Source organism: Chitinophaga sp. CC14, assembly GCF_048957795.1.
GTDB lineage: Bacteria > Bacteroidota > Bacteroidia > Chitinophagales > Chitinophagaceae > Chitinophaga > Chitinophaga ginsengisegetis.
Genome location: NZ_JARBFY010000008.1, coordinates 1 through 55930, shown reverse-complemented (window position 1 = coordinate 55930; position 55930 = coordinate 1). Strand labels below are relative to the sequence as shown.

Here is a 55930-nt window from a genome sequence, read left to right as displayed (position 1 = left end):
TCCAGTGTTGCCTTTCAGTTTGGGTGGTATAAGATCGTAGGAGTGTTAAGGGAGGCAGATGGAACGGATTATACTATTACCATAAGTAAGAACATTTGTGCCCCCCGCGATTATAGTAACGGGTTGTCCAAAGCCAATATAGAACAGACCGTTGATTGCGGCCTGCCTCAAATACTGATCAGTGAACGAACAAACCTGCTCTATCAGGGCCGTAACCCGGACCTGATAGAAAAGCAGGGGATGATCTATTTTCCGCAGGATGTAAATATTCAAACACCTTATAATTATACACCTTTCTCTATCGCAGGCTCCGGCAATGTATACACCGGTAGCTATGTTGTACGTCACCGTACGGATGCTACCTACGATATGGATGATCTTGTGAAGGTGAGGATCAGGTATGCAGCCACCCTGAAATTTTCTGTTACCTGTAATTCTAATCTTTGCGAAATACTTTGCTGCGTTCAGAATCTTCAATCTGTTGCAGCAGGAGAATGCTCTACCGAAAAGGGCAGACATGCAAAGGATCTGCTGGACAAGGTTACCATGCCACTGCTGGTGGCGCTCACGCTGGAGAAATGCGGACAATCCAGTGGTGACCTGGTATCAGATATAGCAAAAACATTGGGCTGTGATTGCAATTGTGATAGTAGTGAAATGATTGAGGCAAAGCCCATACTTTCCGGCAATACGCCTATTACCCTACGTGGAGAATGCGCGACTGATGTAACTCCAGACGGGTCAACATATGTTATCAAAACAAAAAACGTTAAGGTCCAGAATGGGGACACCGGCGACCTGGCCCTTAAAATTGAAAAGAAGGATACCAACTGTGATACCACCTACCTGGTAACGCTGGATAAGAACCGGCTGACAGGGGATATTCTCAATATCATTTCCACCAATCCTGAATATAAGGCTGTCTTTAATACGCTGGTTAATAATGTCGGCATAGATCTTTCCGGTGTTGATGGCCGCTGTATCATTGATACTGATAAATGTGATTACGATCTGATTGCTGATGCACAGAACAACAGCAAAACAGTCCAGTCCATATTGATTGATGGTAATACATACGGCGCACCTGCTGGCCTGGTGATCACCAATTCCCTGGGCATACAGACCTGGTTAAACTCTTTATCAAAAGGCATCTTCACCAGTTATTTTGATAGCACTACCAAAACTACTGTTATTAAAAGCCAGCAGAATACAAGTGCCATCAGCTCTATGACCTTTATCCAGAACGGGATAAACTATGTACAGCAGTTTTCAAAGAGCTGTGGCCGGATAGTGGCATTCTTGCAGGGCATTATTGATTACCTGTGTGATCTCACAGATAAGCAGGTTCATTTAAGCCAGTCTTATACGATCTGTACACTCAACGCGAAGGGGGAAATAAAGGAGGAAACGGTTGCCCCCTCCAATACTGCCAGTGTGGCGACCGTCTTAACAAAGATGGCGGCTTCGCTGTGTGCATCGCTTCGCAATGTACTACAGCAGGCGGGTTTAAGCTGCCAATCTGTTCAGAAGGTTTTTGCTGATACACAAAGCCAGATTAAAACTACGGATGTGCTGTATGGCACCCGCAGTGATAATTGTGGTAAGTATACCTCTACAGATGTGCTGCGGATGATACTGACAGAGATTACAACTACCAATAACCAGGAGCTTATCGACCTATGGTGCCAGGCGAACAAACGTTGCGTGCTGCCGACCTGTGAGCCGATAGGTTACATGGAGCTTGTTTATATAGAACCATGCCCGGCAGTAACCGGTATTATAGGAACCTTTTCATAAACGAATACGATGGCGGGTATCTTACAAGGGAAAATACAGAACAAGGGAGCAAAGACCTATAAGGTCTACTATCGCAAAAAGGGGACAGGTGACCCCTGGGCTGGCGGTGTAGAATTTCCTGCCTCCAGTGGGGAATTTACCACCATCCTTTTCAATGACGTACCTGCCGGGCAGTATGAAAGTTATGTGATAAGTATCTGCGCAGATGGTTCTACCAGCGTGGATAGCCCTCTTTTCTATTCTCAACTTTGCGAAAGGCCCACATCTTTTACTGTTACTGAAAGAGCTACTGACTTCCTGGTGGAATATGGTTTACCGGGCCTGGTAACAGTTTTTAATATCCGCATGGAGCTGCCCAACGGCGGCATCCAGGATAGAATTTATACCGCTGATGGTACAGGACAAGTGATAATTGCCAAACCTGCCAATACATACGGGGATTTTATTTTCTCCATGCGCAGTGTATGCAACCAAAGCGGCCAATGGTACAGTGATTATTCTAATTCCGTGCTGATAAACCTTCCCCAACCGAGCGGATGCCCACCCCCCGTGGTTTCAACGTCCGCACGTATTGCTACTTCTTCCGGGGGTGATACCTGGCGTATCACCCTCGCCAGCAATACGACCAGCGTGCGCGTGGTTACGACCAACACGACTACCGGCGCTCAACCTCAAACGACCAACCAGCCTGTCACCGGTAATTATATAGAAATATTCTTGCCCCGTGGGTCCATCAATTATAACTATACGGTGGATGTATATAATGTTTGTGCAGTGGGTACGGACACCATCGGGGATGGGACGGAAATAATGGTTCCGGCCTCTATTGTGCCGGTATCAACGAGTGGATGGACAGTGGTGACTGCCCCGGAAACAACGCCCGTAAATGGTGTATTTGGCTCCCGCGTAACCGTTAATACGGGCGGCAGCCCACCATCAGCTACACAGGACTGTCTGGTAACAGTCCGGTATAGCTGCACTGGTGGCGCTTATGCGTACGTGGATGTGATCGTGTCGGCAGGACAGGCCAGTGGCGTAGTACGGAACTTTTCGCCGTCCTGCACCATTGATACAAACAGTGCATTTATTAATTCAGCGGTATTGGTTTAAAATAAAATGGCATGGCATACAATACTGTACAGCAGATACATAATGACATTAATGCGAAGTTCGCCAATAATACCACCAGGAACATTACGGAGCCGGTTGCCCGCCAGGTCCTCAATGACCTGGTAGACTTTTATGCGCAGCGGGTCGTGCTGTATGATCAGCTTGTGCATACTACGGATGCAGACTTTACATGGCTGGAGCCGAACTATGTGGTTGTCTGTGACGTGATAACCGCTGACCGGATACTCACGCTGCCGGTTATCCCGCCGCCCCGGCCTCTCATATTGTTTGTGGATGAAACGCCTGGTTTTCGCTGGAGGACTAATATAGATTTTGTTGACGGTGGGGCACCACGCAGAAACCTGTCCAGTGGCTTTCAGGCATTATTATGGGACACAGAAAAATCCAGATGGATACTTATAGGAGGACTGTAACATGATCATATTCGGTAAAAAGAATTTCAGGGATGATGTACAGGCAGATGGCGACCTGACATTTTCTAAGCATTCAAACACGGATGTAAAGAAGTTCCTGACTACAGATGCAGATGGTAAGGTAATCCTGGGTACGCCCACAGGGGGGGCTGGATTCATAGAAGTAACCTATGATCAGTTTTCCCTTGCTTTAGATGATGCAACATTGATACCAGGAGCCTGGTATAAGATGGTGGACTACCAGACTTGCCACATGATCAGGGAGATTACAATTACCGGCATAGTGGATACGGAGGAAGAAAACCTGGGACCTATTGAACCATTGATATTGTTTGCGATAACGCCTTCTGACTACCTGCGAAATTATGTATTCTCGTCTGTTACTGGTGATAGGCTTGTTTACAGCGTGTTTGGTGGTTCTCCTTCGCTACCTGGTGGATCTGTTTTTAAGGGGAACATTCTGCGCAGGATAAATGATGCCCGCAGCATTAGCCTGCCGATGGACTGGCAAGTGATAAAATGGAAAATGGGAGGGCAGTATTACCAGGCGTTTAATGCGGAATATTGGGATGAAGAAAACCCTGATATTCTGCAACCGCGTTATGGCAATGCAACCAATATATACATTGGGGAAGCAGAATATAACCTGGCTGTACCTTTCCTTTTTCTGTACCCATATTTCAACAATCAGCAAATTCATGTGGAACGGCCTGATTCCACAATATTGAAGTATGCACGAAATATTGATTTCTATGGTTTCAGGTGCATGGATTGTAACGTTGTCCTGCAAAGCGTTAAGGGGTATAATTTCGGCACTGGATACACGAATCTTATCAGTGGTGATTCCGTGGAACTGAAAGATATAGTGACGAGCGGGGAAGGTGCTGGTGTTTATTTATCTGCCAGTACAGATGCCAGTAAATATAATTACGGGTTTATATGGTATGAGCAAGCAGACCCTTATATCAAGTATAGAATATCGGTAGATCAAGCAACAGGAACCGTTAAAGCGACAGAAATATGAAGTTTGATGTGAACATAATGACTACACCAAACAGGATAGATCGGCAACAGCGCATGGCTGATCAATTTAGAACCCGTAGTGAATTGCAGCCACATTACTATGAATCCGTTATTACCCGTACTGGATGGGATGGGTTATTTAAGAATATGCAGAAGGCGGTGAAAGATTATTTATTCAAACCTTACTGCATCATAATGGAGGATGACTGTGAGCTGACACCTGCTTATTCTGCAAGGTTCCTGGAGAAGCTGATTGACCAGGCGGTAGCTGCTGGCGCTGACGTTCTCCTGGGTGGTATTGACCAGTTTAGTGCCGTGGATAAAATACCTGGTGCTAATAACATCGTTCGTGTACACAATTTCAGGGGAACAGAATTTATGGTGTTGTTCAATAAATTTTTTAAAACATTCATTGAAGCGCCAACCAGCCAGCCCCCGGAAATATTTTTGGGATATAAGCCATTCATAAAGAAAGTAGTGGCGTGCCCCTTTATCAGTTACCAATATGATTCCCGGTCTAACTTCGGGCGCGATGAAAATGTAAGGAAAGGCTTTGTGGAAACGGAAAGCAGGATATGTAACCAGAAATAAAAGATTCAATCATGGCAGCGATTACACTGGAGAAGATAGAATGGTCTATGACACCGGAACAGCCCATACCGGTGAGTGTGCTGTATAAAGAGAAGCTGCAATCAGATGATGAATATATTATTGTGGCTACGGGGGTGATCGTTCAAACAGACGGTTCATTTACACCGGTATTTGTAATAGATGATCTGGATATAAATGGCGTGTATACTGTAAAGGTGATCAGTGCGTGCGGTGGGTATTTTGCTGTACGGGATTTTCAAAGAGCCGATGATGCTGCCGCATTCAGTTATGGTTTTTCGTTAGGTTATTATTCATAATTATAGGAGCCGATGCTTTGAATGGTAGGGTAGCACCAATACCGTAAAGCATGGCAAAGATCAATCTGACAAAATTAGTATGGGATAACCCGCCTTCGGCGGCGCAGTTATGTACTGTAGCCTACCGCAAGACGGCTGACCCGGATATACCTGGTAGTTATACTACAGTTAGCAGCGCCGTGACCGTCAACACGGATGGAACCATACCGGGTGGCCTGGCTATTACCGGCCTGGCTACGGAAACCTCTTATACGGTAAAGGCTTCTGATAACTGTGGCAGTGCTGCCTTCTTAAAAGTATTCATTACGCCCCTGCCGCAGTGCCCCGCAGGATACCAGCTTTCCGATGATCACACCTATTGCTGGCAGGAGGACGTGGAACCGGCAGAGCAGTCGGGTGGTGGCTCTACGTATATCATCTGCCAGAACACGAATAGCGTTTACAGCACCTTTGCAACACGGGTATACAAGGAGAACGGTTATTCCCAAAATGGCGTACCTCTTGCCGGTAGCCAGTATACCCCTACAAATATTCAATCCGGTACTTTTTGGTACAATCCCAATGCCAATACGACCGATGGCCCTCTTAACCGTATGGGCATATGGCCCTGTGACGGCAGTGGGAACCCTTGCGGAAATAACTGTGCGCCATCAGGTGTACAGGTAGGATTTTCCCGTCAATTTAATGTACCGGCTACTGCTCTGTATTACATCGGGGTTGGTTCGGATAACTATTCAACCATTACTATTCAGGATGGGATAGCAGGGCGCAGAGTAATTGTGCAGCAAGATCCAGAGGCGCTTCGTCTTTATTACAACTCCAGCTCCAGCGGCGACATAACATTTAAAAGTTTTCACATATATCCTGTACGGCTAAATTCCGGGCCGAACATCCTGGAGCTTACTGCTACCAATGATAGTGCCACCGCTGCTGTGATGGGGGCAGAAGTATATCTGAATACCGAAGCTCAACTTATTGCTGCCGACAGCATTGCTGATCTCAACATCATTTTTTCTACAGACGTTAACCAGGGCTTTATCAGCGTCCATGACCCTATTGAATTGGGGAACTGGAACTGCGATAATCTGCCAGGGTATTCTTTGCAGTACCGGGACCCGGATTATGTGTGTGTGAAGATCGAAACCACGCCTGTCATTTCATAACTAAAACGAATGCACGATGCCAGTAAAGTACACGATAACAAAAATAACATGGGACAGCCCACCGGCTGTGAACCAGGTGATCACCATACAGCATAAGAAGGCGACTGACAGCACATGGACAATAGATAGCAGCACCGTGCAGGTAAGACCGGATGGAACGCTTGTACAGGCGTACGACATAAATAACCTGGACTTTCTAACAGCATACAATGTACAGGGCTTTAATAACTGCGGAGGGGCGGGGTTTACAGAGGATTTCACCACTCCAGCAAACCCATGTCCAAATATTATTGACATAGAAGGAACTACTTCAATCGGATAGCACATGGCAATTTCAGCAATGGATATGGTACTTCGGGCTGTGTTGGCACAGGGGAACAAAGAGCAGAACCAGGCTTACCCCCCACAGATCTTTGAAGCGCATTTTAACATGGTTACCGCATTCCTGCTGGATGAAATCGCCAAGCTGGACCCGGTTTCACGCTCCATTGTAGAAATAGGGAAGCCCTTTTTCATTCGCAAGCAGCTTGCCGTAAAAGGGGGCATGGTCAATTTCCCGGATAACTACCGCAGTCTGCGTGGCCTGGCCGTATTCGTGACTGATGATTTTGAAAGCCCATGTGATAAAGTGATTGAACAGAATGATAATCAGGATACTGATTGCTGCGGGCACCCTGTAGAACCGGTAACAGATGATGATTGTGCTTATCAGAATGACCCGCTTGCGCGAACAGTAGAGCTGATCGAGCAGCAGATCGAACAGGGAAAATGCCGGTCCCGCGCGGTAACGATGGTAGACCATGACGAGTGGGATGATCTGACTGTCCACCCCTACAAAGGGCCGACACTACGGGAACCCATCGCCTGCATCTTCCAGGGGGAGGGAATTAAGATCTGCCCTTATGATGTGCCTTCCGTAGAAATGCGCTACATCCGGCAACCACAGTGGTATAAATACAATTACGCCATGAACCCGGATGATACTTACTATTTCTCCAGGAATGGCAGCGTGGAAAGCGAATGGACAGACAATGCTACGCAGTATTTAATAAAAGGAGTGAGTACGCTTTACTCCCTGTATACCAGGGACGGAGAGCTGCGGGATGGGATACTGGAGCTAAAAAAAGCTGGAATATTTTAAAACCTGCACATATGGAAACATCAATCATGTTAATCTTCGGCGGGCTGCTGGTCATTGCAGCCATCTTCATCAACGGGATATTTATCACCACACGCGGGGAAACGGTGATCGCCCCTGATGGTTCAAAACGTGATCAAAACGCAATGATCTTTTACCCGGTCTATAAGTTCCTGATGAAAGAAACCACGCCGGAATCCGTGGAATATAGAGGGGATCAGCTACAGCAGCTATATCGAAGGTTGACCAGGGCGCAGCCCTCCCTGATGGCGGTGGGTAGACCTAAGCCTTCCGTGGAAGAAAGTAGTCTGCTCTTTGAAACGGAAGATGACAGGAAGCTATGGGAGCCTTACGTCCGGGATTATCTGGAGGGTAAAGATATTAAAGCCAAATTCTTTCCAACGCAGATATTTTTCTATCATGAATATACCCGGTATGTATTCCCTGCTATTGTGCGCAAACCAACGTTGGGCTGTATCCGCTGTATGCCTAGCTTTTGGGGCACCTTGTTCTTCTGGCCGGTGATGATCAAACTCCTGGGTTTTACCTGGTGGCTGGTTCCGGGATGGATATTGTTCTGTTTTAGCCTGTCTTATCTGTGTACACTTTTATATAAGAAAGCGTCATGAAAGCAAGTTGGGTAGCCAAAGTGGTAGAGGAAGTGTATTACAGCGGTCGTATAAAGAATACGGCCAGAAGGCTTACGTATAAAGACTTTCAGATATTGGTTAGCATCGCCAAAGCGAGTTTGCTGGCGGATCTGTATCGTACTGAAAAACAGTTAGGGCAGTTTACTTCTTTGAATAACTTCCTTTCCACTTATGATGTAACGATAAAAACGGACAAGTATAATCGCCGCTACTTCTCGCTGCCAGTGGAGGTTGTGAGCCTACCTGATAACGCCGGTGTATACTCCTTCATTCCTTTAATTGACGGAAGCCTTCAATTCTGTGAAGCATTTATCCGCACAGAAGCCGGGAGTGAATGGATGATTTGCGGGGATGATAGCGGTATTGGGTATTTCATTCCCATGAAAGACAAGGTGCTGCTGTATGGTGGGGCAGATTGTTTGGCAGAGGGTCAGGTGACGTTGATCCCGGCTACAGATGATGCCAATATCCCGGATGACATTGCCTTTACCATAGCAAAATCGATATGGCAGCAGGTAATGGGTACACGCGCATTCCCGGTTGACAAGACAGCAGATGATAATCCGAATGTAGACGAAGTTCTGAAAACAAAACTTTCATCACCACAAATTTCATAATCATGTTACCGATGCTGATAGGCCCCGGCGCAAATGGGGCGGCAATAGTGGCTGATAAAATGCAGGAGGCAATTAAGATGGACCCGGATATGGCCCTGCTTCACGCGATCTGCCCGGACAAGCTGCGAGATATGGCAGCTATGGGTGACTACGTGGGTATTGGGAAATATATCGCAGGCATTATTGATGGTTTAAAAGTTGGGTATGGCGGGGCAAGTTCCATGTTCTAGTGCTGAACCCTGCATTACGCAAAGCATTCCTTTACGGGATGTGGTTCGCTCCTTACTGGTGCGGGAGGATGATATTTTGGGCGCGCGGTTCAGGAGGTACTATGATATTGCCAAAGACGTATACAGGGAGCTGAATCTTTATTGTATCCGCTGGTCAAAGCGTTACCTGGTGGAAGTAGATCCCCGTGATCATTCTATCCGGCTACCGGAAGATTGCTTACTGGTTTCCTCTATCAGTATTGTGGATGATTGTGGCCGCATAGAGCCGCTTATTTTGAATAAGAATATCACCGGCGACATTGCAGACATTCATCTGCATAAGAGCTGCGGGTGTAAATGCAATTGTAATAGTGAGCTGTGCGGCCAGCTAAAGAACTATGAGGTCATTTACACAGACGTTGTAGCGCCCATGCCGGACGGCACTACACAGTCTTTTCATGTATGGGCACGCAAAGCTATATACCCGGATGGCTCCTTTTACCGGGAATGGCAGCAGCCGGTGCAGATCACTGGCGAAGGCGGTGTACATACCGCTACCGAAGTGCAGATCTTTCAGGAATTTATATGCAAGCTGCAAACAGAATCATGTGGCTGTATAAAAGATTGTCCCGACAACCGCAAAATTATATCCGGTTGCTGCGGAGATCAGTTTTTATATACGGAATGCTGTAATGACCGTTGCCCGCCTCAATATCCTAATTCGTATGGATATACGCAGTTGGGGTGTAAGATATTTTTCCCAAGCGATTTTCCTTACGATACCGTGCTGCTACGCTATCTGCCGGAACCTACACAGGGGAATTTTGAAGTTCCGTTATTGGCAAAGAAAGCTATGATAGCAGGGATAAAGGTGTATTCCCTGCCGTACGACTTTGATACTGGTTCCGGCTACCGGGCACTTGCAAAGCAGCGGCAACATGCTTTGTTCTTCCAGCAATGGCGGGATGAAAAAAAAGCCCTGTTCCGGTTACTCAACAGATTTTCATTAAAACAATTTTACATGACAATCCTGCCTCCAGGCAGGATAAGCGGGTGTTAAGTATGTCGCAACAACTTTCTAAAATACGACCACTTTACGTAAACACAGATACGGACGAGCTGCTGCTAAAGCCGGAAGAAGCCCGTTATCTGAAAAACTACCGTATTGCCGTTAATGAGAATGATAATATTTCTACAGGCACCGGGGATGGTAGTGCTGGTGAAGGAATGAACTTTGGTGCAGGAACCCCGTTAAGCTCCAGTGTTCCGGCAGCGCCGGACCTGGAGCTTCCAGCGGGGATAAACAGGTGCATCAATTGTTTTGAATGCCAGGAAACAGGTGAAATTTATTGGTTCAACTGGAATAGCAATGGTGATCATGGGATCTACCGGCTGAATGGGTTGACAGGTAGGGCTGAACAGGTATACAGAAAAGCACTATTAAATTTTTCCATCGATCCGAAATACACACTGAACAACCGTGTATTCCTGAAAGTGGTTTATGATAGCGATGATGCCGCAAACAGGAATGTGCGTGCAAAGTATTTGCTATTCACTGATGGCCTTAATTGGCACCGTTATCTGGACGTGGGAACAGCTATTGCCACGGACAGCTTTAATAGCGATCTGTATCCTTATTTTAAAATGCGCGGGCCTCATGCGGATGAAACAGAGCTGATCAATCTATGCGTATCACCACCATTCTTTTGTCCTCAATTAGACCTGGTGCCTTTCAATGCTACAACAGACAGGGGAAAGAATAATAACCTGGCTAATAAGAGCTTGCAATTTGCTTACCAGTATATATACCAGGATGGGCGCAGTTCTGTTTTCTCACCTTATTCTGCCAACTTGTATGTAGGAGCGGGTGGCTGTCAGGAACTTAATGCTGGCAGCCCCCGTTGTGTAAGATTGACATTGGATGCCGGTGGCCCAATGGTAGAGCAGATCCGCATCTTTTTCCGCAACTGCGGAAACGATTGGTACATATACGAAACCATTGATAAGTATGAAAAGTGTACAGAAAATATACCGTTTTATGAACGGGCTGTATCACTGGATGGCTACAATGAAGATAGCAATACGTTCACTTATCTATTCTGTGGTGACAAGGAATGCGCGATCTTTTCTTCCGAAGATGCAATCCGCGTTCAGAATGATCTACCACTGAAATCCTTCGCACTCACGCCGGTTGGAGATTCGCTACTGGCTGCTAATAACTTGTATGGATATGATAATCTGGATTGTAATTCTCTGAAAAATGTTACGCTCCAGGTAGTAAAGCCAGGTGATGATGTAGAAGGACCACCACCTTGCATTCCTAAGAAGGTGAAGATCTCTGCTTATATCACGGTGCGTGGTGGGCCAATAGTAAATATTGAAAACAATGTTGCATTTGTGGAACCAGGTCTGAACGGCATACAGTATGACGGCGCAATGGAGCAGAACTTTAAGAACCGAACCGGCTTTATTGGTTATATGGCGGGAACCCCCTTCGCCACGATTGGCGAGAATTATAAGATGAACGCTGATGGGACAATGGAAAAGATGGGCATCTTAAATTGGGAGGACGGCAATGTGCGCAATGCTGTGAAAGAAATATTTAAGGCTGGAGGGTTTTTTGTGCAACGTTTTGATTTCACCCTGGATGCGGGGATATACATATTCCGCGTAGCCAGCCAGAACAGCCTGATTTCAGATGTGGATTATCAGCGGACCAGCACCTATATCTATGGGCAGGCTACAGTAGTACAAATGTCCTACATAGATTTATCCTTTTTTGGCTTTGCTGATTTGGTTGTAAAAGATATTGATTATCAGGTTAAGGAGCTGGTGATTGATGCGCGCGCGGGGGATGTAGATACCTATAAGGATATGAACAAAAGGGTGCTGGATTTCAGGATACCCTTTTGCTTTGGGGAAACCAGATCAAAGGCATTAGTAGGGTATATTTTGGATACCGCTGATGCTGGTAACCGACCTATTGAAATGATGCAGTATATCGTGGATGAAGGATTCCCTGAAACCATCCGTAGTGGATGGTTTACGGACCATAACGGTTTTTACTTTACTTCCGTGCAGAGGGGCGGCGCACAAAATGCCAACGTAGTATTTTGGGGAAGCATAGAATGCGGCTATCGGGATAGGAATCATTACTTTCTTAGAACGAGTTGGGGTAAACGGCCACGGGGCCAGTGGTTATTTCGCCAGGATATTGCGTGGAAAACCGCGTTAGGACAGGGGTACAAGGAGTGTAACCAGGTAGCGGTGAAAGGGAAGGTCGTGGACGAAAATGGCAGTGGTGTTGCCGGAGTATCGGTAACTATTACACGCGGAGGATCTACTATTACCAATGCTGCGGGAGAGTTCAATTTAAAAGTGCATCAACCAAACCACCGGCAGGATGGCGGGCATACCGATCAGATCATCTTCGCCAGCCTGGGCGGTTGTCCTGTTGCCACTGCCGGTGACTGTACCCCGCTGGCACCGGTGCCATATATTCCACCATCAGTATGTATTTGCCCCAATGAAACAGTTTACCCGGTAGACATTGAGATCAAGATTAAATATTTGAATGGAAGTGCTGCTGGTCTGAAAGGTGGCGGCAGGTATGGTATTGCAATTGTAGGGCGGGATGAATCAGGCAGGCAGGGCTTTGCTAATAATGTGGGTTACGTGGACATTCCCACCTTCCTGGAAACAGGTGCTTTTACGCCGGTCACGGTGAGCTGGAAAGCGACTGATGATTTCCTGCTTCCTTCCTGGGTGAAGTGGCTATCCTTCTACCGCACAAAGAACCTGAATCATGCCACCTTCCTGCAATGGGTAGGCGATAAAATAGAATACATCAATGCAAGGGGTGAAAAGCTGGAGAATGCAGATGAAGCGGTACGGGCACGCATATACATCACCAGTCTTTTTGATTGGAACAAACAAAATAATTTCTCTACTACCGTAGGCTATCAATTTGTGAGGGGGGACGTGTTACGCATATACGATAACGGCGATGGTGATCTGTTTAAGGTAGATGGGGAAAATGCGTTTATGGACTTCCCGATTTTAGGGACAAATTTTAATGAAACGTTTACTGGTACGGATGTTCCTGATCAAACAACGGACCCCCGTTCTTTTATCGTTGGGTATGACAAGCGCCTGAATACGCTGAAAGATCATTGTTCTTTCTGGATTGAAATTTTGCGTCCACATGCGTGTGAGGAAAGGGAATTATATTTTGAAATATGCGGCAGCATCCCGGTAATAAATGGTAAGCTCCAGGTCACCGGGGGAGTGTTGTCTACCTGGGATACGTATTATCAATACCGGCAGATACATCCAGAAGGGTGTGCGTTCAAGACATTCAACCATCCTTTTGAAAGCCCGTCTATCTCCGATTTTTGGGGAGCTAACTGCGAGAACCTGGGCCGTGTCACCGTGACCGATGCCCAGGCGCAGCAGCTCTGGTATGGTGATGATGTGATAAAGTCGGATGACTTCGTGAATGAGGGGCGCGTTAATGGCCTGGGCACCTGGAGGGAAAAGAACCGGAAGAATTTCAAGGGACAGGATTGGGGAGCCATTGTAGCCATACATGCGGAAAGAAGCATTGTATGCTTTGTATGCCAAAATGATTGGTTCTTAACCGACTACAACATGAACTACATCCGGGCTACACCGCAAGGGCTGGTCCTGGCTAACCTGGAGAACAATTTGAGCGATCCGCATCAGAAGGCCGGTAGTACGTATGGCTGCGAGTTTGAGGACAATGCAAGTATAATATTCGATGATGGCATTGGTATATGGGCAGACAGAAAGAATAACAACATCGTTATGATGGATTACCGCAATGCCACTGATCTTGCCGCCATTGATAATAAAAGTTACTTCACTGAAAAGTTCCGCCATGTAACCCAATATAACAGCCTGTTACCACCAGAACGGTATCTGTCTGATCTTATAGAGATCACTGCCTGCAAGGACCCGAAGAACAGCGAGTATGTAATCAGCTTCCGGCCACGGCGCGGACATTCAGATGCAGTAATGGACTTCATCAACAATGAACGGGAAACAAAAGTCCCCCATCAGGAAACCTTTGCCTACAACCTGGAGCAAGGGAAGTGGACCGGCTGGCGTGCATATACGCCGGAGCATTATGGGGTCTTGCGGTATAGTTCTACTGCAAAAGAAATGATCGCCTTTGTTTCAGGCAGGCCCTACTTCATGAACAGTGGACGCAGTGGCCTCTATAATAATTTTTTCGGTGTTCAGACAGATCAGGTCATCACCGGCATTTTCAATTTTGACCCATCCAAGATAAAAATATTTCAATCGCTTGCCGTGGAAAGCAATGCTGTTGACTATTTCGTGGACAAGATTATCACGAATGAGCGCAACAGTTTCAGTTATATCCCGCAGGCGTATTGGAAAAGGAAGGAAGGCGTTTGGTATTCAGAACTACAGCGGGATATGAACAGTTACCCTGACCCGAACAAACCGGTAGTAAGCATGTTGGCTGACGGGAAAAGGATCTTTGGTACTTACGCCCTGGTGCGCCTGGTACGGAATACAAATAGCAGGGAGGTATATAACGAGTTGTCAAATATCTGGATGCGTTTTTCTTTTTCTGAACGAAGTGAAAAATGACACTGACAAAAATTTGGGAAACGGATTACGCACGGTTAATAAGAGCTGTGTACGCGGAAGGCACTGGTCAACAGACTGTTTCGGTGGATGAACTTGTAGGCCGTGCTGCGCGCCTGGTTAGCCCAGGCGCGCGTGCGTACCGGTTGGAAACAGAAACGGGTGCGCTGGCCGGGGTACTGATACTATTTGAATCGGATGGTTCGGTATTGTTCAGTTATCTCCGTCCGCATTTTATTGCGTATAAACCTTTATTGGATGCGATGATAGCATAAATATAAACAGTTGTGAATGATAGGGTAGCACCATCAAAACTGTTTTTATGCCGTTACCATTACTTGCCATAGGGTTCGGAATTATGGCTGCTGCTGGAGCAGCAAAGTCCATTGTGGGTGCCAGCCAGGCGGCGAAGGCCAAACGCCTTGCTGCCCAAAACCAAAGACCTGATTTTGAGATCTCTCCTGAATACTACCAGAACCAGGCGCTTGCGCAGTCAATGGCGCAAACAGGTTTGCCGGAATCATCCCTGCAATATTATACTTCAAACCTGGAGCGCGGTCTTTCAGGGACCAACAGCGCCGCTTTACAGGCGGGAGGCGGCCCCAATGCTATTGCTTCCGGGTTTGACAGTTACCGGATGGGATTAGGGGAAGTTGCCGCGCGGGATGCGGAAATGAAAAATGCCAACATCCGGTATTTAATTGATCGTAACAGAGATATAGCGGAACAGCGAACAATGCAATGGTCCCTGAACAAATACGAGCCGTACAAAGATACAGCCAGGCTTGCCAGCCAGCTCCAGGCACAGGGTACAGAGAACATATTTAGTGGCATTTCCCAGGTCGGTGGCGCTATTGCGGGCGGCAGTCAAGCCGGTTTGTATGGTGCCGGGTCATTGGCAGGCGGCGGCAGCGGATCTGCTGCAACCCAATATTCTCCTGATCAGCAGGTTTCTCAAATGAATGCAGGATTAGACAGCCAGTTAGGTGCCAGTATGGGCGTACCTAACCTGCGTAGCACTGATGCTTCCGGGTTTGACAGGCAGCAGTTGATCAATGATAGTTTACGTGGTATGGAAAACAGCCCTTACCGCGACTTAATTGAAAGGCGCTTACAACAGGACTATGGCATCATCAATCCTGGAACGGTTGGTTAAAGGAGAACCTTATCCTGGAAAGGATATGGTTGATTTATGCCTATGAAAAACCGCATAAATGCGATGATGAAGGTAAAGCTACAGGGATGGTTTATGAAATGTGTAAATCAAATACAAATGGAAGATAAATATATGCGTGTACGTGATAAAAAGAACAGCAGCGCCATGAGGTTTGCGCTGCTGGATTGCTTCAAAACATTTAGAAATGTTGTTATCACGGGCAATATAACAAAAAAGCTGGTCCCGCAGGACCAGCACCGAACATTCAGCATCATGTATTAATAAAGACAGGTAGTGCGTAGCAATAAGAAATGACAGGACCTAAAGAGAACCTGGCCTTTACGATAAATAATAAAAATCTTTAACACCAAAATGAAAAACCCATCTATCCAGTATAAGACACATTTTATGATCACAAAGGGGGAAGCCCTTTAAAAATATTTTTTGAATGGCAGGACCATCACTATCTGAAATTACCAGCATCCGTGGTGACGCGGCGATAGCGGCAGGGACAGCGCCTACGGCGGCGAACCTGGCAAACTTGCCTGCGGACAACATTGGTCTGCAAATACTGGACAAGGCTGCATCCGCACAGATGCAGGCCAACCGGTACGCGATGGATCAATACTACCAAAACATGAGGGATTATTTTAAAAACTTCAATGACCTGGATGTTAGTGGTATCATGGAGCAGGACTATCCCGAAGTAGTGGGAGAGTGGGCACGGTTAGCAAAGGATGTAGCCGGTAACTATGATGTAGTGATGAACCCCATGAAAGACCTGGATCGCTATAGCCAATTGAAACAGAGAGAAGCATCATTACGCGGCAAGATCGCTCAAAGTAAACAGGACGTTGCATTGAGGCAGATGTACGGCAATTTCATTTCTACACATCAGGATTTCCGTACACCGGATAACCTGGAGCGGTTAACCCGTTTTTCAGATAGTGGTGTTGGGTTGCGTAACCGGGATGATCTGATGAACGTATTGCCGAAATGGGATTTGATGCAGGAGCAGATCAGTAAAGCTGCAAACATTGCAGCGCAGGCAAAGACGAAGGAACAGGATACCGCCCGTCCGTTCCAGACCACCACAGAAATCAACCAGTTCTATAAAGATGCCTATGACGGTGCAGTGAAATCTATGCTGCGTGGGGATGACGCTTACGGGCGTACTATGTCGGCAGCAGTACAGGACGCATTTAACCAGGCCCCTCAATCTGTGAAAACCCTTTATCAGAATGATGATGGTTCTTTCAGGCTGGAGGACTTTGCAGCAGAGCAGTTGTATGGTCCGCTGCGGCAGCAGACCGATATTTCTGTTACCCGTAGTCCTAATCCGTTCAGTGAGATCGCTGCGAGGGGAGAGGAAGAAAGGAAGTCTATTGCGGCGCGCGGTGCCCAGGAACGCGCCAACATGAAATACGGGAAGGATCTTGGCGATGAAGATATTAATAGCCTTGCTTCTGAAATTCCTGTACGCCAGCTTTCCATCTTCGGGTTGCCGAATCAGCCCACTGCTAAGGCCGAAGCGGTTAATGTCAATCAGAAAACTACTGGTGATAAGCAGGCAGACCAGGCGATCAATGAGTTTTCAAAATTATTTAATGTTTCCGGGCTTCCAGCGGAATCTGTACAAGGCGTGCCGCTTACCCTGGATAGCTGGCTGACCAATGCGTACAGTATTCCTGCCGGGAAGCGTACCGTGATCGACCCCAATACCCGGAAGCCGGTAGAGGAAGATAACTACCTACGCCCGCAGAATGCCTGGATAACCACGGAAGCAGACCCCAATGCCCGGAAGGTGGTAGTGCGTTACAAAGATGAAGCCAGTGGCGGCACCCGTGATGTTGTATTGCCGTATGCAGAAAACTTCCAGGTACTTAATAACGTGGTAGGGCAGAGCAATGCGGTGAAGTTAGGCGGCGCGAAAGTGAAGCTGCTAAAGCGTTTGACAGGCGAAGTTAATCCGAATTTCCAAAAGCTATCCGCTATCAGGGAATTTGCCAATCCCAACACTGGAGGTACTACGGTTACCGGCCAGGCTTACGACCAGGCTGCACAGCCTGCACCTGGTCCTGCACCTGCTGCCGGGGGAGTACCGACAAACCCTACTGGTGGCCGCTCCCTGAAATATGAAGATTTCCTAAAGCAGCAAAAACAAGGAGGTAGGTAATGGACGAGAAGTATATACAATGGCTATACGAAAATATGGGTGGTGAGCAGACCTTTGGACAGTATGACACCTTCCGTACCGGGTTACAGACTAACCCTGAATACCGCCGTTATGTGCATGACAGCTTTGCGGACGAGCTGGACCCCTGGGATGACTTTGAAAATAAAGTAAAAAAAAAAGAAGATGGTGGTCCGGTGCCCGTTGGCGCTTCTACTGCGGGTTCAAAGCAGGCTCCTACTTCTATGTGGGTATCAGGAGGACAAGGCCGTGATCTCCTGGGGGAATTGCTAGGACCTACAGTTCTGTTAAACAGGCGGCAGATCGGGGAGTACGCAGCAAAAGGGGGCTTTGTTGCTTCCCAGGAAAAAGGCCGGGAGATTGCAAATGAAATACTGGCAAAGCCGGTTAGTGAAGAACAACGGGATATTGACCGGCTTACAGATTATGTGGCGGTTGGTATGGATCAGATACGTACCAACGAATTTGAGCGCCAGCAAAAACTTTTTTATGAGCAGGGTAAGGATAAAAATTATAGCGATGAAGATCAGCGGTATCAGGCCATCAGCGACCAGACGGCTACGGCCATAAAGGAATTGGGGTACGGCGATGCTGTAAGTTTTGTAAACAATGCTTTAAAGAATAAAGATTACGGTTCCATCCGTAGTGTTATTAACCGGGCCTATGGAAAACAGGCCGATGAAATAAAAAGAAAATATGATTACGACCCGGACGATGATCTTGCTGCGATACAGGTCCTCAAAACCTTTGGTTGGGACGGCATCGCGGATAAAGCTGACAGTGAAATTGCACCGCTCACGAAAGAGAAGGACCGCATTAACTTTCTGGTAGATCGTGTTGCCAGCCAGGATTACGTTGTTAACAATCCTACGATCAGGGAAGATTATGAATATGATGTGGTTGGCGGTAAGCCGATCAATGCGGAGCTGTCCCGCAATCAGTATACCGGCCTGCGGTATCTGAAAGATAATTTCCCTGAAATGTATGATCAGTACAGTATGGAGCTGGCAAAGGCCGCGAACCCGGAGCTGTTTGGAAAAGGAGCGTATGATAAGAACAACCGGGATTATCAGTTTATGATGTATACGCTCGATAAGCGTGGGCAGCAAATCAATGGCCTGGCCTTGACCGATCAGCTCAAAGTCCTGGACAATGAAAAGAGGAAGGTGGATAATATCTATGCTGCCCGCATCAATGATCTTTCACAGCGCATGATGACCACCACGGACTATCAGCAGCGTAAGGATCTCCAGGAACAGATCAGGTCAACGCAAGTGGAATACCAGGGCAACCCTGCTATCCAGGAATATAATAGCGCCCTGGACGGTGTAAAGGAGGCCCAGGTAAACTTTGATGAAAAATATGCCGACTACGCCAACCGTGACCGGGAGCAGATGGTGAAGGATATTTTACAGGATGATGGCAAGTCTATCCTGGGTGAAGTAGGCAACAGGGTCAAATGGCTTTTCCGTAACACCGTTACCGGCGTTGCCAATGTAGCAGGGTTGAATGACTTTGAATTTGGACAATCCCGTAACTATCTGCGTAATATCCGTCTTGCAGAAGAAAGACAGGCAGAGCAATACCAGCCTACATATCAAGCTGCCATGCAGCCATTGTACAAGCTAAATTTTTCTGACCGTGATTACTATAATATTTCCGCGATTAAAAATTCTGAAACGCTTAACAAGCAAGAAAAAGCGGACAAGATCGCTGACTACCTGGAAGCTAACGCCGACCGCATTCGATACGTTGAAAACCCCGAAGCTGGCCGGTCAAACTGGACGTGGGGAGCCATCGGAAACCAGGTGGCAGATGTTTCTACGCAGGTTCTTTACCAGGCGGCACTGACATATCTTACCAGCCGGGCGCTTTCCCCGGTTGTTACTCCTGCTGCCGCTCCTGCCGGTACTGCCGTAGCTGGAGTGGCAGAAGGCGCACTGGCCGGTGAGGCTGGAGCAGCAGCACAGACCTTATCTGCACGTACAGCGACTACTGCACTGCCGCAAAAACTTGCGGATCTCGGCAGCATCATGGGGTCCACATTTGCCACCACTTACCAGCCAGCCTACCAGGATGCGTTACAGTCCGGCAAAAGTGTGGAAGAAGCCAACACCTACGCCAATGAAATTGCCCTGGTAAATGCTATTACAGAAACCCTGAACCCGGATATAGCTGTATTGAAACGCGCTGTGGGTGGCGTGAGGGGAATGAACGCACTGCTGAACGCGGAGAATATCAGCCGGGCTACCAGGTTGCGTACTGTGCTGTCCAACTTTGGCCGGGGATATATAAACAATGTAGGCAAGGAAACATTAGAGGAAATCGCAGCCGCGTACGGCGAGTTTGGAGTTGATCAGCTCCATGATATGAACCAGGACCAGCTTAATACGTTAAGCCAGCGGGTCAAGAATGCGATCATTACCACCGGTATTGGCATGGCTCCCCTGGGTTTTGCATCCGGTGTTACCAGTGCCGTTAATACTTCCCGCTTCCAGAGAGAACAGTTTTATCAGGCCGGACTTTTCCCTTCCATCATTACTGCGGAGATTAACACCTTGCGGGACAATAATACACTGACGGGCCAGGAGGCAGACCGCCGCATCCAGCTTGTCAATACTATGTCCCGTATCATTAATAACCTGCCGGTGCGGGAAGATGGTCGGCCCCTACCTGATAATGCCAAAGTAGATTATGCCAACAACCGTATGTGGATTGCTGACCTGGAACAGCAGTTAGACCGCTCAACTGATAATAACCAGAAGGCTTACCTGACCAACCAGATCACCCGCCTCCAGGAACAGAATGTAAAAATCCTGCGTGGACAACAAGCGGTTGAAGCGCCCGTCCAGACTGAAACAATCCCGCAGGAACCCGCCGCCGGCACAACGCCGGCAGCAGCTTCCACTACCGTTGAAGCGCCCGTCCAGACTGAACAGCAACCGGTAGGAGCCAAATACCAGGAAGGCGATATATTAGAAAGTCCCGAAGGTAACCTGGAGGTAGTTGATCAAACCGGGGATGTGTACACGTTACGGTTGCCTGATGGGAATACAGAACAGTTTACCCCGCAGGAAATAGACGAGCTGGTGCGGCCCCGGAATGTGATCAGGCCCGGCGCTGCTGCTGGCACACAGGAAACCGTACCTGGTACAGAAACCGTTGAACCCCCCGGCCAGCCAGCACCATCCACACAGGAGCAAACCGCAGTCCCGCAGAACCAGCCGCCAGTGCAGCCTACGGAACAACAGCAACCCGAACCAGGTGCCCCACCCAACATATATATTCAACCTCCTGGAGAGCAGACCGGTGCTTCGCAGACTGTTACCATTGGTGAACAGCAACCTGTGGAAGCCAGCCCTGCTACAGAGGATATTGTTTCACCCGTAAATCCAGTTCAAGATGCCACTCAAACACAGCAGCTCCAGGAAAGCATGGGGCCAGAACTTCGGCAAGGAGAGAGCAGCCGGGAAATCACCGGCGCAAGCAGCGAAGATAGCGTACAACGTGCAGCGGGAAGCGAAAGCATCCAACCGGGGGGCGCGCAGGAATCCGCGCTGATACCGGCAACCGGGGAGCAGGCGGCCATAGCGCCGCCTGCTGGTCCGGTGGCAGATGAAACAGGGCAGCAGCCATCTCCAGAAATGGAGCCTGATGCTGGCCCGGTTCAATTGGAATTAGCCTTTCCTGCTGAAACAGTGAAGAACATTAAGCGGATGCGCACCCAACGGCTGATTGATAATATCCTGGCGATTAACCCCGATCATCCTGTAAGGGATAATCCGGGCGAGTATACCCGTCCACAGCTCCAGTCTATTCTTATGGGTGAAATTGCCCGCTCCAATGCAGAGCAGGCCAGCCAGCAGGACCCCGCCGCTGCTCTTGCTGTTCCTGATACGGCTCCTGCCGCCCCGGCGCCGCGCCCGGAAAGTGAAATCTCCATTGCAACGAAGGCATATAATGCTGCCCGTGCCCTGGTTACGAAGAAGCAGGCAGACCTGGATGCGGTCAAAGACACCAGATCACTCGATTATGCCCGCAAAAAGGCCATGCGTGATGCTGCTACGCAAAAGCTACGTGATGCTGAAAATGCCTACGCAAAAGCCCTTAGAAATGACAACACGAAATTACGGCGACAGAAGCGTTCCCTGGGCATATCCCCGGATGCCAATGCGCAGCGGGACGTTGCTATCATTCAGAACTACGTGGAGCTGGCAAAGATATACCTGCGCCGGGGTATCCGTACCCTGGAGGGGTTTGCTGAAAAATTGAACGAACGGGTGAATGAGCATATGCGCCGGGCCTGGGCCGTTGTCAATGAGCAGGAAGCGCCCTTACAGAATGAGGGAGAAACCTACAAAGCATATCTGCAAAGGCTGCGCGCCTGGGAACAGCAGGCGGTCAATGAGGCGGCTACCCGTGGTGATGAACGGACAGCCACCCAGGCCAGGGAACAGGCAGAGGAATACCGGTTAGGGGTACGTAAGATGCAGGCCGGTATAGAGCTGCTTCGCTCTAATATCAATATGCCCCTGCGGGAGTTCAATGATAAGTTGGGCCTGGAGCCGGATGACTACCTGACCTATGTGGCGGCGCTCCAGTATAACATCGACAAAAAAACCATTAAGCAACGTACGGCTGCACAGGTGCTTAAAACCCTACGGGAGAGCGACCCGAAGAAGGTTGTGGCTACTGAAATGCAGTTGCTCAAAATGCAGATGGCAGCTACCGAACGGGGTAGCCGGTTGGGTCATGCAGGTGCCCTGCAGGAAATAAAAACCCTGCGTAGCCAGGTCAATAATATGCTCCGTGATCTGTATGACAGCGGCCTTCTACGCACCGGGACCTTCACGCAAAAAGATCTTGTCCGCATGGGGGCTGTGGTAAATAGCATTCACAATGAGAAGGGACTTGACCGCATGGCAGATTTCATGCAGCAACTCATTGATAACTCCAGCGTCCTCCAGACATTGAGGGAGGTGCGGAGCCTGCAAAACCAGGTTGCCCGGCTGCTGAAATCAAAAGATGTTATCACGGCTAATATGATCAGGAAGGGCCAGGTAGCCGGTGGCCGCTCCGTACTGGAGGCCCTGAAAAATGTAAATCCCCTGGGGATGACTAACCTGCTGCGGTTTAATTCCATCCTGGACAATGTGGTTAATTCTATGAAAGGGAAGGCATCGCTGGAGATCAGCAACCAGGAGATCATTGATTTCCTGGAGCAGCAGGAGCGCATGGATCTGCAACGTTCGGCTGATAATCTTAAATCCCGCTACGAACAAACGGAGCGTATTGCAGACAGCAATAGGGGTGGGCCTTATCGGGTACAGAATGCGTGGCTTGGCAGAGAATTTAATGACAGGGTAGATCAAATCATGAATGACCCGGATACTGATGTTGCTGCAAAGCAATCCAATCTTAACGCCCTGTATAGCACGATAGTGGCTTATGAACGGGAAGTTACTACCGGACAGAACAACCTGGTTGATATGAATGAGATCTACGACCAGATTAAAGCGGGGGCCTATACCGTTGGCACCAAACGGGTAAAGGAAAGCCTTATACCGCAGGTAGCTGCGCAGCAGGATTTTCTGTCTGTAGCCCTGGAAGCGCCAGACTTCAATGCAACAGAGCAGCAGCGTGAATGGGTGAAGTCAATTATATCCCTGGATCTTTCCCGGCTTACCCCAAAGCAGCTACTCCTGCTTAAAAATGTCACGGACAATATCATGGTGAACCAGGATTTTGCTGGTGCCCAGGCGTTTGATGTGATCGCCAAAGCCCAACAGCGTAGCGATACCTTCCACGCCTGGTTTGCAAAGCAGAAGGATGCTTTTAAGATGAAGAACTTTAAAGGCGTGATCGGTAAGTATGCGGAAAGTATCAGTAGCAGCGATCAGATCATCATGGCTATTGCCAATAATGCCAGGGATTTTGCTACCCGGCTGATGGATGTGTCCGGGTTGGGCGATATAAAGGCACTGCACGCCCAGGCCAAACAGGTATTCGACAAAGAGCTGACCCGGCCCCTGAAAGAAATCTATAAAAAGTATCGCAATGATGGGTTAAATACCCCGGAAAGCATCATTAAGCGGTCTATGTTCGCTTATCTCAATGAGAGCAACTACGGCACTCAAAATGATCTACAGGCCGAATTTGACCGCCGTAAATCATTACTGGAGCAGGACTATCTTTTAAAGCAGACAGGGGAGGAAGATGCCCGGCAAGAAGCGGTGGAACTGCGTAAGGTGTACGATCAATATTTTAAGAACGTCAACAGCCTCCAGGCTTTGCGTAGCGGTAAGATCCTGAATACCGGGGAGCAGGCGGTATATGATCTGTTCCGCGATTTTTACGACCGCCACCAGGATCAGTTCAGGCAGACAGTTGAAAGCCTACTGAACAAGCCGTTTCACCAGGTAGAGAATTACGTGAAAGATGGCTACAAGTCACTGGATACTGGCCTGGTGGATGCAGACTTTCAGGGTATGGGAGCCAGCGCCTTCTTTAATGAGCGCAACCCTAACGCTCCATCTACTTCCACCCTCCAGCGCCAGCGATTCTACCGGCTGGAGGATATTGCTGAACCTAGTGAAAGCGGCGGTATTAAATCCTATCGGGTAATAAACCATGCTTTTGATACCGTCCAGTTAAACAATGCTACTGCCATGCTGGAGGATATTTATACCCTATCTGCCCGCCTCCAGGCTGAATATATGATGTCGGACCCCCGCCTGATTGATGCTATCGGTGCCGATAATACCGGACTGCTACGCCGCAATACGGAAAAGCAGATCAAAAGCCAGATGAACCTGTTCCGGCGTGCTGATATGAGCTTTGCCGGTGAGTTTGCGGAAAAGTTTGCCAATACTATTAATCAGATCGGCGTGCGCCAGGTATTGTTCGCCCTGGGCCAGCTCCCTAAACAGTTCATAGATATTTTCCTGAACACCACTGCCAACATGGGTAAGGATGCCCCTATGTTTTTTCAGGCGCTTGGTAAGATGACGACCGACAAAGCCAGTATGGAAAAGCTGCTGGAGCAAAGCGAGATTGCTTTAAGGGGTAAGACGTTCGGCGGTACAAACTGGCTATCACAATCAGCTATGAACGAAATTAAGCAGACCATGAAGCGTTTGGGGGAAAATGCTGAACTGAAAGATGCAGACAAGTTATCATTCCTGGTGGAAGGTCCTGATACCTGGACGGCAAAAGCAGCCTGGCTGGCATATTATGCGCAGTCCCTAAAACGCCAGGGCCATGTTAAAGGATTTGGGGAAGTAGACTGGAGCCAGGAAGCGAAGGATATTAACCGGGAAGCGCGGGACTATGCCCAACTAATGACCAGCACCAGGCTCAATGTGAATAGCAAAGAAAGCCAGTCAGAATTTTATTCAAAGACCTCCGGCATGGGCAGGCTGGCCCAGGTACTTCTGTTTCCCCTCTCCAGCTTTAACATGAATAACTACAGTTTGATGTACCGGGATATTCAAACCCTGTTTTCGGAAGGCACGCAGGAGCAGAAGCTAACGGCGTGGCGCAGCCTGGGTTCCCGTACACTGGCTGAAATGGGATTTCAGATAGTGAGAGCGGGCCTGACATTGGGAGTGAAGGCGGCAGCGGGTGGCCTGCTTTCCAGCCTGGGCATCGCCCCTCCAGATGAAGATGATGACGAAGAAACAAAGAGTAAGAAGCGCCGGGAATGGTGGTGGAAGGTTGCCAGCGAAAGCATTAAGAACCTGGCTTTTTCCATGCTCGGCAATATCAGTGCTGATGTGCTGACCAATGGGGTCAACTGGTTATCTGACAAGGCAGTTGATCAGCCCCTACTGTATCAGCCAAAGAGTAATCCCAATCAGCCGAACCGGAGTTTCGGCATGGCTTCTATCCTGTTTGGTAATTATGAAGATAGCAAGGCTTATATCCGCGACCTGTTTGGCAATGTGGATGCAGATGGCAATCCTGTAGAAGTTACCCCTGCGGAGAAGTTCGTAATAGCTACCGCATTCCTGTCAAATGCTGCCTCCTGGTTTGGCTATGTTCCTGCCGATGTGAAGCAGGTACTTGACCAGGCTGCGAAACAGATTGAGCGCGGTAAGGACTATAAAGATCCATACTACTTCCTGATGAATAACCCGGATGCAAAGCCCCGCATAAAGATAAACGGAAAGGATATAAACATGACAGATGAACAAGCGGAATACTTCAAAGCACAGCAACGCTATCACCTGGAAACACTAAAGAACCTCACCTGGACAGATCAGTATAAAAAAACCGAAGCTACCAGCAGGGCCAAAGCGGATCTGCAACAGCGATATGGGAAGTCCTTAAAAACGAAGTAGGCTATGGAACTTGAAATCAATGACCGGTTCGTAACCGGTATACGGAACATCAATATTGTATGGCCCAATACTACCCTGCTGGTGTGGGTATACGTTGCAATGGTATTCGACCTGGTAACGGGCGTTGCAAAATCCATTGTATTGAAAATGATACGTACTTCCACTGGCATGATGGATACATTGAAGCGGTTTATCCAGTACACGGGGGCCATCGTGGCCGCTATCATCCTGGCGAATGTGGCACCGAAGGACAACCTGGTTACTGGTTACATCAGCGATGCCCTGCTGGTACTGATTATATACATAGAGGTCTTTACCATATTCGATAACCTCAAAGCGATTGACAACAATAGCCTATTCTCCAAATACTTCATTACGCCCATTTTAAAACTGCTCACTTTTTCCTTAAAGAAAAACACAGCGCAAAATTCAGAAGATGAAAAATAGTATCCTGTTCGGCCTGGCCGTGGCATTGATTGTATTATCGGTGCTACAATACCGTAGCTGTTCCCGCGAAAAGAGCCTGACCAGTGTAATCAACATGAAGAACGATAGCATCCGTATCTGGCAGGATGATGCAAGCCGCTGGCATGGAGAGGCGCTGACTGCGCAGGTAACGAAGGCAGACCTGCAACAGTTCTTTGCAATGGAAGTGGAACAGATCAGGAAGGACTTTGATGTGAAATTGAAAAATGTGACTGCCTATATGCAGGCCACCACGGACACCCGCGATACTGTCCTGATGAAAACGGACAGCACCACGAAGATCATTATCCAATCGCCATCAGGCGATACCGCGAAATTCCAGTATACAGATCAGTGGTCCCGGTTCGATGCTGTTCTTACTCCCAAACAGATGCAGCTTTCTTACCTGGTCCGGGATTCTGTTTCTTTTGTTACTGCATATAAACGGGCGCGCCTGTTTGCCCCACAGCAGCTTACGCTGCAAGGTATCAGCTATAATCCCAATACCCGCATCAGCGGCATCAGGAACATTACCATTACTCCACCTGTCAAACGATTTTCTGCCGGGCCTTACATTGGCTACGGCTGGACCGGTTCAGCCTGGGCACCATCCATAGGCGTGAGCATACAATATTCACTACTTAAATTTTGATCAATGGACAAGATTACTTTAACACGTATCCAGCTACTTCACCCGGCAGTAAGGGATAGCGCCCTCCGGGTATACGAGCTGGCCGAAGAAGCCCTGGCTGGCACCGCCTCCCTACGGTTCGCCCAAACACTAAGGACCTTTGAAGATCAGGCGGTTCTATATTCACAGGGCAGGACTATAGAGGGGCCGGTAGTAACGGACGCGGTAGCGGGTAAGAGCTGGCATAACTATGGGCTTGCATTTGATATAGTGCTGCTGATAAAGGATGCCTCCGGTAAGGTCACTGCGACCTGGGATATGCGTACGGATTTTGATGGAGATAAGGTGCCTGACTGGAGGGAGGTAGTAAACATTGCTAAGGCCGAAGGTTGGGCCTGGGGCGGGGAGTGGAAGAAGCCGGATAATCCGCACTTTGATAAGACCTTTGGCCTTAAAATTTCAACGGCACTGGCCCGGTACAATAAAAGGGATTTTATACCAGGAACAAAGTATATTCGTATTTAAAAAATGCGACCTATGTTAAGACCTATTTGTTTCTTTATCCTGCTGCTGGCTATCAGTTGCGCCGCAGTAAAGCACCGGTATTATATGGGCATGAGTGAAACCGAATGGAAGAAGAAGAACATGAGCTACCGCGTGGTAGAAATGAATGAGAACGGGACCGTATACCGGATACCCAATACCACCGGTGCCCCATCTTTTGTGTATTTCGATAAGAACGGTAAGCTCGTGAGAGTTACCGAAGGACAGCGCGGGCCTGATGTAATAATAGAAAATCGGCATTAGTAATTGACTTTCAATGTTATATAAATTGCCGAAAAGAAAATTCCTAAAATGTCAGTACGTTAGGCAGAGTTGTTCGTTTATATAATAGATAGGGAGCTATACCATAGCAGCAGATAAAAAATATTTTCAAAACGTCGGTACTTTTTACGGAGTTGATCGTATTATATATAAGGGGGTCAGGGAAATACCTGACCTTTTCCCTCGTCTTAATAAGGGCAGTCATATATGGCTGTCTTTTTTTTTCAAACAGAGTAGTACGTTTGGCCGGTTTAACCGTTTTATACGCAAGGGGTCGGTTGGAAAATGGGTGACCCCTTTCCTATCTTATTTTCTTCTCATTAGAAGAAAGACGGTTAGATTCAGAGGCAGTCAGTCCTGGCTGTCTTTTTTTTAATAGAGTAGTACGTTTTGCGGAGTTGACCGTATTATATACAACGAAATAGACGTGAGAGGTGTGTCGAGAGTTTAACGATATTCCGGCAATCGGGGGGACCTTCACGGGTTCCCCTCTTTTTAATAGGGTTATATTTTTTTCACATGCTTTAGATACTGTTCAGCAAACTGGCTGGCCGCAACGAAGATCGCCGTCATGTAATCCCTGTCGCCTGCTATAATGATGTAGTGTTTTCTTATTTGCTTTATCCTGGAAGTGATATTAACTTTTGTATATGGATAGCCCTCATGGTTGGGATGGGAATCGCACATTTCTATTTTAAAATAACCAACCAGGTTGCAGGTATAAAGAAATTGCATTAGGATGGCCTGCCATTTAGGATTGCTCTCAAAGCACAGGCTGTCCGCAGTACATACCGGGCCGGTTAACTCGTAAGGGTTTAGTATTTGTGCGTGGTGATCAGCCGGGATGGAATACAAAGGAGATCCGTTAACAATTTCCATTTCTTTCCATCCAAGCATCCGGGCGATCAGCACATTTTTCTTTTGGATAACAGCCTTGTTCATTTTTAGCTACGCCGCAAAATTAAATTCAGGTACATGGTCATGAACCTCATTACAAATATCCTGCATTCGGTTAGTAGTAGGCCACTTACGCGCCGCGATGGCTGCTTCGATTTCTTCTTTTGATATTACCTTTAGAATTAAGGCTACTACAATGCAAACAAAATTCGCCATCTTCCTTTCCGTCAGGTAGGCGTATATTATCCAGATACTACTGCCAGTTAATTCAAAAAGTGCAAGCGCGTCCAGTACAAGGGTGGCCCCCGCTTCCGTTGGATAGATGTTGTTGATATGGCTGTTCATCTGAACCAGCACCGTACGGGTGCCGGGAATGTTTTGGGATAATATTTCAATCCCTGTCTTTACGTTGTCCGTCTGCACGTTTAAGCATTTCATACTCAAATCATTTATAAATATATTCTGTATCTACTTCTGTCCCTCTTAGGTTTGCGCCTTTATTTAGCCGCGTGTTTACAAATTCAAAAATGCACTTCGCTATAAGCAGGTTGCCACCTTTTTTTTCAAAAATACTCTGCTTGCCACGCCTCGGCTCTTTCAGCGTGTAGCCGAAGTTGTTCACGATTTTTTCTTTAGTGTTTTCAGAAAGAGCGTTCAGGTCAATGAGCAACGGATCATGGTCAACTCGACTACCCCAACAAATGAAAAACGCCGTTTCGCAGATCTCAACATACGACATTCTTTTATCATTTGGCATTTGCAGATATGTCCTGCCGGTACTGGCAAGTTTTACCAGGAATGGCACAGAAGCAGGGCTTATTCGTTCGCAAATAGTGCTATTGTAAGCAGCCGTAAAAAGGTGTGCATAGGTGGCAATAAGTGAAGGTTCCATATCATAGGAAGCCTTCGTAAGATTAAACAGGGTAATTGCATCATTACCACCGGTGGTAATATAAAATTCTTCACTGCTTTGGTCCTGAATGACCTGGAGCTGATCAGGTCTTTTAAGCTCATGATCAGTAATGGGACCTGTTTTCAAGCCCTCCAGCATTTCCTCAAAGGGTTCATGTAGCAGCCGGTTAAGGAATTGGCTAAATACACTGCGATCTTCTGGTGACAGTTGCATGTAAAAGGCTATATAGTCATGGTCGAATTGCTTCTCCAGCGCCATTCTTTGAGGTATAGTATACGTAGGGAAAGCCAGATCCACAACATCAGCAATGTGGGCTGTTTTGATTTTTTTAAGAACGTCAAACACTTGTCCGAAATCAATATCCATATTTTGTGGGGATTAATTAGGTTGGTTGAAAAGGTTAGGAATTTAATGGTTTAAAAGGGGTACAGTAGATAACGCTATCGCGCCGGGAACCCGAAGCCAGGTAACCTTCCTGTCATCCGGCATTCTGTTTCTTTGGTATATGTGTAAGGAAGAACAAAATAATGCAGTATCATGTCCTGGAGTTTCTACTACAGCTACAATATCCTCATACCACACCTGGCCCTGATCAATCAACTCCAGTTCGGTGTCCAGTATTGTAGATGCGCCAGGAATACTTAACAGATAAAAGACTTTATCGAAAGCGCCCAACTTACTACCATCCGGCATATGATTTATATATCCACTCATATATAAAAAATTATTCACCTAAATTCGGATAGGCAAGATACTGAATTATTCGATCAGGAAATCACTGTACTGCTCATTATTAAGCTGTTTCATAAAGGTTACCATCACACTGCGGAGCTTAAATTGATCTTTCAGGTTTGCCACTAAGATAGCAAGGGGTGGGATAGAAAGGTTAGTAGTAACCGTTACTACCCCCATCGTGCCGGTTAGGGACGGGAAAAGGAATGTGGCTTTTTCTCCATAAAAGCCTATAGCCCAATGAGTTTCATCCCGTGAAAAGGTGTTAGGAACATGAATGTAGAGGTCGGCAAACGGTTGTTGCATTTGAAAAAAGGATTATATTTGAAATGATCCAACTGCCGGGCATGGCTGTTGGGTGAAAGGCCGAAATGATAAGGGACCTTCCTACCAGGAAGGCCCCTTTTTTATGGCAATTGTAGGTCAAAAAAGACTTAGTTATTGGCCGGATGCCCATTGCCAAGTCCAGTAGCTTTCTCAATAGCTGTCTGCATCTGATCGTAAAAAACCACACCCTTTATAATACTGTGAAGCTGGAGGGTACAGTCCGCATATTCTTTTTCTTCATCCAATGCTTTACAAAAGATTAGTGCAGCCCCATAGTATACGTAACCATTTAGGGAAAAGGAACAGTTTTCATTGTACATACCTTCTTCATCCACATACATATAATGCGGCGCTTCTACTGCATATACGTCAAGCTGCACGCTCTCGCAGTGCAACAGTTTATATACTACTTCCAGGCTGTCATTGTTGGGTATCAGTACATCAGTTATCGTCTGCGCCTGCGGGTTTATACAGATAGCTCTTACGGTATCCGGTGGGTTTGTATTTTCCATATAAAGTGAGTTTACTTTGTTGTATAAGTCTTTGCTATTTCAGCGGCACAGCCCATGCAAGGCTTTCTCTTTCATCTGGCGGCATCAAATTGTTTAAGAATACATTCAGCTCCCGAACATGGGGCATATCCAGTTTGGGGATCAGCTCCAGGATGTTACCGCTTTCAGGGAACTTTGACAGCAGGTGTGCCCGGTGATGATCAGGATGTTCCTGAAAGCATTCGTTAATAATGCTTTCAGGTGAGTATTTCCTAAGCCTTTCCATGATGACTGATACTACCGCGAAGTTGATTACATCGTTCATGATAAAAGTTTTTTTAAAAGTAAATAGTATCGGTTGATAATTTGTCACGTAATGCCTTGATATTGTGTAAGTTGATGATAGCATTTATCAGTCCGGTCTGCGCTTGTTGCCAAAGCACCTGTGCTTCCAGTACATCTTTCCCTGTAGTAGTGCCAGCTTTGAAACGGTCGTCACTTAGTTTGAGATTTTCTGATGCCTGGAGTAAAGAAGCGCGCGCCAGCTCTACCCGTTGGACCGCTTCATCCAACTGCATATTAACCTGGCGCTCATGGATGGTAAGCTGTTCTTTTGCTTCGTCCAGTTGTAGCTGCTGCATAGCTATCCTATGCTGCTGGCTGGAGATCTGCTGCCGCTTCATGCCCCAATCCAGAATAGGAATGCGCAGGCTAATCATGCCATATCCGGTGGCAAAGTTATTGTCCGGTAGTATACCACCCCCATTATTTTTTCCGGCAAAATAAAGCCCATTAAGGGATAGGTTTATCTGTGGCAGTAACTCTGCTTTTAGCTGGTGTTCCTTGATACGTTCTATTTCCAGCATGTGCTGAAACACGGTCAATTCTCCAGGGTAAACAAATTTCTCTATCACCTTTTCAACTGTAGGGGTAGGAGCATGTATACTTATTGTATCTGCCGGGGTCAGATCTGTGTCCGTTCCCAACCCGATCAACTGCGCCAGGATCATTTTTGATAATTGAAGATCATTGGTTGCCTGGTTGATTGCCAGCTCACATTCATTTAGCTGAACCCCGGCACGTAAAAGATCATTCTTATAGCTCACCCCAGCCTCATAAGAATTATTAAGATCATTATACAGAGCCTTTACTTGCGTTTGGAGTTGATAGGCCAGCTTTACTTTGGATGTAGCAGCCACGATATTCCAGTACGCCTTCACTATCTCATACCGCATTCCGTGTATTTGTAGCTGCCATTTATCACTAGCCATTGCATTCAGTTCCCTGGCTTCTTTTTTACTAAGATTAATCTTGCCACCTGTATAAACAGGCTGCTGAATACTTACCATCGTATAGCCGCCGTATCCGGGAAGTACCTGGCTTAATGGTTTCGCCAGATAGAAAGCAGAAGCATCGCCGGTAACCGTTGGAAGGGCTGCTTTTGTAGCCTGCTTAATCATCGGTTGAGTTATAGCTATTTCTTCGTCTGCAATTTTTAAGGTTTTGTTCTGGTTCCGCGCAATTTTAAAACACTGCTCCAGTGTTAACACCTGTTTCCCCTGATCTCCAGGCACAGCAACCTGCCCCTTAACAGGTGATGATGCCAGCATAAAGAAGGGTGCCAGTATCATCAGGATAATAGGCGTTGACAAATGGGGCATCGTGATATGTTTTGTTGTGTTGGGCAGTTCGTGATCTTGATTATTTGCTGGCTTCACAAACCGCCAGTATAAAACAGGGATTACGAATAACGTCTGGAACATACTAACCATAGATCCAAAGGCCACAACAGAGGCCAGGGGTGCCCACAAGGGGGAGCGTGTCATGATCATTGGGATAACGGCAATCGCAGTTACAATGGAGGTAAGGAAGATGGGGCGCATTCTCCGCTTTGCTGATGCCATAGCCGCATCGTGGATGGAAAGCCCGCCCTTTACCAGATCATCCGCATAGGATACTTTAATCAGCCCGTTCCTGATCACCACCCCTGTCAGGCTGTCAATACCCATATAGCTGGTGAACCCAATCGGATTACCGGTTACCCATAAACCTAACATCGCGCCGAACAGGCTTAATGGGAATGTAGCAAGGACGATCAGGGCTTTGGTAATGGACTTATAGTAAAAAAGTAGTAGCAGGAAAATGGCTAAGATGCTTGCCAGCAAAGCGATTGTCATGGGTGGCATGTTTTCGTCCACAGATTCCGCTTCCCCGCCGAAGGTTATTGTATAGCCGGGCGGCAGTTTGATCTGGTTGATGTATGGGCGTATGGCATTGATGATCTGCGATGCCTTTATTTCCTGTTGGGCTTCGGCCATAACAGTAAGGCAGCGCAGGCCGTTCCGGTGTACGATGTTTTCTGTATGCCAGGACTGCTTCAATGTGGTGATTTCCCGGAGAGGAACCTTACCATACGGGCCTGTAACATAAATATCCTGGAGGGATTTAAACCCATTACGGTTGCTTTCATCCAGTCTTAATAGCAGATCTACTGGTTTATTGCCTTCCCAAAGGGTAGATGCTGGTATCCCACGTAAGCCTGCTCCCAGGGTATTAATGATATTGGCATTGGTAATGCCTGCCTGGGCGGCTTTTTCTGTTTTCGGCTCCAGGGTAGCACCATAGTAGTCCTCGCCATAATCTGTCCGTATCCAGCTCGTACCTGGTGCGCGCCTCATTATGGTGGCAACCTGCCTGCCAATTTGGGTCTGCACTTCTATGTCAGGCCCGGTAATACGGACCTCAACAGGTGCCACGGTTTGTGTGAAATTCAACTGCCGGACATGCACGTAGCCACCAGGAATGAAATCGGCAAAGAGCTGGAAATATTCTGCGGCTATTTCCTTTGTGGCTGCATCGCTGATCGTATTGATGAACACCTGTGCATGGTTCTCTCGCGGAGCCTGTGGCGCATAGGTAACATGGATGCGGGGGGAGCTGGTGCCGATGAAGCTGGCCGTATTGGTGATACGTTTATCCTTTCTTAGTATCTGTTCTATTCTCCTGACAACAGAATCGGTTGCTGCCAGTGAGGCATTCGGGGGTAGGGTGACCTCCAGGTTGAGCTGCGTCCGGTCAAAGATGGGAAATAGTTCTTGCTGAATAAGAGCAGCCGGTATTTTTATCTTTTCTGCCGGTTTGGTAGGAGGCACCTGGCCGACCATTGCCAGGATAATTGCCAGCAATACGGATGCGCCACCGGCCAGCAGGGTTGCCCTGGGATTGCGAAAGCATTTTTCAACCAGGGCATCAAAGATCTGCTGTGTTCTATCCAACAGGCTTCTCTTTACTGGCGCGCCATTCCCCTCTTTCTTTAGGCCCTTCCGCACAAAGGTGTAGCACATCAAAGGAGTAATGAAGATGGCAACGGCCTGTGAAACAATTAGCGAAACCGCAATACAGATCGGCAACGGCTGCATGAACTCACGGGCAAGACCGGTAAGAAAAAACTTTAGCGGCAGGAAAGTTAATATGATGGCGGCAGTAGCTACGCTAATAGGCAGAAACAGGCCATAAGCAGATGACCATGCTGCATTCCATCTGCTTTCTCCGGCATCCAGCTTCTCCAGGTAGGAATCAACCACCACTATTGCATCATCCACGACCATGCCCAGGCAGATAATGAGGCCAGCCAGGCTTACCTGGTGCAGCTCTATGCCTAAAAGATTGAGGATGCCTATTGCGATAAAGATGGAGATAGGTGCAACGGCGGCAGGTATAACAGCAATCCTGAATGGGAGCATGATCATTACCACCAATATTACGGCGGCAATGGCAATGCCAAATTCTACCAGGAAGTGATTGATGGTGGAAGCTACAAATTTAGACTGGTTGACAATTGTGTTTACCTCCACGTCAGGCGGCAGTGACTTTCTGATTTCAGCAATCCGCTGTTCCAGTGTGTGCCCGAACTGCACCACATTATTGCCTGGCTGCATGGTAATTGCCAGCATCACAGCCCGGTCATTACCGAACCGGATATATGATACCGGTTGCTCATAGCCACGTTCAATTCTGGCAATGTCTTTCAGCCGGATTGCATTACCCTGCGGCGTATTGTAGATGATCTGGTTACTGATTTCAGATATATCCTTATACCGGTTGTCCGAAAACAAAGGAACGTTGTCAGATGATAGGGTAATCTCTCCTGAATATGCGGTGCTGTTCTGCGCCTGTAAAACCTGTACTATTCTGTTAAAATCAAACCCATACAGACGTAGCTTGTTATCCAGGATGGTGATATGTATCTGTTCTCGCTGCTCTCCATACCGTTTGATCTGCGCGATTGCCGGAAGCGGTTTGATACCGTCCTCAAATTTATCCAGGTAACTTGCCAGCTCCCCATAGCTGCGGGATGGGGAAGATAGTGTAATAAGATGCGCCACCACATCCGCATAGCCGGAGTTCACGACAGGACCAACCACACCGGCAGGTAATCGTGGGCGCAGGGTAGTGTTTATGCCATTCTGCAAGGTGTTCCAGAATAGCTTTGTGTCTTTTACCCATCCCTCCAGCTCCACCGTAATAATGGCCTGTCCTGCTTTGGAATAGGATACTGTTTTCCCCTTCCGCACTTCCTCAAAGCTGAATATATATTTCTCGATCAGGTCAGTGACCTGCTGCTCTACCTGCTTTTCATCTGCCCCAGGATAGAAAGCGATCACTTGCGCCTGTAACACCGTAATTCGTGGGTCCTCTGCCCTGGGCATGGTGAGCAGTGAGTAGACACCCAACGCTACCAGTATAACAGTTAATAAAATTGGCACCGGTCTATTTGCAATAGCCCCCTTTATTATTTTAATCAAAAACATTATGCACTCTTTTGGTAAGGGAATCAAAGGCTTACTGGATCGCCTTCGTTTAGAGATTGTTGTCCTGCGGTAATTACCCTGGAGCCTGGCCGCAGGCCGCTTGTTATAACAACAGTGCTATCGGTATGCTCACCCACCTGCACATCAGCTCTTTGGGCTTTATTGTCAGGGGTCAGGGTGTAAACAAAATTATTGCCATTTATCCCTTTGATAAGTGCGCCCGAAGGAATGGCAATTACGTTGCGGGGGCCTGATGTGCTGATGCTCACGTTAGCCAACATACCTGGTAATAACTTTCGGGCAGGATTGTTAAGCATAATCTTTACAGTATAGGTACTGCTGGCGGCATCTGCTTCGGGATTGACGATGGTTATAGTCGCAGGTAGCTCTTTGTCCACGGTAGGGATGATTACCTTACACGCCTGGCCTACAGAAATTCTGCCGATCTCACCTTCTGGTACGCTGATATTGGCATATACCTGGTCTGTATTGATAACGGTAAATGCAGGTGCGCCAGGGGAAACATAGGTTCCTTTCTCGATACAGGCTGTTATAATTCCGGTTGATGGGGCAGCGACTTTGGTGTTTGCCATGTTTAACTGCGCTGTTTTCGCAGTTGCTTCTGCCTGCTGTAGCTGTAGCTTGGCATTGACATAATCTTTTTCCGGCAGGCTTCCTTTAGCGTATAGTTTTGCATACCGATCCAGTAAGTCCTGAGCTTTTTCCTGTTCAGCATAAGCCGCGTCCAGTTCGTACTTGTATTTAAAGGGATCTATGGAGGCCAGCAAGTCCCCGGCCTTTATATAGTTCCCTTCTTTTACAAAGACATTATTTACGCGCCCGGATGACATGAAGGAGATTTCCACTCTTGATTTTTCAGTAATCTTTGCTGAATACGAAAGCCCACCATACAAAGTTGTGAGCTTTACTTCTGCTACACTGACCTTCGGCGGGTGAGCTGGTTCTTGTTCAACATAATTGCCACATGCCATAAAAACTATGGGATGCAATAGGCAAAAGGGCAGTAACCGTGTGATATGTTTACACATCTGGAGTTCGTTTTGGTGAGGAAAATGGGATTGTCAGGGGTGATGCTACATTAGCATCGGGGTTGTATTAGCAATGTCCCGCTTATTCATGGGTATTAGATAACATATGTGCCAAAGCACACATTCGATAAAATAATTATGTTATCTCTACTAAATACCAATACTTTAATCTATCTTTCGGTTTCATTATTGGGTTTTTTATCCATTGAAGATAATTAAATTTGACAAAAACACATAACTATAGTTATGTGTTTTCCTTTTGCCATTGGTCTTGATTCGCTCCAAAAATGTAATGGCGAACCAGGCTGCAATAGATAGGTATATAATCGATAGGGTGAGAGCAAGACGGATAGAACTTGATATTTCACAGGAACATCTTTCCTTTTTGGTGGGTAAGTCGGAGGGATATATCGCTCAATTTGAGAGCTATAAAAGGGGGAAGCACTTTAGTACCAGGATGTTAAATGAACTGGCTAAAGCGTTGCAATGTTCCCCCAAAGATTTTATGCCCGAAATGCCCTTTTGAAAAAGTGTCCTAAATAAAATAGATCTGTTCAACCCCGTGACGGATTAATCCATGTTCTGCGCTGCCTTTATCTTATCGCTATGCTCCCGTAAAAATTCAGTTAGATCTATTGTTTCCTCAAAAGATTGTTCTTGCGGCCAGTTTGCAACGAACTTAAATTTGAAATCCTGGAATACTGCAAGGGCTATTTCCTTTGACTTAAATAAATGCAGGCAGATGGCCAGCGCACTCTGCGCTGGCCCGCTACCTCCATACCCCCAATTAAAGCCGGTCGGGCTTTTATTCCAAACCTTTAAGCTCGGCTCTAACGGGATAGGATTATCGTCTACAAATAGTCTGTTACTATCTTCATCGGAGTACAGACCCTTGATCACATACTTGTTTTTGGAAAGTTTCATTTCATCTGATATTAACGGTTGATGTTTGCTGTTGATATTAATGGGATCGTGGTTTGAATTTGCTATGCTATCCCGTTCATTCCAAATAACGGGTCGGCTAATATTGTGCATGTGTATTTCAAACCACAACCAACCGCCTCCTAAAATGGTAACCACAAAGGCAACACATAAAGTTAAGACCCACCAGGGCGGTTCATATACTTTAGAAGTTTCATTATCAGTTACCATATTGGAGGTTTTGATTTATGCAGGTTTCGCAGATCTAATCAATCTGTCTTTTATCCTGGAATAAAAGGTCTGTTGTTCCTGAACAGGTGAATCAACCTTGCGGTTGTATACCTGGTGAGCCAGGTGATCAGCCGCCGTTTCAGACATAAAATTATTACCTAAACAAAAGGTCTTTTCAAACATCCCAACGCTAGGCTGGACTGCAATAGGATGGGCGAAATGAGCATTGCCATTTAGAGAGAACAAAAACATCTTGAATATTTTTTTTGCTTCGCTTTTACTGTTCGCCTGAAAGCTGTATACAGTATCCGTTACGGATATACGTTCATGGTACAGCCTAAAATAATAATCCTTTGTTGTCCCCTTCGTTCTGCGAAATAGCAGTTTGAAAAAATTAAGTAGTTTCATCTTGTAGTATTTGAAGTGTATAAAAAACGGTAGTTATCTGCGCTTAATGCCCGGCAGGCCCGGAAGTACGGGCAGGTCGATAAGGATTAGCAGCAGCTCCTTCTTTAACGATTCGTTCATGTTTTAATCGTTTAATGTGAGTGGTAATAATTGTATAGACGATGTTAATGGCGATCAGGGTTATGATGCCACCAACGATCCACTGTTGTAACCTTGCTTGTTTCATCTTATACTTTAAAATAGTCATCGACAAATGCACATTGCTCCAGGCAGCTCCAGTATATTCATCAGATCATTTGGGGATGCTCGTTTAATATTTTGGGATCGGGCAAAACATACACACCATTCTGACAGGGGTGTAGATTAAAATAAAGTGTATAAGGTTGCCCTTTAATCTTCTCCTGGTATTCAACCGGAGAATTGACCAGTAGGCATTCGCTTTCCGAAAGCCCGTATTTCTGCATAACCTGGTCAGCCGGTATAAATTCCTGCTGACCATCAGGTGATTTTATATAGCCGCCATGAACCACAAACTGTATCATACCTTAGTCAGTTGTGTAGATTAACAAATAGCCCCTGCTTACTGTTCGTTCTTCAAAACAGGTAAATTCTTTTCAACATAAGCCGTAGCTTTATTATAACATTCGTTGTATTCCTCTAAGTGCGGTCCGTCCCCTAGAACACCCATCACTTCACCAACCCCTCCAGTAAACCCTAGCCTACCATACTTGTGAGCATGATCGAAAATGATCATGATCGCATCCTCTGTAGGAAGATCCGCAATATCGGCAATACTTTTTTTATACATATGGTATGCAAGCTCTCTAATGAAATAACTCTTTGTCACATCTACGGTTACAGGTATCTGAATAATACCTTTCCTCTTATTTAATTTCATTTTGAGCCACATTTAAAATCTTGCAGGCTTACGGGCCAGCAAGTAAAGTCAGCATAATTTTACTTATGGTTTTCCAAACCTGATAGGTCTGCAATCAGATCGTACTGCTTTACGTATACGTGCGTTTCGCCCTGGATGCTGACCTCTATTACAGCGAATGGTGAATAAAGTACAAGCGTGCCCTCTTGTATAGGCGCGCCATCATATTTTTTAATTATAGTACCGGTGTTAGCTTTTCCTGCTGCACTTGGCGGAATAATAATGCCATGTGCCGATTGGGTGGCGACTGGCCTGGGTTTGACCAAATACCATTCATTGAGTGGTTTAAGTGTTATCTCTGCCATGTTCATTGTTTTTTTCGTGAAGCCTTGCTGTTCTTTGATCGTAGCAGGTGTTTGTATTTATGCAATGGGATATACTGTACTGCACCAAAGTGCAATATGTCATCCTTGTTAATAGTATTATCACTGATCAACCAATGCACAGCCTGGGCGGTTGATCCACGCTTCTTTGCAAAATCAGGAATGGTTAAGTGACTAAGCAGAAAGCGCATTAGTTCATTTTCATTAAGATCATAGTCCCGTGTGTCAATTTCAACAGATGACGGCAGCAGATGATGATACTTATGCAGAGGGATATACCTGCGGGTGCGATACCAAAATAGATCTTCTTCTTTAATGCCGTCCGGCTTCCCGATAAGTTTGTTTATACTTTGCGCGCTTTTTCCACGCAGCTTTGCAAACTCTGGTACGGTAACATGATTGTCCAGAAATCTTTTAGTTTCCTGTGGGTCGAGATCAAAGCCAGTCGTATCAATTGAGGGATAATGTTTTATACTATGAGCCATTCTTTCTGTTTATCAACCACAATTTAACAAAGTCTATGCAATAAAAAAATCTTTCAGATGAAATTGAAAGCAAGCTGACGTATATATTATTTTAAATATATAATATACTCGTTCAGTTGGTGCATTCCCTCTGCGACAGTGGTTACATCAGCGATCATATCCTGCTTGGTAGTATATTCCAGCTCCGTTTTATCTATGCCCTCTGTAAAAAAGGTAAGGGGGATCAAAGCGCCTTGCTGTGGATTGCTATACCCATGATACCAGGCTTTGCCAGTGGTATGGATTAGCTCTGTCCGTGCATTCAATAGACCATCTGTAGCTGTTACCAGGGCTGGTGACTGCACCTGCTCTACATAGGGACCGCTGTAGTCCAACATATTTGTGGTAGGGAATAACCAGTTTAATGGATATGAACGCTCGTTGCCTGCATTTACCCTTTTATAGATCACATCACGGGTCAAAAGGGTTACCCTCCAGCCTGATTTTAAGATGTAAGGGCAATCCAGATACCGGGCAGATACATATACCGTCTGATCATGTTGCGCAGCATACAGCGGGTGATCAGCCGGAAGTTCTACATACCCCTGCCAGATACCATTCCAGGATCTACAAACGTAACAATGGTAGCCAGCGGTTTTAAACGTATAAAAGTTTCCTTCATCCTGCATCCTGGACAAAAGCTCTTGTCTGGTGATTGAGGGCATGACAAATTATTTGGGTAAGATAAAAACGCCCCGCCGTGGGGTGGCCGGGGGGGGGATTAAAGTTAAAGAGGGATACGTTGATTGGGCGCAGAAAGGAATGCAGTAATGAAGCCCTCCAGTTCTGGTGGAATAGTAAGGGTAATGTCCTTCCCTTCTTTGGCACTCATAGTGAAGATCGTACCGGTACTGTCCTTTCTTATTTTTAGAGTGCTTTCCTGTACGTCACCAGTATCCTGTTGTAAAGAACAGGATACTGACAGTTCACCTTCCAGGTTGTTGTCCATCACCAGTGTTGTTGTGTGCCCAACCTTTTCTGTGATCAAAGTTTTCTTAGTCATAGATTCTGTTGTAAAGAATGAAATTAATATCAGCGTGTATGCTTAATAGTTATACAATAGTTAAGTCATTTTCTAATATAGAGATAAAGCGTATCTTTTAAATTGAGCCAGTCTTTATTGATATGACAGCTCAATAAAGTCCAGTCGTTTTTCAGTATCTCATGAAATTCATCGTCCCCTGTAAGGTGGGTATCATACCCAATGAAAGCCAGTTTATTTCCAGTGTAGTAATGCAGGCAGTCCGTAGCCATAGGATCTAAAGCTGGAGGCCAGCATAGGAACAAAGAATGGTCGTGGTATTTCGTAAGTATGTCAGGTGTGCCATAGTGAACGGGGTGGTATCGTATGTCCCACGGGCGTTTATCAAAGGCTATAACCTCTCTGCCCATTTGACTGAATAGCCAGGCCCAATACCCTGAACCGGCTCCCATTTCAACAATCCTGGTGCCCAGGTGATCAGCCGCCAGTTGAACAATGTCCAGGTTGGGTATAGACCAGCTAAATTTATTCACTGTTTGATTGCGTGCGGTTGTGATGGATAGATAGGTTTCAAATGTGAACGCCTCGATTTCGATTACACCAATTTGAAGAAGCAAGTCCCTTAGCTCATACCAGTAAGGGTTATTTATACCGCCATATGCCATATCGATCAGCTCCGCAGTCAATGATGGTGGGTTATGAAGTGTACCTAAATTCATACGGCTGTTTTACATTACATGACTATAAAAATATTGGCGTGATCTAAAGGTGGTACAGGTTACAGGGATTCAAGTTAAAACATATTTCAGAGAAATAAAAACAGGGGGTAGATAGATGGCGTTAATCCTCATTATCCAGTAACAGTTCCTTAATAGCAGCTAATTGATCACTGAACTCCTCCAGATCATTCGCCATGACGGCCATTAGAGATTCTGCCTTTGTATATTTTATCGGGCCGCCCTGCATATAGGCGAAAAAAATATTCTTTTCTTCCACTGTTAGTTTGTCCAGGTCTACTTCCTCCAGTTTCTTATTAACCTCATTGGTAATCTGTTCGGGTTTAACATACTGTTCTCTCTGCCAATACTGAACTACATCAGAAATCCATAGAAGCCCCTCATTTTTTTCTACCAATCCCACAAGATCATTCGCGGCAAGAAAGTTATCAGATACAAGTTTCATTTCTCTGGTCAACATCACGACATTGGCTGTGTCATCACCATCTTCATCATCTAAATAATAGACAAAATCAGCAGTGATAGCGGCCAACTTAAACCTAGCTTCAATATCAAACACATCATCATCCTTTTGCCGTAAGCTAGGATCATACCCAATAAAATCAGGTAGTTTGAACGGGAGTTGAGCATCATCACTATCATCCGATACCCTTTGTATTAAGCTAGGAAATTCACCTATATCTGGTATTGGGGTCACTTCCCCGGCAGGATAATATAAAGTTGGCTTGTTGTTATCTCTATCTTTAATTGCTTCTTTCCTTATCATACTATTAATTTGAATATAAATGCTGAACTAAATTAGCTTGCGGCTGCACGTATGCGGTAGGCTAAGGCATTATAAAACAGGTCCGGCTGGACGGTTTCAGGGATGCCAGCTACCTGTCCATCCCCTAGTTCAATGATAGTCCATTCACCGGTTTTTGTTTTGGCAATATCCATACTGAAAAAATTACTTGGTATTTCTTTGGCACAGGCGATAAAGTCATCAAAGGGAGGCATATCAGCAGCAGGATATTCCACTGCATCCCAATAGTTATAGAAGGCAAACAGCCGGTTATTCAAAAAGAACAACCGGTATTCTTCCTTTAACGGCATACCACTTACTGAATGCAGCGCCAGATCATTCAGCTCTACGTATTCTCTGATCACCAGACCCTCGTTTAAGTCGTTGCCTTGCAATGAAAGAAAGGTTTCAATTACCGATTTTGCCTGTGCTTTATCGGCAGCCGATGGGATAAAGCAAGCGGTATCCCAATAGTGTTTTTGCGATTTCACATAATCCTTTATCACAAGTGGGGATGTACCAAATGACGTGAGGATAGAAAACACCTGGTTAAAGTCAATGCCTCCATCGGATATGGGAAGCCATGATGATCGTGGGGTACGCCCTTCAATAGAAACATAGCTATCTGGAAGATAGTGGCAGTGTTGATACTGCGCCGGTGTGTTTATCAGCGTGAAGTTTTTTGCCAGCAGTGCATTGTATAACATAGAATACTGTGATGGCTTTAACATCCATCCACGGTAGATCATTGGCTGCATAATATCCGCAGGCTTTACTTTCCTGATGGCGGCGGCGGCATCCCTGTCACCGGTTAATGTTTCAAAACTGAATAGGTGGGTGTTAAATTCTGCTGTTTGGGCAGCAGTATACTCACCCTGAAAGTCAGGGTCAACGGTCTTGCCGTCAAAAGGGTTATCGCAAAAAAGGATGTTCATTTGATAAAAGCTATTTGAATGGAATATACTAATTATTTTACCAACTCACTGCCATCCGCGTTAGTGATGGTGACGTGGGGTTGCTGCTCTTTCGTCCAGCCGCAGCATATCTGTGTTAGTTCTGTCTGTGGCTCATTTGGTAGGTCCGTATCTATGGAGGATACTTTTATCTTGACTACATTAAAAGAGGAAATGTGAACCATGAAATCCCCTATGCGCACCGTCATCTGTGATTCTTCTGGCATATCAATATGTGTCATACAAAAAAATTTAGCTGTAAGATAATAAGTAGTTATAATTTTTCCTGTGCAGTAATCTGGTCTGGTGGGGCCATCAGGTTCAGCATCCGGGAAAGAAGGCCCTCCAGCTCCAGTGCCGTTTCTTTGTCAGTGCAGTCAGCGCAGCAGTGTACAGGATTGTCATTTGTTTTGGAGCTATCTACCCGGTAGTAAACACTCCAGAAAGAAGCATCCTTTTCATCATCAACGACTTCACAAAACCACCGGCCTTGCTCCTGATATTCAGTTACCGGCTGTGATTCAAATGATATGATATTGTGCATGTTGTTTGGCAGGGATAAAAAAGTAATAGCCATAAAATTACTGGAGTTTATGCGGTTAATAGATTACGTAATGACCAGTTATGTTTGAAGCTGGCCTGTCCTTCATCTTCCATAGCGATCATGGTCTGTAATAACGAGGGATTGTGTTGAGCGCCGTTTTGAAGATCGCCCATACATCCAAGTATACAGATCATGCAGCTCACCCTATCGTTTCCCATTGCATATGCCGGATGGAACGGCCACCATTCCGGTATAATACCGGTGGTTTTGTAGCTGGCACGGGCCTGCACCAGAAGCGCACCGGTCATACCATAGGTATTCCATACTTCTTCTGTCGTATAGTTAAAAATGGGAAACCATGTAAGGGTAAGGCGTTTATCGGGACGGTAGTGTTCAATAGCCTGGAGAACATTCATGTTCCGGTAATAGGAACTGGTCTTTTCCCGCCGGATCTCCAGCGGGATTTTGCTGGCACGCTTTGTACTTTCGGCGGCGCGTATACCTTCGGCAGAAATGATAAAGTTGGAGCGGCTGGTAAAGAACTTATTGATGGTAGCGCGCTTCATATCAGAAGTACAATACCGGTTTGTTGCGCTGCTCCAGAAAGGCTTGCCGGTGCCTTTGAGCTGGAGCATTCTTTTTTGCCAAAGTCCTAAGAGGTCAAGCCCATCGGACCGGGTTACGGTATGCAGTGGTATATCATGCCATTCACTTAGGTTCCGGCACATATCCATACTCTGCGGCCATTCTACCCGGCCTAAGTCCGCATGGATTAGGCCGGTGATGGGGAGCTGCCAGTCAACGAGGGACTTGACCATAGCCTGACCATCCTTACCACCGCTTACACTGGCATAGATCTCTGCCCCTTTTGAGAGGGCGAGGGGGATAGCTTCGGTAAACATGGGAATAGGATTGGGTGGCGTTATTCTTTGGCGCTGTCAATGGATTCTATTGCGCTATCCAGATCAGACATGGCATCATCAAAATACGGTTCAATACTTTCCATATTACCGATGGCATCATCCAGACTTGATATTGCAGATTCCATTTTCTGACCATTCTCCCCTTGCTGTACTCCTTCCGGCATGTTGTCAAAGGCTTCCTGTTCTTCATCCCTTACTTCTTCCAGCAGTCCCTTAATCTCTTCCGCTTCTGCGGCGATCTCCCCTTTCTTTTCTTCCAGCTTTGTTTTAAAACTTTCAATGCGGCTTTGAATATCCTTTAAGGATTTACGGCGTTTGTCGTTCATTGTAAATTGATTTTTGTTACAGAAAATATTAAATAAAAATTATCACTATGGTATGATCCGCTCTATCAGTGAGGCGAAGCCTGCCTGTGCAGCACTCTCTATACCGTGGCCGGTATAGTCACAGGTAGACATGCGGTGAATGGGACGTATGATTATTTCGCAGTCCATAAATTCATGCGTGTCACTGGTAGTTTTGATATTGGGGCATGTGCCCAGGAAGATGTTGTGTTCTCCGTTATCCTGAAAGCAGATAAGGGCGCGGGTTCTAATGGCATTCTCCCCATACAGCATTTTTGTATAGGCAGCACTTGTATCTTTGTCAAGCATGGGTTATGATAATTGATTACCGGGTTCTCCAGTATATAATTCATTGAGGTATTTAACGACCTCTGTGTGTAGTACCAGCGTCCCCTGATCAGGGCGTACTATCTTGCCAGTGTTTATTACCTGCTCCAGATGTTTAGCTATCACGTAAGCATCCGCAGTATTATCAAAAAGGTACTTGATCACCTGCTCGTATTGGTATTTATAATCGTAGTGTTCAGCGGAAAGATTGCCAGCCTTCCCCTTTGCAAGTTCTGAAAAGGACATAGTAAACGTGTTCGGGCTTTCGCTTTTCCGCTGGATGTTTGGATTGTCAGGTAGTGCCCTGATCTTTGCCTCAATATCTTTTACAAAGGTATCCATGCGTTGCTGTGCTGCTTCCAATTCTGTTTTAAGTGACATACAAATGTTATTTTAGATGTTAAAGATAAGCATAAGATAAAAACCCCCTGCCCGAAAGAGCAGGGGGTTTTCATATTTATCCCTATACCTATGAAAGCAGGCAATATAACACTTTAATGTTACTCTGACAACATGCCTGCACCATAGTATCCGGCCATCAGGTTAGCATGAATTGCTTCACAGACGGTCCGGTGGTCGGCATCGCTATTGTCCTTTGTCCGTACCTCCCGTATGAAGTTCATGCCGGTAAGCCTGCTGAAATAGCTGATGAAATGCTGGCATTGACCGACTGCGATCTGGTGAGCAAGGAAAAAATTAAAGTCGGTAGAATATTCCGCACCCCGCAGGACATACCAGCGTTGGATGTTCTTATCCATAAGGCAAATAGGTTATGCGTTTACAATGGCCGTCATCTGTAGAAAATCAGCCAGGGCATCTTCCGTTATGTGATGATTAGGGCAGGTAGATAAGTGTAGAATGAATTGAGCGGAGCCATACAGGCGGCGCTGCCAGTAGTAATAAACAGATAAGAATTTTTCTGTGGGTTCTGCCGGGGAAAAACCATAGAGCTTCATAAATTCAAACACTTGCTCCGGGGATATATCCAAATTGTATGCGGTGCCTTCTTCAAGCAATGGCCGGTCATCATCTGCTATGCAGCTATATGCGTTGCTGGTTTCCTTCTGCATGTGTATGAGAAATTCCCCGACAGTTGGCGCATGTTCACCGCTATAGTAGAATACCAGCGGCTTATCCTTATAGGAATAAATAAAGGGTTTCCTGACAGGAGTAGGGTTTCCATAGCTGTAGGTGTCCACAAAAAAATCGAGCCTCCAGTGTCCGGGGTCCGGTGCATCCTGTTCATGATTGTAGAACGGATTATACATTGCTTTTGATACCTCTAAAGCTAGATCCATCCTGTAATTGGCAGGTGTTAGTTCATGATCTGTAATTAGGGTGGTGATTGTTCGCAGCAAGTCCTGCGCAAACAATGTTTGCTGTGGGTTCATGGTGTTAAGTAGTATTTGAAGTGATGAAATACCTTTATAGTAAGGTAAGGTCGTTAAATTGGGCTGGAGATAGATTGCGGATGGTAAGGTATAGGATGTTCTGCTCTTTAAGGACTGTAAAAATATTTGTAACAAGGGGTGGATCACCACCTGGCCTGTCGTATAGATTAACAGCCAGCTTATGTTTCCACTGTTCAGCCAATGCCATACCGCATAACTTCATCAAAAGCCTAAGAGATCCTTCCCGTTCTAAAAAGTCTGTGTGAAACCATATTTGATCCGCTTCTCTGGCTTTAGAAATAATGGTATCCACGTTATCTAAAGCGTTAAATATTTTGTGTTCAAAGAAGGTATCAAAAGAAGTGTGGTAAAGCGATTCAAATTTGACGCGATGAACCGGGTTAACTTCACTAAGGTTTTCTATATCAATGTAAATATTCATAGCGTTACATTTTGAGGAATAGAAAAAGGCGCTGATCTCCAGCGCCTCACGTACTAAGGTTATGAATATCCTCTGTTAACTCAATGACGCTAACCAAATTTTTCCATCATTAGTTTGTTCAGATACAGGGATAATAGCCGGGTCGTTTTGTTGAGATCTCAAATATGAAACAATGCAATTGTATAGCTTGGTAGCGATGCCTTTGCGCCGCCATGTAATATCTACGTATACATTGCTTAAATAGTTTGCGCCGTTGTGAATCGTTACCTGAATGGCAGCAACGGCTGTCCCTCCATCATAGTATAGCCCACGGATTGAGCTGTTCGCGCCTTGTGTGTGGCAGTAAATGCTTATGTTTTCGTCCCGCTCCCATTCTGCATATTGTTCAATGCCAATATTTTTGCAGCGGTTGAACGGTTTCAACAGCTCCAAATGAATGTTACTATTCATAGAGAAAGACGGTTTAAAGTTAAGGAATAATAAATAGAAATGCTATAGTGTAGCCGTAAGTGTAGTGTTTAAGATACGCCGGAAGCTAAAATGGTAATATGTTTCAACGTAAAAACTCCGTGGGTTAAGATCAATTAAATTCATGGCAAACCTGATCAAAGGATTGAGCGGGGATGCCGCTTCTGCATTCACGAAATTCATTTTTACAGGAGCCTACCTTTTGACCGGAGCCACAACCGCAAAGATCAACTCCCCAATGGCTAGTGCAATAGTTGCAGCAGCTCATGGTTGTTTTAAACAATTCTGTGCCGGGGAATTTGGTGTTGAAAGTATCGGCGGGCATACTTAGACACACATCATTTTCATATGTGGCAGAAATTGCACCACACTGGCACTGTTGGGCATGTACAATGTTCATGGTATTTAGTTTGTTATTTTAATTTCAGACACAAGCAAGGAAACGGGTGGCTTTTCACGATCATAACCAAATTTTTCACACAGATCTTTCCATTTGTCAGACCATTCACCAGTAACCCCAATATCTTCCGGGAATATATACACAGCGTTCATATGTTTACTCGTTTTTAGTGTCAGTAAATTCAGGTGCCAGCACAAGATGTTTATACTGGTCTGTATACAATCCTAAATTGGAATAGGTGCCCAGGTCACGAAGAACAATGCCGTATTCGTTAGGGGTTGTATAAAGTTGTAAGTGCTGGAGCTGATTGTTGAATAAAAAGTTAATCTTTCCAGTCAGGTGTTGCTGGTACTCAACAAGCTGGCTAGGTCGAATGTTGTTATGTTTATATTCTACAAGAATATTCTGGTACTCCAGCTCCCATGCCCGAAGTGTATTATATGCCGCTTCACCATCTTTTATTTCAGCATCACACATACGTAATAACCTGCGCAGTCCGTCACAATGGCGTAGCTTAGGGCTGTTGGATATATGGATGCTGCGGCGCATATCATAGAAGGAATACCCACGGTCACGCATCATAGTAATCATGCGGATAATGCCCGTAGCAGCCACGCAGTTTTTATATACACGGTTAATTTCTTCATCACTTAAATCCTGCATGTCCATTTCCGCTGCCTTCCTGATCAGGCTTTCGTAGTTCTCCTGCGTGATCCCGTATTTCTCCCATTGCTCCACTCCAGCGGTGAAGATCCATTTTGTAGGCTGGTATGGTTTGCCGTGAAGATCGGGAACGTCCTTCAACTTAGCTGGAAGAACATGCACAGCGATGCAATTTTTATTATAGAAAGGTTTGTTGTCACCGTACAGATCGGATAGAGTGCTGTTCAGGGTATATTCTTTACCCCTATATTTAATTTGGTCCGGCAGGCTGGCTCTATTAATGGTTTTCATTTTCCGTTTTTTCAAATTGTTCTTTATCAAATTTCCAGCTATCGTATTTGGCCACCATCAGGGTAATGAACTCCTGTTTCTGTTCATCCGTGAAAGTGACATAGGCATTATAGTCATCAAGATCCTCACCTTCAAGATCAGAACTGTAAAATTCTTTTTTATACTGCGCTAATGCGGTATCAAACAAAATTCCAATCCGGCCACGGTTTACAGGTTCCTTTCGTTCATAGTAAAAAGTGTAAATATCATTACGCATTTCAGCCAGATTGCGTGTGTTGTTCGTAAACAGTACCATGTTGTTTACGTTGTGGTGCGTGGCACCACTGTCACTATATACAGTGCCCATATAAATTTGTTTTATAGATTTTATAATGTACTAATGTTGCTTTTGATTTTGCCATTTCAGCCTATACTGCACTCCCTTTACAACTATTTCTGTTGCGGATCTCTTTGGCTGCACTTCATGTGGAAGGAAGCAACCAATGAGTATACCATCACGGTATATTTCCGTACGTTGAAAGCCCTTGTAAGGGCCTTCTGTTTCTTTAATCGCAACGGCAGTAACAGTAATCAGTTCTGGCATGACAGAAGTTATAAGAGGTCAAAGAAAAACATTTGCAGGTCTTTGTCAAAGACCCCCTCATTATCAAATACAATCCCCTTCACTAACGCTTTACGGTTCACGACAGGCATAGCTTTAAATTGCTCTGCTGCCTGCTTCTTTTGGCCGTTGATGTGTGATATGCACACCATTTCATAATAGTCATTTTCATTAGAAAGGTCATAAGATGCAAGAAGTTTTTGCATTGGAGTTTTTCTAGCCATAAAATTTTATTAAGTATGTGTCGTTATTGTTTCTTTACATAGGCATTCAGCCCATCTTTATTGATCTCGACTACCAGACGCACCACATTATATCCGGGTTTACCGTTGATGATGGTTTCCGCTTCATCAACTGGAGGGTAGTAATCCGGCACGGTTCCTACCTGTGTTAGATACTGCTCACGGAGCGCAAATATTTGTGAATGTGTGAAAGGGTTTTTGCCGATGTGCAAGTAGATGGCTTCTACATTTTGGTTAAAGAACACCCCCCCTTCAATACATTCAAAGCCGGGGTACTCCTTACCTTCAATATAGGTGAGTAGATCGTAAGTCCTTTTGTATTCCGGGACTTCCGGCCAATACTTTTCCAGTGTTACAAATTCATCGTAGAACATCTGCGCTGCATTGTCTGCGACTTTATATAGCTTCATTGGGGATAATCTTTTTTACTGCTTCAAGATTTTTGAATTGCCACCTGTTTTTTACATGCTGGTCAAACATTTCAGCTTTGGCATGGCATGTAGCGCATAGCGAAAAATGTTTGTTCAGTTCTTCACTGTACACTTGGTAGATGTGTTCCCTTACTTCTTTATGTCCGCAGTCGCACGGGTATTGCGTGTATGTCATATACTTTATTTGTTGAGAATTTCTAAATCATAACCTATTCCGCGTAGTTCCAGCTCCAGTGATGTATATTCATCATGCGTTGCAAGCTCACAGTCCGTTGCATATTTTTGATCGCAGCTACTATGCTGGTCAGTATGTGAGTAACAGGTTAACTGCCGGTTAGCAAAAGATTTATTTTGATGGAAAAGTTGGGGAAACACGGCGAGTATGCCGCCTTCCGGTTCTTTGATAAATTTTACTAATGTTGCCATAACATTGATATTGTATGCCGTTTGGCGGTTACTGTTTACTTTGCTTGGTAGGTATCCACTAAATACCAGTCTGGTTTCCCGGCTACAGTTAATAGCCTGGACACGAACACCTGATTTTCAAACGGGGCACCATCTGCTTTGGTATGGGTTGATAAAGTAATCCGCAGATCCTCTGTTGATACCTTTAAATTTCCGTTCCCGTTGTGGCCGATAGTTGGAAGTGCTTTTAAGTCCTCCAATATCTTACGGTGCGTAATGTCCCGCAGGATTGCTATTTCATATTCTTTGTCATAAAGACTATTTATAGCGGCTTGGTTATTATCTAGTTCGTAGTTATTAAAGAGGTGCTTAACCTTGCTGGCTTTGGTGTTCGGGCCACGGTTCAGCTTTGCCAGATCAGTAAAAACGATAGCAGCGATGTATTCACCATTGCTTTGGTGTGTACAGATCGCCTCCGTTTCACTATAGATGTTATAAAGATATTTAAACATTATATTACCGACTTTGGGTAGGGCTGTTCTATCCAGTATTAAGTTCATGGGCATAACAGATACCGTTTAATTGTTGTTGTATATATTTTCGCAAAGCTCCATAAATTCTTCCGTGTAATTCCCATTGTCATCAAACACTGGATATTCATCATAGCCGTGAACACAAAAGAGGGGATAATTTTCTTTTGAATTGTATGTAGTTTTTAAAAATAGCGGTTGTGAATTGATTGTAAAAGTGATGTTAGTAACGGTTAACGAGCCATCCGATACTAAACCTATTTCAAAAGCCGCTCCCGTATCCTCGAATTGCATACCATTAAGGGCGTGGCCGTCATGAATAAGCAGGGCAAGTTTACCGATGCACTTTAAAAGTTTTGATTCATTAAACAGATCGCGTGGAATAACGCGCTTGTAGTCGTTGTTTATTGAGTATTCAGCCATCATAGAATTTAATATTCTGTTAAGCAGGTGGTGTAGTCAACATCCTCTAGTACAGACAGCAAGCGGTCAATGTCAATTTGAAAATTCCCATTTTCAAAAGTGGTATCTGTATTGGATTTCTTTACCATTGTTCGGTATAGCATGAAGAAAGTATCATCATCTGATATTTCAAGATCTTTGCCGGTATGCTTTTCAATGCGTCTTAATAGCTCCCGGCTTAACCATGTGTCCCATGCTTCACTTTCCAGCTCTATCTGTATTTTGCTATGGTCATCATCGGAAATGATGGGATAATCAGCAAGGGCGCATAAAGTTTCTATGATCCCCTGATGATCGCAAAAAATGTCAATGATAATACTTTCGCCATCCTGGGGGTACTTTTTGTTTCTCCAGCCGGGAACGTCTTTAAACCGTTCTTCAAATATGCGGAGGTTGGAGCGTTCCGTACTACCCCCGTGGGAATCACTAAAGGAAAGCAGAGGGGGGAAATAAAATATTTGGCCGGGCTGCGCTCGTTCAATATCAAAGCTACTGGCGGGCCAGTCACCGTGACTTTCCACCCGATAAATGCCGGTAAGATCATTACCGCAAAATTCGCGGATGTTGTTATAATCCATATACAGAAAGTGTTAATGCCCGGCACGTTGGGGCCGGGCATGTAATTTATGTAATGATTTGGGAAAATACCTATGCTTATAGGCTTTCATCTTCGGACATTTCTTTAATGAGATCCCTAACATCTTGTGCTGATACAAACCCACCAGCGGTATAATCCTGCAACCTCTTTGCTGTATCTGTTGCTGGATCATACACCACTGATGTTATGGCGTATACAGTTTGTCCCCCTCGGAACATGGCTTTACCGCTACTAAGCTCATATACGATATTGGGTTTGCCCGGTACAAAGTCAACCTCTAACCTTTGAGGGGTCAAAGCATTAACATCCCCTTTGTAGTACAGTCTAAATATTCTTTCCGCTTCCGGGTTTATATTGCTTGGAGTATTTGCGCTAATTTCCATGTGAAACTTCATATTAAAGCTATTTGCTGTGTAAAATTAAGGTTTTCAATCAATTTTGGCAGGTATTGCCCATAAATCCCCGTCCTGATGTAAGGTATGGGGTTTGCCATCAATTTCAATAGTGACGGTATCCAGTACCCGTTCCCATGTTTCCCAATACCGGGTATCATACGGGTTGTCTAATACTTTCCGTTGTGTTGGGGTCAGTTGTAGTGGGTATCGTTCTGCAAAGGTTTTAGGTATGTACGATCCGTACCGGTCCTGTATCAACAATTGAACATTTTCTAAATTGTCCAATTCAGCTACAGGGATTGCCCATAAATCCCCGTCATGATGCAGGGAGTGAATTTTGCCACCCACCGTGATACGCACGGTGTTTAACACATCTTCCCATGTTTCCCAATAATGGCAGTTATCCGGGCTGTTTAAATCTCGTTGCTGATCCGTGCTAAGGTACTGCGGATATGCTTCTGCAAAGATTTTGGGTATGTATATTCCGTGCTTATCCAGTAGCAGTAATTCCGCATTCTCCATGATGTTTTCATTTTCCATGCTATGCTGCTTTTACTGATGAAATAATATAGTCAATGGCAGACCGGGCATCAGCCAGCAGGCTAGATTCTTCCGGGTTGCCAAAGTATCCCCCACAACTGTCAATTACTTCACCCTCATTATTTTCAATCGTGTAGGAGTATACATTGCCGGTAATGTAATCATCAAACGTAGCTACCTCACCTTTCAGCACTTCATAAACCCTTTGCAGGATCTTTTTTGAAATGCGCTTGCAGCTATATTCCTCCCGTACTTTGGCTTTGTCAACATGGATAAACCCTACCTGTCCGCTATCCCACGGGCATGAAAATGGGCTGGTACTGATCGTTATGCCGGAATGATCGTACAGGTATAACGGGAGAAATACGGCTTTCCCGCTTTTGATATAGCTTTTAAGCTCGTCAATATCGGTGATAGCCTCTTTACTGGATAGGTCATATCTACGGTGGAAGCAGGAGAAAGTGCCCAACATATCAAACTCACGTAGCGGGTTTTCGGCATCATCTTCCTGGGAAATTTTAATTGAATATCCTTTGTACTCTACTGTATTGGTCATAAGGCATTCTTTTTTCGGTAAACATATAATTGTTGGCGTATTTTTTCACGCCAATGCTGATTAGCATTTACTTTATCTGGAGCCATTCTTTCTACTGTCTGATAGAGGATTGATAAATCCCCATCGCCGTGGTGGCGTATTGCAATAGAAACAACTTTGAACCATGAAGGGGATACGCCAACAACAATAAATCGGGTGTAGTTCATGGGAACATATTGGCCGGGTATTGAACAGGATTCTAAACATTCTGAATTGTCCATGCCATAAGCAATAAGGCATGAAGGCGCTCCCGCGTTGGCTTTGGCCCTTGTCCCATCTGCATGGTGGAAATGTAGCCTACCTTTCAGGAATAACAGGCCATTACAGCGTTCCCATATTTGGCTAAAGAACATTTCTGTTTCTGTACGTGCAAAAGTTAGTGCAATACCGTTGCCGTGATCAGCTAGTTTATTTAACCAGTGTACCGCCTGATCACCGTACGGAGGATTTAGCCATACTCTACCTTCCCAATGTTGAATTAAGCCGTTTTCTGCTTCTGTGTAGCGTTTTGCTGCCGTACTCCACGGCATTATGGTTGGTGTACACGGGTCCAGATCGAATTGGCCTAATGCGTGGATAATTGATGGAGGGGTAAGCCATGTATCGGACAACATGCGTGCCGACTGATGGCCCCCGATCCCCTTTTTACTACTCATTTTTTCATTTTTTAAAACGTTGATAGACAAGTTTTTAAAATGCTGAAAGTAAAAAGCCCGGCGTATTACACGCCGGGCCGTACTTACCAAACCCCGTATTAAACCCCCATGAAGTAGTTTACCACGTTAACCACGATCAGGGCTACATCTACCAGTAATCCAGCTACAGCCAGCACACAAGGAACGATCATTAAGTTTGCTTTGATTGCGTTTAAAGTTTTCATATAAAGTAGTATTTGAAGTGAATGAATAAACAGAAGAAGCCCGGCGCATTACACGCCGGGCTGTACTTACCAAACCCCGTATTAAACCCCCATGAAGTAGTTTACCACGTTAACCACGATCAGGGCTACATCTACCAGT

At 45.8% G+C, this 55930-nt stretch carries 71 protein-coding genes (1 of these 71 cut by a window edge); 25 read left to right on the top strand and 46 right to left on the bottom strand.

Annotated features, from left to right (window positions below; genetic code table 11):
- From PV783_RS34340 to PV783_RS34230, 23 genes are all read left to right on the top strand, one after another.
- Positions 1–1797 carry the 3' portion of a hypothetical protein gene (locus PV783_RS34340; protein WP_420991230.1) on the top strand. 249 nt of this gene lie to the left of the window's left edge, so 1797 of the gene's 2046 nt are visible here — the last part of the coding sequence; the start codon falls outside the window, past its left edge; it ends in the stop codon at positions 1795–1797.
- A gap of 9 nt (positions 1798–1806) precedes the next feature.
- On the top strand, positions 1807–2907 hold the full coding sequence (locus PV783_RS34335) for a hypothetical protein (RefSeq protein ID WP_420991229.1): 1101 nt from the start codon (positions 1807–1809) through the stop codon (positions 2905–2907).
- A gap of 11 nt (positions 2908–2918) precedes the next feature.
- Positions 2919–3341, top strand: coding sequence for a hypothetical protein (locus PV783_RS34330; RefSeq protein WP_420991228.1), 423 nt, complete (start codon positions 2919–2921; stop codon positions 3339–3341).
- Position 3342: 1 nt separating this feature from the next.
- Positions 3343–4365, top strand: a complete 1023-nt coding sequence (locus PV783_RS34325) for a hypothetical protein (RefSeq protein WP_420991227.1) — start codon at positions 3343–3345, stop codon at positions 4363–4365.
- Between the two features lie 53 nt (positions 4366–4418).
- The gene (locus PV783_RS34320) at positions 4419–4955 is read left to right on the top strand and encodes a hypothetical protein (RefSeq protein WP_420991226.1); all 537 of its coding nucleotides are present in this window, start codon (positions 4419–4421) and stop codon (positions 4953–4955) included.
- Between the two features lie 11 nt (positions 4956–4966).
- The gene (locus PV783_RS34315; protein ID WP_420991225.1) at positions 4967–5272 is read left to right on the top strand and encodes a hypothetical protein; all 306 of its coding nucleotides are present in this window, start codon (positions 4967–4969) and stop codon (positions 5270–5272) included.
- Positions 5273–5322: 50 nt separating this feature from the next.
- Positions 5323–6435, top strand: a complete 1113-nt coding sequence (locus tag PV783_RS34310; protein ID WP_420991224.1) for a hypothetical protein — start codon at positions 5323–5325, stop codon at positions 6433–6435.
- A 16-nt stretch (positions 6436–6451) separates the two neighbouring features.
- Positions 6452–6757 (top strand): hypothetical protein, encoded by a 306-nt coding sequence (locus PV783_RS34305; RefSeq protein WP_420991223.1) that lies wholly within the window; start codon positions 6452–6454, stop codon positions 6755–6757.
- A 3-nt stretch (positions 6758–6760) separates the two neighbouring features.
- The gene (locus PV783_RS34300) at positions 6761–7576 is read left to right on the top strand and encodes a hypothetical protein (protein ID WP_420991222.1); all 816 of its coding nucleotides are present in this window, start codon (positions 6761–6763) and stop codon (positions 7574–7576) included.
- Between the two features lie 11 nt (positions 7577–7587).
- Positions 7588–8202 carry a hypothetical protein gene (locus tag PV783_RS34295; RefSeq protein WP_420991221.1) on the top strand — a complete coding sequence of 205 codons (615 nt, stop codon included), beginning with the start codon at positions 7588–7590 and terminating at the stop codon, positions 8200–8202.
- Positions 8199–8840, top strand: a complete 642-nt coding sequence (locus PV783_RS34290; RefSeq protein WP_420991220.1) for a hypothetical protein — start codon at positions 8199–8201, stop codon at positions 8838–8840. The genes PV783_RS34295 and PV783_RS34290 overlap by 4 nt, the downstream gene beginning before the upstream one ends.
- A gap of 2 nt (positions 8841–8842) precedes the next feature.
- The gene (locus tag PV783_RS34285) at positions 8843–9070 is read left to right on the top strand and encodes a hypothetical protein (protein ID WP_420991219.1); all 228 of its coding nucleotides are present in this window, start codon (positions 8843–8845) and stop codon (positions 9068–9070) included.
- Entirely contained in the window at positions 9045–10109 is a 1065-nt protein-coding gene (locus PV783_RS34280; protein WP_420991218.1) for a hypothetical protein, read from the top strand. Before PV783_RS34285 ends, PV783_RS34280 begins: the two co-directional genes overlap by 26 nt.
- Positions 10110–10111: 2 nt before the next feature.
- Positions 10112–14689, top strand: a complete 4578-nt coding sequence (locus tag PV783_RS34275; protein ID WP_420991217.1) for a carboxypeptidase-like regulatory domain-containing protein — start codon at positions 10112–10114, stop codon at positions 14687–14689.
- Positions 14686–14961: a hypothetical protein gene (locus tag PV783_RS34270; protein WP_420991216.1), complete on the top strand. Its 276-nt coding sequence runs from the start codon at positions 14686–14688 to the stop codon at positions 14959–14961. The genes PV783_RS34275 and PV783_RS34270 overlap by 4 nt, the downstream gene beginning before the upstream one ends.
- A 47-nt stretch (positions 14962–15008) precedes the next feature.
- Positions 15009–15842 carry a hypothetical protein gene (locus PV783_RS34265; protein ID WP_420991215.1) on the top strand — a complete coding sequence of 278 codons (834 nt, stop codon included), beginning with the start codon at positions 15009–15011 and terminating at the stop codon, positions 15840–15842.
- Between the two features lie 117 nt (positions 15843–15959).
- Positions 15960–16124 (top strand): hypothetical protein, encoded by a 165-nt coding sequence (locus PV783_RS34260; protein ID WP_420991214.1) that lies wholly within the window; start codon positions 15960–15962, stop codon positions 16122–16124.
- Between the two features lie 166 nt (positions 16125–16290).
- Positions 16291–18018, top strand: a complete 1728-nt coding sequence (locus PV783_RS34255; RefSeq protein ID WP_420991213.1) for a hypothetical protein — start codon at positions 16291–16293, stop codon at positions 18016–18018.
- Complete coding sequence (locus PV783_RS34250; protein ID WP_420991212.1) at positions 18018–26378, top strand: hypothetical protein; 8361 nt, start codon at positions 18018–18020, stop codon at positions 26376–26378. Before PV783_RS34255 ends, PV783_RS34250 begins: the two co-directional genes overlap by 1 nt.
- 3 nt (positions 26379–26381) lie before the next feature.
- On the top strand, positions 26382–26825 hold the full coding sequence (locus tag PV783_RS34245; RefSeq protein WP_420991211.1) for a phage holin family protein: 444 nt from the start codon (positions 26382–26384) through the stop codon (positions 26823–26825).
- Entirely contained in the window at positions 26815–27495 is a 681-nt protein-coding gene (locus PV783_RS34240; RefSeq protein ID WP_420991210.1) for a DUF6549 family protein, read from the top strand. The genes PV783_RS34245 and PV783_RS34240 overlap by 11 nt, the downstream gene beginning before the upstream one ends.
- Before the next feature lie 3 nt (positions 27496–27498).
- Positions 27499–27999 carry a M15 family metallopeptidase gene (locus PV783_RS34235; protein WP_420991209.1) on the top strand — a complete coding sequence of 167 codons (501 nt, stop codon included), beginning with the start codon at positions 27499–27501 and terminating at the stop codon, positions 27997–27999.
- Between the two features lie 12 nt (positions 28000–28011).
- Positions 28012–28281 (top strand): hypothetical protein, encoded by a 270-nt coding sequence (locus tag PV783_RS34230; RefSeq protein ID WP_420991208.1) that lies wholly within the window; start codon positions 28012–28014, stop codon positions 28279–28281.
- 522 nt (positions 28282–28803) lie between these two features.
- Here the strand turns inward: PV783_RS34230 and PV783_RS34225 are convergent.
- From PV783_RS34225 to PV783_RS34185, 9 genes are all read right to left on the bottom strand, one after another.
- Positions 28804–29241, bottom strand: a complete 438-nt coding sequence (locus PV783_RS34225) for a hypothetical protein (protein WP_420991207.1) — start codon at positions 29239–29241, stop codon at positions 28804–28806.
- A 6-nt stretch (positions 29242–29247) separates the two neighbouring features.
- On the bottom strand, positions 29248–29634 hold the full coding sequence (locus PV783_RS34220) for a hypothetical protein (RefSeq protein ID WP_420991206.1): 387 nt from the start codon (positions 29632–29634) through the stop codon (positions 29248–29250).
- Between the two features lie 7 nt (positions 29635–29641).
- Positions 29642–30475, bottom strand: coding sequence for a hypothetical protein (locus PV783_RS34215; RefSeq protein WP_420991205.1), 834 nt, complete (start codon positions 30473–30475; stop codon positions 29642–29644).
- Between the two features lie 42 nt (positions 30476–30517).
- The gene (locus tag PV783_RS34210; RefSeq protein WP_420991204.1) at positions 30518–30823 is read right to left on the bottom strand and encodes a hypothetical protein; all 306 of its coding nucleotides are present in this window, start codon (positions 30821–30823) and stop codon (positions 30518–30520) included.
- Between the two features lie 45 nt (positions 30824–30868).
- The gene (locus tag PV783_RS34205; RefSeq protein ID WP_420991203.1) at positions 30869–31147 is read right to left on the bottom strand and encodes a hypothetical protein; all 279 of its coding nucleotides are present in this window, start codon (positions 31145–31147) and stop codon (positions 30869–30871) included.
- Between the two features lie 128 nt (positions 31148–31275).
- On the bottom strand, positions 31276–31680 hold the full coding sequence (locus tag PV783_RS34200) for a hypothetical protein (protein ID WP_420991202.1): 405 nt from the start codon (positions 31678–31680) through the stop codon (positions 31276–31278).
- 34 nt (positions 31681–31714) lie between these two features.
- The gene (locus PV783_RS34195; RefSeq protein ID WP_420991201.1) at positions 31715–31984 is read right to left on the bottom strand and encodes a hypothetical protein; all 270 of its coding nucleotides are present in this window, start codon (positions 31982–31984) and stop codon (positions 31715–31717) included.
- 13 nt (positions 31985–31997) lie between these two features.
- Positions 31998–36470: an efflux RND transporter permease subunit gene (locus PV783_RS34190; RefSeq protein ID WP_420991200.1), complete on the bottom strand. Its 4473-nt coding sequence runs from the start codon at positions 36468–36470 to the stop codon at positions 31998–32000.
- Between the two features lie 23 nt (positions 36471–36493).
- A complete protein-coding gene (locus tag PV783_RS34185; protein WP_420991199.1) occupies positions 36494–37519 on the bottom strand; it encodes an efflux RND transporter periplasmic adaptor subunit in 1026 nt (341 codons plus the stop codon).
- Positions 37520–37811: 292 nt separating this feature from the next.
- On the opposite strand from PV783_RS34185, the gene PV783_RS34180 reads away from it, so the two are divergent.
- A complete protein-coding gene (locus tag PV783_RS34180; RefSeq protein WP_420991198.1) occupies positions 37812–38045 on the top strand; it encodes a helix-turn-helix domain-containing protein in 234 nt (77 codons plus the stop codon).
- A gap of 44 nt (positions 38046–38089) precedes the next feature.
- Here PV783_RS34180 and PV783_RS34175 read toward each other — a convergent pair whose 3' ends face one another.
- The 21 genes from PV783_RS34175 to PV783_RS34075 form a co-directional block, all read right to left on the bottom strand.
- On the bottom strand, positions 38090–38671 hold the full coding sequence (locus PV783_RS34175) for a DUF6166 domain-containing protein (protein ID WP_420991197.1): 582 nt from the start codon (positions 38669–38671) through the stop codon (positions 38090–38092).
- Between the two features lie 15 nt (positions 38672–38686).
- Entirely contained in the window at positions 38687–39079 is a 393-nt protein-coding gene (locus PV783_RS34170) for a hypothetical protein (protein WP_420991196.1), read from the bottom strand.
- A gap of 43 nt (positions 39080–39122) precedes the next feature.
- On the bottom strand, positions 39123–39305 hold the full coding sequence (locus PV783_RS34165; protein WP_420991195.1) for a hypothetical protein: 183 nt from the start codon (positions 39303–39305) through the stop codon (positions 39123–39125).
- Positions 39306–39659: 354 nt separating this feature from the next.
- Positions 39660–39977 carry a hypothetical protein gene (locus PV783_RS34160; protein ID WP_420991194.1) on the bottom strand — a complete coding sequence of 106 codons (318 nt, stop codon included), beginning with the start codon at positions 39975–39977 and terminating at the stop codon, positions 39660–39662.
- A 59-nt stretch (positions 39978–40036) separates the two neighbouring features.
- Positions 40037–40321 (bottom strand): hypothetical protein, encoded by a 285-nt coding sequence (locus tag PV783_RS34155; protein ID WP_420991193.1) that lies wholly within the window; start codon positions 40319–40321, stop codon positions 40037–40039.
- A 2-nt stretch (positions 40322–40323) separates the two neighbouring features.
- On the bottom strand, positions 40324–40824 hold the full coding sequence (locus PV783_RS34150; protein ID WP_420991192.1) for a hypothetical protein: 501 nt from the start codon (positions 40822–40824) through the stop codon (positions 40324–40326).
- An 86-nt stretch (positions 40825–40910) separates the two neighbouring features.
- A complete protein-coding gene (locus tag PV783_RS34145) occupies positions 40911–41528 on the bottom strand; it encodes a hypothetical protein (protein ID WP_420991191.1) in 618 nt (205 codons plus the stop codon).
- A 62-nt stretch (positions 41529–41590) separates the two neighbouring features.
- The gene (locus PV783_RS34140; protein ID WP_420991190.1) at positions 41591–41866 is read right to left on the bottom strand and encodes a hypothetical protein; all 276 of its coding nucleotides are present in this window, start codon (positions 41864–41866) and stop codon (positions 41591–41593) included.
- A gap of 65 nt (positions 41867–41931) precedes the next feature.
- Positions 41932–42564, bottom strand: a complete 633-nt coding sequence (locus PV783_RS34135) for a hypothetical protein (protein ID WP_420991189.1) — start codon at positions 42562–42564, stop codon at positions 41932–41934.
- A 121-nt stretch (positions 42565–42685) separates the two neighbouring features.
- On the bottom strand, positions 42686–43348 hold the full coding sequence (locus PV783_RS34130) for a hypothetical protein (protein ID WP_420991188.1): 663 nt from the start codon (positions 43346–43348) through the stop codon (positions 42686–42688).
- Between the two features lie 32 nt (positions 43349–43380).
- The gene (locus tag PV783_RS34125) at positions 43381–44301 is read right to left on the bottom strand and encodes an ATP-grasp domain-containing protein (protein WP_420991187.1); all 921 of its coding nucleotides are present in this window, start codon (positions 44299–44301) and stop codon (positions 43381–43383) included.
- Between the two features lie 32 nt (positions 44302–44333).
- Positions 44334–44561, bottom strand: coding sequence for a hypothetical protein (locus tag PV783_RS34120; protein WP_420991186.1), 228 nt, complete (start codon positions 44559–44561; stop codon positions 44334–44336).
- A 32-nt stretch (positions 44562–44593) separates the two neighbouring features.
- On the bottom strand, positions 44594–44896 hold the full coding sequence (locus PV783_RS34115) for a hypothetical protein (RefSeq protein ID WP_420991185.1): 303 nt from the start codon (positions 44894–44896) through the stop codon (positions 44594–44596).
- 14 nt (positions 44897–44910) lie between these two features.
- Positions 44911–45765, bottom strand: coding sequence for a phosphoadenosine phosphosulfate reductase family protein (locus tag PV783_RS34110; protein ID WP_420991184.1), 855 nt, complete (start codon positions 45763–45765; stop codon positions 44911–44913).
- Between the two features lie 20 nt (positions 45766–45785).
- Positions 45786–46112, bottom strand: a complete 327-nt coding sequence (locus PV783_RS34105; protein WP_420991183.1) for a hypothetical protein — start codon at positions 46110–46112, stop codon at positions 45786–45788.
- Positions 46113–46157: 45 nt separating this feature from the next.
- Positions 46158–46439, bottom strand: coding sequence for a hypothetical protein (locus PV783_RS34100; protein WP_420991182.1), 282 nt, complete (start codon positions 46437–46439; stop codon positions 46158–46160).
- Positions 46440–46442: 3 nt separating this feature from the next.
- Positions 46443–46838 (bottom strand): hypothetical protein, encoded by a 396-nt coding sequence (locus PV783_RS34095; protein WP_420991181.1) that lies wholly within the window; start codon positions 46836–46838, stop codon positions 46443–46445.
- Between the two features lie 119 nt (positions 46839–46957).
- Entirely contained in the window at positions 46958–47215 is a 258-nt protein-coding gene (locus PV783_RS34090; protein ID WP_420991180.1) for a hypothetical protein, read from the bottom strand.
- Positions 47216–47227: 12 nt separating this feature from the next.
- Positions 47228–47848 carry a hypothetical protein gene (locus PV783_RS34085; RefSeq protein WP_420991179.1) on the bottom strand — a complete coding sequence of 207 codons (621 nt, stop codon included), beginning with the start codon at positions 47846–47848 and terminating at the stop codon, positions 47228–47230.
- A gap of 34 nt (positions 47849–47882) precedes the next feature.
- The gene (locus PV783_RS34080; protein WP_420991178.1) at positions 47883–48290 is read right to left on the bottom strand and encodes a hypothetical protein; all 408 of its coding nucleotides are present in this window, start codon (positions 48288–48290) and stop codon (positions 47883–47885) included.
- A gap of 75 nt (positions 48291–48365) precedes the next feature.
- Positions 48366–48740, bottom strand: a complete 375-nt coding sequence (locus PV783_RS34075; protein WP_420991177.1) for a GNAT family N-acetyltransferase — start codon at positions 48738–48740, stop codon at positions 48366–48368.
- A 142-nt stretch (positions 48741–48882) separates the two neighbouring features.
- Here PV783_RS34075 and PV783_RS34070 point away from each other — a divergent pair, with 142 nt between their 5' ends.
- Complete coding sequence (locus PV783_RS34070) at positions 48883–49089, top strand: hypothetical protein (RefSeq protein WP_420991176.1); 207 nt, start codon at positions 48883–48885, stop codon at positions 49087–49089.
- 74 nt (positions 49090–49163) lie between these two features.
- Here PV783_RS34070 and PV783_RS34065 read toward each other — a convergent pair whose 3' ends face one another.
- The 16 genes from PV783_RS34065 to PV783_RS33990 form a co-directional block, all read right to left on the bottom strand.
- Entirely contained in the window at positions 49164–49310 is a 147-nt protein-coding gene (locus PV783_RS34065) for a hypothetical protein (protein ID WP_420991175.1), read from the bottom strand.
- A 4-nt stretch (positions 49311–49314) separates the two neighbouring features.
- Positions 49315–50112 carry a hypothetical protein gene (locus PV783_RS34060; RefSeq protein ID WP_420991174.1) on the bottom strand — a complete coding sequence of 266 codons (798 nt, stop codon included), beginning with the start codon at positions 50110–50112 and terminating at the stop codon, positions 49315–49317.
- Positions 50099–50458 (bottom strand): hypothetical protein, encoded by a 360-nt coding sequence (locus tag PV783_RS34055; RefSeq protein ID WP_420991173.1) that lies wholly within the window; start codon positions 50456–50458, stop codon positions 50099–50101. The genes PV783_RS34060 and PV783_RS34055 overlap by 14 nt, the downstream gene beginning before the upstream one ends.
- Before the next feature lie 30 nt (positions 50459–50488).
- Positions 50489–50695 (bottom strand): hypothetical protein, encoded by a 207-nt coding sequence (locus PV783_RS34050; protein WP_420991172.1) that lies wholly within the window; start codon positions 50693–50695, stop codon positions 50489–50491.
- Positions 50696–50703: 8 nt separating this feature from the next.
- The gene (locus PV783_RS34045; protein WP_420991171.1) at positions 50704–50937 is read right to left on the bottom strand and encodes a hypothetical protein; all 234 of its coding nucleotides are present in this window, start codon (positions 50935–50937) and stop codon (positions 50704–50706) included.
- Positions 50938–50960: 23 nt separating this feature from the next.
- Complete coding sequence (locus PV783_RS34040; protein WP_420991170.1) at positions 50961–51365, bottom strand: hypothetical protein; 405 nt, start codon at positions 51363–51365, stop codon at positions 50961–50963.
- A complete protein-coding gene (locus PV783_RS34035; RefSeq protein WP_420991169.1) occupies positions 51352–51561 on the bottom strand; it encodes a hypothetical protein in 210 nt (69 codons plus the stop codon). The genes PV783_RS34040 and PV783_RS34035 overlap by 14 nt, the downstream gene beginning before the upstream one ends.
- A 5-nt stretch (positions 51562–51566) precedes the next feature.
- Entirely contained in the window at positions 51567–51812 is a 246-nt protein-coding gene (locus PV783_RS34030; protein WP_420991168.1) for a hypothetical protein, read from the bottom strand.
- A gap of 35 nt (positions 51813–51847) precedes the next feature.
- Entirely contained in the window at positions 51848–52357 is a 510-nt protein-coding gene (locus tag PV783_RS34025) for a hypothetical protein (protein ID WP_420991167.1), read from the bottom strand.
- Between the two features lie 12 nt (positions 52358–52369).
- Positions 52370–52747 carry a hypothetical protein gene (locus tag PV783_RS34020; protein ID WP_420991166.1) on the bottom strand — a complete coding sequence of 126 codons (378 nt, stop codon included), beginning with the start codon at positions 52745–52747 and terminating at the stop codon, positions 52370–52372.
- A 5-nt stretch (positions 52748–52752) separates the two neighbouring features.
- Positions 52753–53361 carry a hypothetical protein gene (locus PV783_RS34015; protein ID WP_420991165.1) on the bottom strand — a complete coding sequence of 203 codons (609 nt, stop codon included), beginning with the start codon at positions 53359–53361 and terminating at the stop codon, positions 52753–52755.
- A 76-nt stretch (positions 53362–53437) separates the two neighbouring features.
- The gene (locus tag PV783_RS34010; RefSeq protein WP_420991164.1) at positions 53438–53776 is read right to left on the bottom strand and encodes a hypothetical protein; all 339 of its coding nucleotides are present in this window, start codon (positions 53774–53776) and stop codon (positions 53438–53440) included.
- 33 nt (positions 53777–53809) lie between these two features.
- Entirely contained in the window at positions 53810–54316 is a 507-nt protein-coding gene (locus PV783_RS34005; protein ID WP_420991163.1) for a hypothetical protein, read from the bottom strand.
- A 1-nt stretch (position 54317) separates the two neighbouring features.
- The gene (locus tag PV783_RS34000) at positions 54318–54872 is read right to left on the bottom strand and encodes a hypothetical protein (RefSeq protein WP_420991162.1); all 555 of its coding nucleotides are present in this window, start codon (positions 54870–54872) and stop codon (positions 54318–54320) included.
- Positions 54869–55597: a DNA N-6-adenine-methyltransferase gene (locus PV783_RS33995; RefSeq protein ID WP_420991161.1), complete on the bottom strand. Its 729-nt coding sequence runs from the start codon at positions 55595–55597 to the stop codon at positions 54869–54871. Before PV783_RS33995 ends, PV783_RS34000 begins: the two co-directional genes overlap by 4 nt.
- Before the next feature lie 68 nt (positions 55598–55665).
- Positions 55666–55791, bottom strand: a complete 126-nt coding sequence (locus tag PV783_RS33990) for a hypothetical protein (protein ID WP_420991160.1) — start codon at positions 55789–55791, stop codon at positions 55666–55668.
- Positions 55792–55930: the final 139 nt, after the last annotated feature.

Excerpts from the sequence above, each read along its gene's own strand:
- PV783_RS34300 (WP_420991222.1), top strand. The coding sequence starts at position 6,761 with ATGGCAATTTCAGCAATGGATATGGTACTTCGGGCTGTGTTGGCACAG.
- PV783_RS34165 (WP_420991195.1), bottom strand. The coding sequence starts at position 39,305 with ATGAAACAAGCAAGGTTACAACAGTGGATCGTTGGTGGCATCATAACC.
- PV783_RS34010 (WP_420991164.1), bottom strand. The coding sequence starts at position 53,776 with ATGAAGTTTCACATGGAAATTAGCGCAAATACTCCAAGCAATATAAAC.
- PV783_RS34310 (WP_420991224.1), top strand. The coding sequence starts at position 5,323 with ATGGCAAAGATCAATCTGACAAAATTAGTATGGGATAACCCGCCTTCG.
- PV783_RS34275 (WP_420991217.1), top strand. The coding sequence starts at position 10,112 with ATGTCGCAACAACTTTCTAAAATACGACCACTTTACGTAAACACAGAT.
- PV783_RS34045 (WP_420991171.1), bottom strand. The coding sequence starts at position 50,937 with ATGGCTAGAAAAACTCCAATGCAAAAACTTCTTGCATCTTATGACCTT.
- PV783_RS34170 (WP_420991196.1), bottom strand. The coding sequence starts at position 39,079 with ATGAAACTACTTAATTTTTTCAAACTGCTATTTCGCAGAACGAAGGGG.
- PV783_RS34155 (WP_420991193.1), bottom strand. The coding sequence starts at position 40,321 with ATGGCAGAGATAACACTTAAACCACTCAATGAATGGTATTTGGTCAAA.
- PV783_RS34140 (WP_420991190.1), bottom strand. The coding sequence starts at position 41,866 with ATGACTAAGAAAACTTTGATCACAGAAAAGGTTGGGCACACAACAACA.
- PV783_RS34145 (WP_420991191.1), bottom strand. The coding sequence starts at position 41,528 with ATGCCCTCAATCACCAGACAAGAGCTTTTGTCCAGGATGCAGGATGAA.
- PV783_RS34080 (WP_420991178.1), bottom strand. The coding sequence starts at position 48,290 with ATGAATATTTACATTGATATAGAAAACCTTAGTGAAGTTAACCCGGTT.
- PV783_RS34260 (WP_420991214.1), top strand. The coding sequence starts at position 15,960 with ATGGAAGATAAATATATGCGTGTACGTGATAAAAAGAACAGCAGCGCC.
- PV783_RS34285 (WP_420991219.1), top strand. The coding sequence starts at position 8,843 with ATGTTACCGATGCTGATAGGCCCCGGCGCAAATGGGGCGGCAATAGTG.
- PV783_RS34325 (WP_420991227.1), top strand. The coding sequence starts at position 3,343 with ATGATCATATTCGGTAAAAAGAATTTCAGGGATGATGTACAGGCAGAT.
- PV783_RS34040 (WP_420991170.1), bottom strand. The coding sequence starts at position 51,365 with ATGAAGCTATATAAAGTCGCAGACAATGCAGCGCAGATGTTCTACGAT.
- PV783_RS34015 (WP_420991165.1), bottom strand. The coding sequence starts at position 53,361 with ATGGATTATAACAACATCCGCGAATTTTGCGGTAATGATCTTACCGGC.
- PV783_RS34280 (WP_420991218.1), top strand. The coding sequence starts at position 9,045 with ATGGCGGGGCAAGTTCCATGTTCTAGTGCTGAACCCTGCATTACGCAA.
- PV783_RS34005 (WP_420991163.1), bottom strand. The coding sequence starts at position 54,316 with ATGGAAAATGAAAACATCATGGAGAATGCGGAATTACTGCTACTGGAT.
- PV783_RS34230 (WP_420991208.1), top strand. The coding sequence starts at position 28,012 with ATGTTAAGACCTATTTGTTTCTTTATCCTGCTGCTGGCTATCAGTTGC.
- PV783_RS34195 (WP_420991201.1), bottom strand. The coding sequence starts at position 31,984 with ATGAACGATGTAATCAACTTCGCGGTAGTATCAGTCATCATGGAAAGG.
- PV783_RS34210 (WP_420991204.1), bottom strand. The coding sequence starts at position 30,823 with ATGAGTGGATATATAAATCATATGCCGGATGGTAGTAAGTTGGGCGCT.
- PV783_RS34250 (WP_420991212.1), top strand. The coding sequence starts at position 18,018 with ATGGACGAGAAGTATATACAATGGCTATACGAAAATATGGGTGGTGAG.
- PV783_RS34100 (WP_420991182.1), bottom strand. The coding sequence starts at position 46,439 with ATGCTTGACAAAGATACAAGTGCTGCCTATACAAAAATGCTGTATGGG.
- PV783_RS34160 (WP_420991194.1), bottom strand. The coding sequence starts at position 39,977 with ATGAAATTAAATAAGAGGAAAGGTATTATTCAGATACCTGTAACCGTA.
- PV783_RS34150 (WP_420991192.1), bottom strand. The coding sequence starts at position 40,824 with ATGGCTCATAGTATAAAACATTATCCCTCAATTGATACGACTGGCTTT.
- PV783_RS34190 (WP_420991200.1), bottom strand. The coding sequence starts at position 36,470 with ATGTTTTTGATTAAAATAATAAAGGGGGCTATTGCAAATAGACCGGTG.
- PV783_RS34225 (WP_420991207.1), bottom strand. The coding sequence starts at position 29,241 with ATGAACAAGGCTGTTATCCAAAAGAAAAATGTGCTGATCGCCCGGATG.
- PV783_RS34185 (WP_420991199.1), bottom strand. The coding sequence starts at position 37,519 with ATGTGTAAACATATCACACGGTTACTGCCCTTTTGCCTATTGCATCCC.
- PV783_RS34025 (WP_420991167.1), bottom strand. The coding sequence starts at position 52,357 with ATGCCCATGAACTTAATACTGGATAGAACAGCCCTACCCAAAGTCGGT.
- PV783_RS34090 (WP_420991180.1), bottom strand. The coding sequence starts at position 47,215 with ATGGATAAGAACATCCAACGCTGGTATGTCCTGCGGGGTGCGGAATAT.
- PV783_RS34065 (WP_420991175.1), bottom strand. The coding sequence starts at position 49,310 with ATGAACGCTGTGTATATATTCCCGGAAGATATTGGGGTTACTGGTGAA.
- PV783_RS34330 (WP_420991228.1), top strand. The coding sequence starts at position 2,919 with ATGGCATACAATACTGTACAGCAGATACATAATGACATTAATGCGAAG.
- PV783_RS34110 (WP_420991184.1), bottom strand. The coding sequence starts at position 45,765 with ATGTTTACCGAAGCTATCCCCCTCGCCCTCTCAAAAGGGGCAGAGATC.
- PV783_RS34070 (WP_420991176.1), top strand. The coding sequence starts at position 48,883 with ATGGCAAACCTGATCAAAGGATTGAGCGGGGATGCCGCTTCTGCATTC.
- PV783_RS34270 (WP_420991216.1), top strand. The coding sequence starts at position 14,686 with ATGACACTGACAAAAATTTGGGAAACGGATTACGCACGGTTAATAAGA.
- PV783_RS34305 (WP_420991223.1), top strand. The coding sequence starts at position 6,452 with ATGCCAGTAAAGTACACGATAACAAAAATAACATGGGACAGCCCACCG.
- PV783_RS34085 (WP_420991179.1), bottom strand. The coding sequence starts at position 47,848 with ATGAACCCACAGCAAACATTGTTTGCGCAGGACTTGCTGCGAACAATC.
- PV783_RS34315 (WP_420991225.1), top strand. The coding sequence starts at position 4,967 with ATGGCAGCGATTACACTGGAGAAGATAGAATGGTCTATGACACCGGAA.
- PV783_RS34240 (WP_420991210.1), top strand. The coding sequence starts at position 26,815 with ATGAAAAATAGTATCCTGTTCGGCCTGGCCGTGGCATTGATTGTATTA.
- PV783_RS34030 (WP_420991168.1), bottom strand. The coding sequence starts at position 51,812 with ATGGCAACATTAGTAAAATTTATCAAAGAACCGGAAGGCGGCATACTC.
- PV783_RS34255 (WP_420991213.1), top strand. The coding sequence starts at position 16,291 with ATGGCAGGACCATCACTATCTGAAATTACCAGCATCCGTGGTGACGCG.
- PV783_RS34180 (WP_420991198.1), top strand. The coding sequence starts at position 37,812 with ATGGCGAACCAGGCTGCAATAGATAGGTATATAATCGATAGGGTGAGA.
- PV783_RS34000 (WP_420991162.1), bottom strand. The coding sequence starts at position 54,872 with ATGACCAATACAGTAGAGTACAAAGGATATTCAATTAAAATTTCCCAG.
- PV783_RS34095 (WP_420991181.1), bottom strand. The coding sequence starts at position 46,838 with ATGTCACTTAAAACAGAATTGGAAGCAGCACAGCAACGCATGGATACC.
- PV783_RS34200 (WP_420991202.1), bottom strand. The coding sequence starts at position 31,680 with ATGGAAAATACAAACCCACCGGATACCGTAAGAGCTATCTGTATAAAC.
- PV783_RS34105 (WP_420991183.1), bottom strand. The coding sequence starts at position 46,112 with ATGAACGACAAACGCCGTAAATCCTTAAAGGATATTCAAAGCCGCATT.
- PV783_RS34135 (WP_420991189.1), bottom strand. The coding sequence starts at position 42,564 with ATGAATTTAGGTACACTTCATAACCCACCATCATTGACTGCGGAGCTG.
- PV783_RS34125 (WP_420991187.1), bottom strand. The coding sequence starts at position 44,301 with ATGAACATCCTTTTTTGCGATAACCCTTTTGACGGCAAGACCGTTGAC.
- PV783_RS34020 (WP_420991166.1), bottom strand. The coding sequence starts at position 52,747 with ATGATGGCTGAATACTCAATAAACAACGACTACAAGCGCGTTATTCCA.
- PV783_RS34115 (WP_420991185.1), bottom strand. The coding sequence starts at position 44,896 with ATGGCTATTACTTTTTTATCCCTGCCAAACAACATGCACAATATCATA.
- PV783_RS34290 (WP_420991220.1), top strand. The coding sequence starts at position 8,199 with ATGAAAGCAAGTTGGGTAGCCAAAGTGGTAGAGGAAGTGTATTACAGC.
- PV783_RS34335 (WP_420991229.1), top strand. The coding sequence starts at position 1,807 with ATGGCGGGTATCTTACAAGGGAAAATACAGAACAAGGGAGCAAAGACC.
- PV783_RS34245 (WP_420991211.1), top strand. The coding sequence starts at position 26,382 with ATGGAACTTGAAATCAATGACCGGTTCGTAACCGGTATACGGAACATC.
- PV783_RS33990 (WP_420991160.1), bottom strand. The coding sequence starts at position 55,791 with ATGAAAACTTTAAACGCAATCAAAGCAAACTTAATGATCGTTCCTTGT.
- PV783_RS34075 (WP_420991177.1), bottom strand. The coding sequence starts at position 48,740 with ATGAATAGTAACATTCATTTGGAGCTGTTGAAACCGTTCAACCGCTGC.
- PV783_RS34130 (WP_420991188.1), bottom strand. The coding sequence starts at position 43,348 with ATGATAAGGAAAGAAGCAATTAAAGATAGAGATAACAACAAGCCAACT.
- PV783_RS34320 (WP_420991226.1), top strand. The coding sequence starts at position 4,419 with ATGGCTGATCAATTTAGAACCCGTAGTGAATTGCAGCCACATTACTAT.
- PV783_RS34220 (WP_420991206.1), bottom strand. The coding sequence starts at position 29,634 with ATGAAATGCTTAAACGTGCAGACGGACAACGTAAAGACAGGGATTGAA.
- PV783_RS34175 (WP_420991197.1), bottom strand. The coding sequence starts at position 38,671 with ATGGTAACTGATAATGAAACTTCTAAAGTATATGAACCGCCCTGGTGG.
- PV783_RS34215 (WP_420991205.1), bottom strand. The coding sequence starts at position 30,475 with ATGGATATTGATTTCGGACAAGTGTTTGACGTTCTTAAAAAAATCAAA.
- PV783_RS34055 (WP_420991173.1), bottom strand. The coding sequence starts at position 50,458 with ATGGGCACTGTATATAGTGACAGTGGTGCCACGCACCACAACGTAAAC.
- PV783_RS34060 (WP_420991174.1), bottom strand. The coding sequence starts at position 50,112 with ATGAAAACCATTAATAGAGCCAGCCTGCCGGACCAAATTAAATATAGG.
- PV783_RS34050 (WP_420991172.1), bottom strand. The coding sequence starts at position 50,695 with ATGCCAGAACTGATTACTGTTACTGCCGTTGCGATTAAAGAAACAGAA.
- PV783_RS34295 (WP_420991221.1), top strand. The coding sequence starts at position 7,588 with ATGGAAACATCAATCATGTTAATCTTCGGCGGGCTGCTGGTCATTGCA.
- PV783_RS34120 (WP_420991186.1), bottom strand. The coding sequence starts at position 44,561 with ATGACACATATTGATATGCCAGAAGAATCACAGATGACGGTGCGCATA.
- PV783_RS34205 (WP_420991203.1), bottom strand. The coding sequence starts at position 31,147 with ATGCAACAACCGTTTGCCGACCTCTACATTCATGTTCCTAACACCTTT.
- PV783_RS34235 (WP_420991209.1), top strand. The coding sequence starts at position 27,499 with ATGGACAAGATTACTTTAACACGTATCCAGCTACTTCACCCGGCAGTA.
- PV783_RS34265 (WP_420991215.1), top strand. The coding sequence starts at position 15,009 with ATGCCGTTACCATTACTTGCCATAGGGTTCGGAATTATGGCTGCTGCT.
- PV783_RS34035 (WP_420991169.1), bottom strand. The coding sequence starts at position 51,561 with ATGACATACACGCAATACCCGTGCGACTGCGGACATAAAGAAGTAAGG.